Raw genomic sequence first — 55,564 nt, forward strand, 5'->3', positions numbered from 1 at the left:
CCGACCTCAACGGCAGGAGCCTCGTCGGCAACCTCGACCTCAGCGACCGGCTCCTCGGCAGCGGGTGCCTCGGGCTCAGCAACCTCGACGGCCTCGGCCTCGGCCTCGACCACCGGCTCGGCGTCGGCAGCCTCCTCCGTCACCTCTTCGACGGCCGCAACCTCGGCGACAGGCTCCTCCGCCCGCTCCGCCTCCGTCTCGTCCGCAGCCGCGGCCTCGGCCAGCGCGGCGGTCGCGGCGGCCACCAGGTCGTCGGCGGCCGGGGAGGGCGCCGGGAGGGACACCACGGCGGCCGGGGTCTCCTCCTCCGTCACCTCTTCCACCGCAGCCGGCTCGACCTCGACGGCATCCGGGTGCGAGCCCGACGACGTCTCGACAGCCTCGGTGTCGACCTCGTCCTTGACCTCGATCTCGGCCTCAGCCTCGGCCTCAGCCACGAAAGCCTCAGCCTCGACCGGATCCGTCACCGAAACCGGCGCCTCCTCCGCGAGACCGTCCCGCTGGCCGCCGGCCAGGGCCTGACGCGCAGCAGCCTCGGCATCGGCGTCCGACGCCTCGACCTCCGGCACCTCGACCAGCGACTTCCCGGCGAGCGACTCCCCGGCACCCGTCTCGTCCGACTCCGCCAACCCGTCCCGCTGCCCGCCCGCGAGCGCCTGGCGCGCCGCGTACGCGGCCTCGGCGGCGCGGCGGTCGGCCTTGGCGGCGGTGAGCTCGGCGAGCAGGTCGCCGAGGCCGGCCTCCTCCAGGGTGGCGCGCAAGCTGCGGATGGCGGGCAGACGGTAGAGGGTGCCCTCGTCGGCGGCGAGGCGCTCGACCAGGTCGACCAGGTCCGCGAAGGCGATCCCGTCCAGGTCGTGCTCGGGCAGCAGGCGGGCGAGGCCGCGCAGGCTGGTGTTGATGGCCTCGAAGGCCTGGGCGGTGCGGTCGACCAGGGCGCCGTCGGCGGGCACGGTCGGGAGGGTGCCGGCCGGGGCGAGGGCGGCCCAGGCGCGGCGCTCGATCTCGGCGGAGGTGAGGGCCTCGTGCAGGTCCTCGCGGCGGACCCGGCGGTCGGTGGCCAGGGCGGCGGCCTGCTTGCGCAGCGAGCGGCCGCGCAGCCAGGAGAGCTTGACGCCGTTCTCTCGGCGCCAGCTGCTGTCGGCGGTGGCGGCCACGAGGGCGGTGAGGTCTGCGTCGTAGGCGGCGGTGGTGAGGGTGGCGGAGGTGCGGTGCACCCGCTGGAGCATCTCGACCAGCAGCGCGGTCTTGGCGACCGTGGCGGGTTCGTCGAGCTTGGCCTCGGCGGCCAGGGCCGTGACGGCTTCCCAGGTCTGCTGGAGGTCGCGGCCTCGCAGTTCGGCGAGGGCGGTGGAGGCGGCGCGGGCGTCCTCGGGGGTGGCGACGGTGTCGACGGCCGCGTACCAGGCGTGGGTGTCGGCGCGGACGGTGAAGGCGCCGAGTTCGGCGTAGCGGCCGAGGTCCTCGCGGAGGTCGGGCTCCGCGGCGGCGTCCTGGAGGTCCTTGACGTCTGCGGCGCCGGCGACGTCCGCCGGGTCGGCTGCGTCGGCGTTGCGCGAGTGAAGCACTGTCATGTCTGGTCCGGTTCTGGGCGTCGACGGCGGGGCTGGCGGCGAGGGGGCGACGGACCGGTTGCGCGGAATGCCCCTGGGGCGGGGCCGGGGGCGCGCGGTCGGGCCGCCGGTTGTGGAGGCCCAGAATACGGGTGCCCGTTCGAGCCTTGCACGCACCCACCGCCGGACGGGCCGGTGTCGTGTGCCATACCGCCCGCCTGGACGCTACTCGGGAGGGCCACCCGGGTGGCCCTCCCCTGGTCCGGACGGGTGGCCGGGGTGCTCCGTCCGGGGTGGGCGGGGCCGCCGCAGCCCGTCCAGCGGGACCTTGCGGGCGCTGCGGGCCGGTCGGCCGAGCGGCGGGCGGTAGCCGGCCCGACCGAGGGTGTGCTCGTCGACCGGCGCGAGGTACTCGTGCAGTGCGGTGCGGTGCCACCACGCGCCGGTTTCCCGTAGTTCGCGCCATCCGGTGAACCGGTAGAGATAGAGGGTCGCCCGGACGTGGGTCGGCGGGTCGTCGGGGAAGGGGTTGTGGCGCAGCAGCCGGAGGGTCGCCCGGTCGCCGGCCAGCAGGCGGGCGACGAAGGGCAGGAACCAGGGACGGGCGTAGGCGGGCGAGATGCCGGCGAACCACATCAGCCAGTCGAGCCGCAGGTGGTAGGGGGCGTACTGGCGCGGAAGGCGGTGCACGTCGCCGGGTTTGCCCTTGAAGCCGTACTCGCGCCAGACGGTGTGCGGGGTGAGGACGGCCTCGTCGGTGCCCTCGACCACGACCTCCTGACGCAGCCGGTTGACGCTGCCGAAGGCGCCGTAGGTGTTGACGAGGTGGAGCCGGTTGAAGGAGCGGTTCATCACCTGGCGGCGCGAGACCATGTTGGTGACCGGCCAGTAGCTGAGGACGAGGACGGCGACGGTCAGCGCGATCACCAGCGCCTCGTACCAGAGGGGGGCACCGGGGTACCGGCGGGCGTGCACGGGCAGGCCGAGGCGGGCCGGTTCGACGGCGGCGAGGGCGAGGGCGATGGTCAACCAGTTGAGCCAGGCGAAGTTGCCGGAGGCGACCAGCCACAGCTGGGTGGCGAGCACGGCGCAGGCCGCGTAGCTCGCGATCGGCTGCGGGAGCAGCAGGCCGACCGGGACGACGAGTTGGACGAAGTGGTTGGCGGCGGCCTCGACGCGGTGCAGCGGGTCGGGCAAGTGGTGGAAGAACCAGCTGAGCGGTCCGGGCATCGGCTGGGTCTCGTGGTGGTAGCGCAGGCAGGTCAGGTCGCGCCAGCAGGTGTCGCCGCGCAGTTTGATCAGTCCGGCGCCGAACTCGACCCGGAAGGCCAGCCAGCGCATCAGCCACAGGACGAGGGTGGGCGGAGCGGCGTCGGCGTTGCCGAGGAAGGCGGCCAGGAAGCCCGCTTCGAGCAGCAGGGACTCCCAGCCGAAGGAGTACCACGTCTGCCCGACGTTGACGATGGAGAGGTAGAGGACCCAGAGCACCGCCCAGAACAGGACCGAGGCCCAGAGCGGGACGGCGTCACCGAGTCCGGCGGCGACGGCGGCGGCCAGGGCGGCGCCGCTCCAGGCGACGGCGGCGAAGAAGCGGTCGCTGTAGTGGAGGTGGAAGAGGCTCGGGGCCTGGCGGAACGGGACGCGGGCGGTGAAGCGGGGCACCGGCAGCATGCCGTCGGCGCCGATCAGGGCGCGGAACTGCGCGGCGGCGGCGAGGAACCCGATCAGGTAGAGGCCGGCGAGCAGGCGTTGGACGAGCAGCCGGCTCAGCCAGTAGTCGGGGGCGGCGAACCAGTCCATGCGGCCCATGCCTACCATCGGCGGCCCCCGCCCGGGCCCGGCCGGGGCGCGGGCGGCGGACGGTTCACCCGCTCGGCCCGGGATGAAGGGCGGTGAGGCGAAGGGCCGTGAGGCCGAAGGCTGCTGGGGAGGAGGCCGAAGAGCGGTGAGGCGGGTGGGCGGCGGGGCGCCGGCTGGTGGGGCAATGGGGCCGTGCACCACGGCGCCGTGCGCGCAGCACCCGGACGGCACCGTGGCGGGGAGCCTCTCCTCGGGGGTGAGAGGCGCCCCGCCACGGCGGTGGACGGTACGGAGGGCGGAGCCGGCGGCCTCGGCCGCCGTGCCGCGCGCGGGCGGCGGGTCGGCGGCTCAGCTCGGCAGGACGAGTCCGGACCCGCCGGCGACGCCCGGGCGGCCGGTCGCGGTGGCGGCGCCGTTCTGCTGGAGCCGGTCGACCAGCAGCGCGGCCAGCGTGCCTAGCTCCTCCTCGGTGCGGGACTGCGCGGTGACGTCCATGCCGACGGTGAGGACACCGTTGACCTGGCCGGTGCGCGCATTGCGCATCGGGGTGCAGGTGAAGCTGAAGATCTGCTGGATGCGCTGCGCCTCGGGGCGGCCGGACTGGATCCGGACGTCGTTGAGGACGGTGGCGCGGCCGGTGTGGTACGCCTCCGTGACGGCCTGCTGGAGCCCGGCCACGCCGAGCTGCGGGTAGGCCGCGCCGATCGACCCGTACGCCACCGGGGCACCGAAGGTGTCGGCGTGCTGGGCGTTGGCGTAGCGGATCTCCTGGCCGGGGCCGTCGGTCAGCATGATCGGGAACGGGGATCCGTCGAAGGCGGCGAACATCTCCTGCTGCTGGGCGAGCAGGTTGTCGCGCAGCCGGATCTCGGAGAGCAGCGCCTCGGCGAGGTGCTGGATGTCGCGCAGCCGCTCCCGCCCCCACTGCCGGGGTTCCCGGTCGAGGACGCAGACGGTGCCGATGACGGTGTTGGTGTCGTCGACGAGCGGGGCGCCGAGGTAGGCCCGGACACCGAGTTCGTCCACGACCGGGTTACCGGCGAACCGGGGGTAGGCGAGGATGTCGTCCAGCGCGAGGGGCGAGCGCTGGGCGACCACGTGCGGGCAGAAGCCGTGGCTCAGCGGCATCTGGCGGGTGGGAAGGTCGAAGGCGATGCCTCGATCCGCCCAGGAGGCACCTTCTTCGTGCGCGACCTCGGACGAAGTTGGCGGAATGTAGAGCCCTCGGAACATCTGGCGCTCGTCGTTGATGAAGTTGACCATCGCGATGGGAGCGCGGGTGATGCTGGCTGCAAGGTGGGCGAAGCGGTCGAAGGCCTCGTCCGCGGAGGGTTCGTTGAGACCCAGGCTGCGCAGCCTGCGGGTCCGCTCGGACTCCCCGGCAGCACCCGGGAACTGGCCTTGAGTGCTCATCACATCAGTCATGGCGCACATGTAATCAGACATTGGGGTGTCGCGGGGCTACCGGGACCGCCTGCCACCCCTGCTGATGAACAGTCAAAGCCGCACGTGAGGGGCCCCGCGGTGGACTGACGGAGTGGGGGAAGACCACTTCCCACCCCACATCGCGCCAAACCCGTCGACAAAAAGATGATCCGATTCTCGCCAATCCAAGATCCGCTAGCTGTGGAGTCGGGACGCACATATGACAATGAGCCCTGCCGAAGACACGGACGGTAGTTCCCGTGATCCCGCCGGGGGAATGGTCGCAGCGGAATCGACGGCGCGAACGGAGGCACGACACCCACCGCAACGAGAGGACCAGAGCATGGCGATGGACTACTTCACCGATGAGCGGCACGAGAGCCTCCGGGCGGAGGTCCGTGAGTTCGCGGAGAAGGAGGTGCGTCCCGAGGTGGCCCGGATGGAGGCCGACCGGGACGTCGAGTTCGAGCTCTCCCGCGAGATCGCCCGTCGCGGCTGGATCGGTGTCACCATCCCGCGCGAGTTCGGCGGCCTGGGGCTGGGGCACCTCGCCAAGACCATCATCGTGGAGGAGCTGGCCCGGGTCAGCGGCGCGATGGGCGCGATGACGCAGGCCTCCCAGCTCGGCGTCGCCAAGGTCATCCACTTCGGCTCGAACGCCCAACGGCGTTTCTGGCTGCCGAAGTTCGCCTCCGGGGAGTGCCTGCCGACCATCGCGGTGACCGAGCCGGAGTCCGGCGGCCACGTGCTCGGCATGTCCGGCACCGCCCGCCGCGAGGGCAACGAGTACGTGCTCAACGGCCGGAAGGTGTTCGTCGGCAACTCGCACATCGGCGACGTCCACGGCGTGGTCTTCCGTACGGGCAAGGGCAGCGGGGGCCTGTCCGCCTTCCTGGTCGAGAGCGACCGGCCCGGCTTCCGCGCCGGGGCGATCGGCACCCAGGGCGGTCTGCACGGCTTCAGCTTCGGCGAACTGGTCTTCGAGGACTGCCGCGTCCCGGCGGCCAACCGGCTGGGCGAGGAGGGGCTCGGCCTCGACGTCGCCTACTCCTCCTCCACCCTCTACGGCCGGCTGAACCTGGGCGCCGTCGCACTGGGCATCCACGTCGCCGTCGTCGAGGACACCGTGCGCTACGCCGAGGAGCGGGTGCTGTACGGCAAGCCGCTCAACCAGCTGAACAGCGTCGCGCTGAAGCTGGGCGAGATGCAGTCCCGGCTGATGACGGCCAAGCTCGCCGCCTACCACGCCTCGCACCTGCTGGACCGCGGCCAGGCCTGCGACGCCGAGCTGATGAACGCCAAGCTCGTCAACACCGAGTACGCGATGGACTCGGCTCGCCAGGCGATGGAGATCTTCGCCGCCCGCGGCACCCAGGAAGAGCACAACATCATCCGCTACCTGCGGGACGCCACCCACATCTACGCCCCGGCCGGCACCTCGGACGTGCAGAAACTGCGGCTGGGCCAGGTGGCTTCGGGTACGTACGGCAAGCAGTGGTCGGCCGAGCTGGCCGACGTGGCGAGCTGGGCATGGACCGAGCTCAACCAGTTGGAGGCCGAGGCGAAGCCGCAGCACTCGCGGGGCGCCCGGGTGGTCCCGATCTCCATGGCGAGCTGACCCGCGGCGGTCGACCGGGCCGGCCGCGAGCTGCGGCCGGCCCGGGGCCGGGACGTGCGCCCACCCCGGGCAGCAGGCCGGAAACCGCTGCCCGGATGGTGGCGAACCTTCAGCACGGCGACTGTTTGACCTGTTCCTGACGGTTCTCCGAGAGACACACCCGGCCCTCCCGTAGAGCCGTTCCCGCTTCGCCACCACCGAGCCGACCTGCGACGTTCCGTCGGCGAACACCCTGAGCGGGAGCGGGCCCCACTGCCATCGGCCGTTCACATATCGTCAGTTGATGTTGCGATAAGGGCACCTGGGGCTGATAGGTTTCCTGCCGTCGGCGGCCGTGGCTGCACCCCGCCCGGACGGTGACACCGCGTCACTCCGTCCGGCGACTCCGGCCTCGGCGCCCTGAAGCCCGCCCGGGCCGCACGGGCCGACCCCGCCCTCGGACCCGCGACCCGGCCTGCAACTCGGCCCTGCAACAAGGAATCAGATGCCAGGCATATCGGCCCCCCGCACGGGCCACCGCGCCGGCCGGTCCGGCTCCCTCCGCAGCTCACTCCTCGCCCTCGTGCTGGTCCCCAGCCTGGGCCTCGCCGCCGCCTGGGGCTACGCCGCCTACCTGCTACGCGACGCCGACCACCGCACCGCGCTGCTGGCCGGCACCGTCGTCGTCGCCGTGGTCCTGCTGATCAGCCTGATCCGCGGGATCCGGGCCGTCCGGGCGCTGTCCGCCCGACTGGCCGGACTGCGGGCCGACACCCTCGCGATCGCCCAGCAGGAGATACCCGACGTGGTCGGGCGGCTGCGCGCCGGGGAGACCGTCCCCACCCCGCCCACCTGGACGCCCTCCCGGCGGATCGGCGACGAGGTCCAGCAGACCTCGGACGGCCTGGCCGCCGTCCGGCAGGCCGCCGTCGCGGCCATCGTCCACCAGGCCCAGGGCCGCGAGGGGACGAAGAAGGTCTTCCTCAACATCGCCCGCCGCACCCAGATCCTGATCCACCGGCAGATCAGCATGCTCGACGCCCTGGAGCGCGAGCACGAGGAACCCGAGCTCCTGCGCGAACTGTTCGCCGTCGACCACCTGGCCACCCGGATGCGGCGCAACGCCGAGAACCTGGTCATCCTCGGCGGCGCGCTGCCCGCCCGGCGCTGGCGCAACGCCGTGCCCGTGGTCAACGTGCTGCGCAGCGCCGTCTCCGAGACCGAGAACTACGCCCGCGTGGTCGTCCAGGGCGTGCCCCGGGCCTCGCTCAGCGGGCAGGCCGTCGCCGACGTGATCCACCTGATCGCCGAGCTGATCGAGAACGGCACCACCTTCTCCCCGCCGTACACCCAGGTGCAGGTCTCCGCGCAGGAGGTCCCCAAGGGACTGGCGGTCGAGGTCGAGGACCGCGGCCTCGGCATGACCGAGGAGGAGTACGAGCGGCTCAACGAGTACCTCGCCAACCCGCCCGAGCTGGACGTCTCCGCGCTCGGCGACGACCTGCGGCTCGGCCTGTTCGTCGTCGCGCGGCTGGCCGCCCGGCACGACATCCAGGTCACCCTGCGGCCCTCGCCGTACGGCGGCACCCGGGCCGTGGTGCTGGTGCCCTCGGTCCTGCTGGGGCAGGCCGGGCAGCCGGCCGCGGTACCCGGGCTGCCCTCCGGCGCGCGGGTCACCCGCACGCCGGTGCCGGAGCAGCAGCCGACGGTCGACGGCGACCTCGGGGAGGTCGACGAGCAGCTGTCGGGCGCGCTGGCGGGGGTGCTGAGCGGACTGCTGGGCGAGGGGCCTGCGGCTCCGTCCGCCGATCCGTCCGCTCCTTCTCCTTCTCCTTCTCCTTCTCCTTCTCCTTCCGGTCCTTCCGTGCCCGAGGCGCCCGCCGCCCCCGGGGAGCCGGACGACGGTGTGATCACCGGTGAGCTGCTCGCGCGGCTGGACGGGGAGGGTGGCGCCGCCCCCTCCAGCGGTGGGCTGTCGGTGGGAGCCCAGATCCCCGGGCTGCCCGGTGCCGTGGTCGTGCCCCGACCCGCGCTGCCCCGGCCGTACGCCCTGCCGACCGATCCCCTGGAGTTCGCTGCCGGCCTCCCGGCGGACGTCGCCTCCGGCCTCGGTTCGGGCGTCGGTCCGGGCCTCGGTTCCGGCAGCGACTCCGGCCACGGTTCGGGCGTCGGTTCCGGTGTCGGCTCCGACCTTGCGTCCGACCTTGCTTCCGGCCGTGCGGACGGACCGCTCGTGGACCCGACGGCCGGGTTCGACGGCGTCACCGCCGACCCCTCGGCGCCCACCCACGAACGCCCGCAGGAGGACCACGTGGAGCACGGCCCGGACGGCGAACTGCGCACCCCGCGGGTCCTGCCGCAGCGGGTCCGCAACGCCAGCCTCGCCGAGCAGCTCCGCGAGGCCAACGCGCCGGGCACGATGATGCCGCCGGTGGCGTCGATGCCGTCGGCGCCGTCCCTTCCGTCAATGCCCTCGGCGCCCTCGATGCCGTCCGCCGCGCCGACTCAGCCGTACGGGGGGCACGCCGCCCCGACCGGCCCCCGGTACGACGCCGGCGAGGCCGACGAGCTCTCGCCGGCACGCTCGCGCGCCACCATGGCCGCCATCCAGCGCGGCACCCGCAGCGCCCGCGCGGCCGGTACCGAACCGGACGCGCCCGCCACAGCCCCCAACCCGGCCGCACCTTCCGCCCCCCGGGAAGCCCCTGCGGAAGCCTCCGCCGTTCAGGAAGCCAAGGAACAGCAGTGATGACGCAGCACACCGACACCCAGCGCGACCTCAACTGGCTGCTGGACCAGCTGGTGGCACGGGTACCCGAGACCCGGCACGCCATCGTCCTCTCCGAGGACGGCCTGCTGGTCGGCATGTCCCAGGGCCTCGACCGGGCCGACGCCGAGCACCTGTCCGCCGTCGCCTCCGGCCTGCAGAGCCTCGCCCGCGGCGCCGGGCACCGCTTCAACGGCGGCCGGGTCCGGCAGACCGTGGTCGAGATGGACCAGCTGTTCCTGTTCGTCACCACCGCCGGACAGGGCGCCCGGCTCGCCGTCCTCACGAGCGACCAGGTGGACGCCGGACTGATGGCCTACGAGATCAACATGCTGGTCAAGCAGGTCGGCCAGTATCTCACCGCGGCGCCGCGCAGCGACGCCGGCCAGGTCGGCGCGGGTGGCGGTGCGTGACCACCGCCGACGCCGACGAGGGCTGGTTCTACGACAAGGACGCCGGCCACCTGGTCCGTCCCTACGCCATCACCAACGGGCGCACCGGCCCGGTCCGTGACGGCTTCGCCCTGATCACCCTGGTGGTCACCGCCGACCCTCGCACCGACACCACCCGGTTAACACCCGAACCGGCCGCGATCCTCGACCTGTGCCGCGAACGCCCGCTGGCCGTGGCCGAAATCGCGGCCACCCTGGACCTGCCGGTGAGCGTGGTCAAGGTGCTGCTGGACGACCTGGCGGAGGCCCGGCTGATCCTCACCCGGGCACCGGTCCAGCTCGCCGAGGCACCGGACATCTCGCTGATCCAGGCCGTGATCGAGGGCGTCCGCCGGCTCTGACCGGTCGGCCCGCCCTCCTCGCACCACCCAGTTCCCATCCAGGAGACCCGAATTGACGACCCAGAGCCTGGTGCCGGGCGCGGTCAAGATCCTCGTCGCCGGCGGCTTCGGCGTCGGGAAGACCACCATGGTCGGCTCGGTCAGCGAGATCGAACCGCTGCAGACCGAGGAGCGGATGACCCGCGCCAGCATCGGGATCGACAGCCTCGAAGGCATCCAGGACAAGTCCACCACCACGGTGGCGATGGACTTCGGGCGGATCACCGTCCGCGAGGACCTGGTGCTCTACCTCTTCGGCACGCCCGGGCAGTTCCGGTTCTGGTTCATGTGGGACGACCTCGCGCTCGGCGCCCTCGGGGCGATCGTCCTCGCGGACACCCGACGGCTCGAATCCAGCTTCGCCGCCGTGGACTTCTTCGAACAGCGGGGCATCCCGTTCGCGATCGGAGTCAACTGCTTCCACGGCCGGCGCGACGCCAGCCCGGAGGACGTCCGCCGCGCCCTCGACCTCGGGCCGGAGGTGCCGGTGGTGCTGTGCGACGTCCGGGAGCGGGCCTCCAGCAAGGAGCTGCTGCTCGCCCTGCTCGACCGGGTGCACCGGGATGCGCTGGCGACCGGGCGACGGTAGGAGCGACTCGCCGTTTGACGCTCGGCAATTGGCGCTTGGTGCTTGATGCTTGGCAATTGGCGCCTACCGTCGGCCGCCTGCCTGCTGCGGTGCCTTCACCGTGAGGCCTTCACCACGAGGCCTTCGCCGTCAGGCCTCCACGTCGTCAGGCCTTCGCCGGGGTGAGCTTGAGGTCGGTGAGCGCGTCGACCAGTGTGGCCAGTTCGGGGACGTCGGCGGCCTGGGCCAGGGTCGCCTCCAGGGTGGCGTCGTGCACCGGGCGCGCGGCCTCCAGCAGGGCGCGGCCCTCCGGCGTCAACTCGGTGTAGATGCCCCGGCGGTCGTCCGCACAGAGGTAGCGACTGAGCAGGCCGCGGTCCTCCAGGCGGGAGACCAGGCGGGTGGTCGCGCTGCTGCTCAGCGCCGCCGCGCGGGCCAGCTGCTGCATCCGCATGTGCCAGCCGTCCTGCCGGGACAGGGCCTCCAGCACGGTGTACTCGACCACCGAGAGCTGGTGCTCGGCCTGGAGCGCCTTCTCCAGAGCAGTGTCGATCAGCCCGTGCAGTGCGGCGAGCGTGCGCCAGCCACTGGCCCGGACCTCGGCAGCGTCATCGCGGATCCCCATGGCTCGCCTTCCCTTCGCGTTCGCCCGTACGTCCCGTTGCGTCTCCTCTCCGACAAGTATGACAGTCAGCGCCGATTATCTGTCTCTGCAACTACTTCGACTTATGCCTTCCCGGTGACCGCCTCCTCAGGCGCCCAGGCCGCCGAGCAGAGCGCGGCGGCCAACGCCTCGGTGTAGGCGGCGGCCGCCAACCAGGCGGTGGCGAAGGCGTCGTGGTCGTCCTGGACGATCCGGCCGAACACATCGCGCTGTTGGTTCGCCGCAGCCGCCCGGAGGCCGTCCAGGAGCTGGGCGGCGGTGGCCAGTCCGGCGGCCCGCAGCAGGCTCCGGTCGGCCGCCGCCGTGGCCGTGCTCGGGGCCAGGGAGTGCCGGCCGGTGGTGACCGTCTGCTCCACCCGGCGGCCCAGCACGTGCACGGGCGGACCCTCCGCGGGCGGGGCCGGTGCCGTCGTGGGGCCGGTCACGGTGTCTGCCGGGAGGTCCGCGGTCTGGAGGCGCTCCAGGCCGAGGTTGACCCGGCCCGCGCGGTCGGCGGGGAGGGCGAGCGGGCCGGGGGCGTCCGGCGCCGTACCGATCGCGAGCAGGCGCAGCTCCGGCCGGTCCGCGCGCTCCAGCCGGCCGATCACCCGCAACCGCAGGCCGGGGGCGGTGGCGAGCAGGGCGAGGTTGGCCCGGAAGGCCAGCTCGGGGTGCTCGTGGCCCGCGCGCAGGGCGATGACCAGGCTGTTGTCCGGACCGCCGTTCAGACCGCCGGCGCCGCACCGGGCGAGCAACCGGGGCTCCCCGCCCGGCCCGTACGGGGCGGTGCCCAGCAGGTTGACGTCCAGGAACAGCAGATCGCTCCCGGCCGGGCGGCTCTCGTACGGCAGCTCCTGCGCCGCGAGGGCCCGCGCCACCTGGGCAGCCGGCTCATCGGACCAGAGCCGGGCCGCCGGCGGCGCCGCCCAGTCCGTCCCCGCCGCGCGGACCGCGCGGACCGAGGCCCCGGCGCCCAGCCGCCCGGTGGTGGACCTGGTCGCACCCTGGACGGCCAGCCCGGCGCGGCTGAACTCGCGGTGACTGAGCGCGGCATCGCCCAGCCGGACCGTCCGGTTGCCCGCCCCGACCGCCAGCGGGGCGGCGGCCGCCGCGTCGCCGTGCGGTGTCACGTCGGCGACCGTGCTCAGTCGGCCGTCGGCGTCCACCGCCCAGCTGACCACGCCCGCGTGGGTGGCGGTCAGCACCGGTTCGGCGAACAGTCCGTAGAGCCGCAGGCCGCCCTCCTCGGCGTAGGCCTGACGGGCGGTGCCGCGCAGTTCGGGGGTGGAACCGGTGGTGGTGGTCAGGGCGGTGGTGAGGTCGAGCAGGTCGCGCAGGGCGGCGACCAGGTCGGCCAGCCGGTGGTCGGGAGCGCCGGAGCGCGCCGCCCGGATCCGGGTCACCACGGCGACCGCCGCCGCGGCCGGACGGTAAAGCGCCGCCAGCCGCGCGCGGTGGGCGGCGCGCAGCAGCTCGGCCTGGGAGACGGCACCCGCCCCGCTCACCCCGGCGGCCAGGACTGCGCAGGCGGCCCGGTGGAGGTGGCGGGCGGCGGCGCGTTCGGGCGGGGTGAGGGGCATGGGGGCGGGTGTTGCGGCGTCGCGTTCGCTCACGGCACCGGGCACCTCGGGGGCTTCGGTCGCCTCGGCCGGTTCGGATGCCTTGGCCGGTTCGGATCCCTCGGGTGCGTCGGGCGCGTCGGGCGCCGCAGGCGGTTCGGAGGCGTCGGCGATCGGGCAGAGGGTGACCGCGGCGGCCCGGTGGACGCAGGCCGGGGCGAGCAGGCAGCCGCAGCGGACGTCGGCCGGGTCGGTCACCACCCCACCCGGGGCGCGCAGGACGAGCAGGGACTCCTCGTCCACCTGTACTCGCCACTCCTCGCCGTCGCGGGTGACCGGCCGCTGCGCCAGTTTCGCCGCCGCACCGTCCAGCCGCTTCTGCAACCGGGCGCTCAGCCCGGCCACCACCTCGGCGACCACCTCGGGCCGGACACCCGGCCAGTCGTCCCCACGCGTCGTCGCGCTCATCGCACCTTCTCCCCCACCCAGCGGGCCAGTTCCAGCGGACTCAGTGCCGCCACGGGCATTCCGGCCGCGACCAGTTGGCCCGCGACCGCCTTGGAGTAGCGGGCCGTCCCGGTGTCGTCCAGCGCCGCGCAGCCGAGCAGGTGCACGCCGGAATCCACCAGCGCCCGGGTCTGCGCGAGCAGCCCAGTGACCGGGCCGCCCTCCTCGAAGTCGCTGACCACCGCGACCAGCGTCCGGGACGGCACCGTCACCAGTTCCCGCGCGTACCGGAGCCCGGTCGCGATGCTGGTACCGCCGCCGACCCGCACCTCCAGCAGCAGGCTCAGCGGATCCGCCACCCGCTCCGTGAGGTCGAGGACCTCGGTGGAGAAGGCGACGAAGTGGGTGCTCAACGAGGGCACCCCGGCCAGGATCGCGGCTGTCAGCGCCGCCCAGACCGTGGAGGCCTCCATCGACCCCGAGACGTCCACCACCAGGATCAGCCGCCAGTCGTTGGCCTGCCGCGCCCTGGTGCGGAACACCGGGCGCTCGGGCACGATCAGGGTGCCGACGCCGTCCGGCGCGGGACGGGCGGTGGCGAGGTTGGCCCGGATGGTCCGGTCGAGGTCCAGCCCGCCGCCGGGGCGCCGGGACGGGCGCGGCACGCTGATCCCGGTCAGTGCCGGGCGCAGCCTCGTCGCCAACTCCCGGCTCAACTCGTCCACCAGGCGCCGCACCAGCGGGCGCAGCCGCGCCACCCGTGCCTCGGGCAGGCCGCCCGCGTGGTCCAGCACGGTGCGCAGCAGCTCGACGGACGGGCGGACGGCGGACGGGTCGATCGCCTCCAGGACGTCGGTCCGCCCGTGGGCGACGGCGGCCGCCAGCACCTCCTCCCGTACGCCCGGGCCGAACAGTGCCTCCAGCTCCTCCGCCCACTCGCGGACCCCGGGGAACGACGGCTCGCGGCCGCCTCCTCTGCCGCTCCTGCCATCCAGGCCCGGACCGGAGTCCTCGCCGTGCCCGCTGCCGTACAACTCGTCCAGCGCGGTGGCGAGTCGGGCGCAGCGGCCACTGAGGCCGCCGTTGCCGGGCCGGCCGAGCAGCAGGCGCCAGCGCTCGGCGGGGGTGAGGGCGTGCGCGGGGTGCGGCGGCCGTCCGGTGCGGACCGGGTCCGGCTCCGGCTCGGTGTGCTGGGGAGCGGATGGCAGCAGGCCGCGACCCGCGAGCGCCTGACGGGCGGCCAGGTCCGCGCGGACCCAACGTGCCAGCAAGGCGGGCTCGGTCTGCTCGGGCAGGGCGGCCAGCCGGGTGCCGAGGCGTTCCTCGACCAGGGCCAGCAGCCGGTCGCGGGCGGCCGGGCTGAGCGTGTCGAAGCCTGCGCGCAGTGCGGGCAACCGGTCCAGGAACGCGGCGTCCGGCAGCGAGCCGACCCGCTCCAGCACGGGCTCCAGCGCCTCGGGCGCGCTGTCGAACAGCCCTTCCGCGGCGGTCAGCACCCCGGCCAGCGCCCGCCCGAGCACCTGCCGCGCCCGCGCGTCGGTCGCCCCGTCCACCCAGGACGCGGCCCGCCCGCCGAACACCTCCGCCGGCTCCTGCCCGAGCAGCACCCGCACCGCCCCGGCCGCGCCCCGCACCAACGGACTCCCCCGCTCGGCGAGTTCGGCCAGCACGAAGCCCAACCGCACCCCACCGAGCCGATCCGCCCGCCGCGCCAACTCCACCAGCGCCCGCGCATCCGCCGCAGCGTCCGACCCGCCCATCCCCTCCAGCTGCCGCACCGCGGCGGCGGTCAGCACCTCCTGGGCGGCCCCGAAGAAGTCAGCTCGGGCCGCCTCCCCGGTCGGCCGGGCGGCGGGGGCGGCCGACACCGCACCGGCCGGACGCGGGCCGGCGAACGGGCCGGCAGGCCGCAAGTCCCCAGCGCCACCCACGGCGCCGGGCGACAGCGCGGCGATGGACACCCCGTCAACCGCATCCGGACCCACCGGCGGCAGACCTCCAGCGTCGCCCGGCGGCAGCGAGCCGTCGACAGGCGCCCGACTTTCCGGTGGGGCGGCGTCTGTCGGGGGCGCGGGAGTCGCTGTGGCACCGGGGTAGTGGCCGGCGGTGAGGCGGTCCAGGAGGGTGAGGGCGTCGAGGAGGTCGGGGAGGGTGGCGGACGTGGGGAGGGTGGTGGTGAGTTGGGTGAGACGGGTTCGGGTGAGGGTGGGGAGGGCGCAGGAGGCGGCGGCGGTCAGGCCGTCGATGATCTCGCGGGGGGTGGGGTCGTCGGTGAGGCGGGTGCGGAGGGTGCCTTCGGCGGCTTGGGCGGGGGTGACGCCGCGGGTGGCGGCGACGGTGAGCATGGCGGCGGCGGTGGGGGTCCAGTGCAGGCGCCAGCGGGTGCCGAGGGTTTCGGTGCCGCCGGGGCCGGTGGTGGCGACGGGTTCGGCGTAGGGGACGCCGCAGGCGGTGAGGCGGTGGAGGAGGATCTCGCGGCGGCGGTCGAGGGGGCTGCGCAGGGGGTCGAGGCGCAGGTCGCGCGGGCCGGGGTCGGTGGGACCGGGGAGGCCGAGTTCGGCGAGGAGGGTCTCGACGGCGGGGGCGAGTCCGCTGCGCGGGGCGGCGAGGGTGGGACGGCCGGTGCGGGTGCCGATCAGGACGTGTTCGAGGGCGCGGGCGACGGCCCGGCCGCGGCCGAGGGGTTCGCCCTGGGCGAGGACGGTCTGGACGGCTTCGACGAGTTCGCCGCGGCCGGGGGCGGCGTGGCCGCGCAGGCGGGCGAGGTCGCCGGCGAGGCGGACGATCTCTCGGGCGTCGGCCGGGCCGGACGGGTGGTCCTGGGTGCGCAGCGCGGCGCAGATCCGGACGGCGGTGGCGGTGAGCGCCTCGGTGAGTCGCTCCGGGTCGCCGCCGGCGTCGAGGACGGTGTGCTGCCACTCCGGGTCGCGGATGCCGGCCGGGTAGCCGGAGCGGGCGTCGAGCAGCGGGTAGGTGTACGGGATCAGGGACAGGACGTGCCCGGGCTCGTCCGGGCCGGGCGGTTGCTCGGGGGCGGTCGGCCCGTCCAGCAGAGCCGGGGCGTGGAAGGCGCCGACGACGACGGCGATCCGGCGCCCGTCGGCCGAGGCGGCGCGGATGCGGGCGCGCATCCAGGCCTCACGGCGCAGGTCGTACGGGTCGACGCCGGGCCCTTGCTCGGCGTCGTGCCGCAGCGCCCAGCCGACCAGCAGGGCGGCGCGCCGGACGGCCTCGGGGGTGGAGCCGGGGGCGGCGGTCTCGACCAGGCGGTCCCACAGGTCCTCGTCGGAGTCCCGGCCGGTGAGGCGGTGGCGCAGCGCGTCGGCCACCCCGGGGGCGTCGGCCACTCCGGAGGCGTCGGGCGGTCCGGCCGGCCGTGCGCTCCGGGCTGCGGCGCGATGGGCGAGCGGCAGGTCGCAGGCGATGGCCTCGACGCCGTTGCGCCGGACCCAGCGCAGGGCGGCGAGCTCCGGGGAGAAGTCGGCGAAGGGGTAGAAGGCCGGGCCGGCCGACTCGTCGGAGTCGGCCGGGGCGGCCGCGAGGGCGACCGGGGCCTCGGTGGCCTCATCGGCCAGCCAGTCGAGCCAGGGCTGGAACTCGGCGGGCAGTTCGATCAGCACCGCCTCCGGGCGGGCGGCGTCGAGCAGCGCGGGGAGGACCGCGCTGAGGGACGGCGCGTGGTGGCGCACGCCGATCAGGTAGGGCCCGGGACCGTCGGTGCCGGAGCCGGCCAGCCGCTCCGACTCGGCCCGGACGTCGGGACCGGCGTCCACCGTGCCGAGGCCGTCCGGGGCGGGCTTCCCCGTGCTGCTCGTCATCGTCAGGCCTCCAGCGCCGAGCGGAGGTCCCACAGGGTGCGCCAGGTGGCGGCGCCCTGTTCGGCGCGGCGGCGGACCGGGCCGTCCCAGTAGCCGAGCAGGCGGGCCGCGTCAGCCGGGTCGTCCTTGCGGACCACGCCGAGGAGTTGGCCGGGAAGGCGGCCGATGAGGTCGCCGCCGTCGGGCAGGTAGGCGGCGGTGACGCCGAGCGCGGTGGCGACGGAGACGGCTTCGGCGGTGCTCATCACGGTGGAGGGGCGTTCGACGTCCCAGCCCTCGGTGGAGCGGCCGGTGCGCAGGTCGCGGAAGGCGGTGACCAGGGCCTCCAGGACGGCGTCGTCCACGGCGTAGCCGGCGCCTGCCCGGGCGACGGCGGCGGTGGACTGGCGGCGGACCAGCTCGACCTCGGCGGCGAGGCTGCCGATCGGGCCGACCGTCTCGAAGTTGAACCGCCGCTTGAGGGCGGCGGACATCTCGCTGACGCCCTTGTCGCGCAGGTTGGCGGTGGCGATCAGGGTGAAGCCCGCGGCGGCGTGCAGCTGAGCGTCCGGGCTGCCGGCCAACTCGGGGACGGCGACGCGCCGTTCGGAGAGCAGGGAGACCAGGGCGTCCTGCACCTCGGGCAGGCAGCGGGTCACCTCCTCGACCCGGGCGACCGCTCCGGTGGTCATCGCGGTGAGCACCGGGGAGGGGACGAGGGCCTCGCGACTGGGGCCCTTTGCAAGCAGCAGGGCGTAGTTCCAGCCGTACTTGAGCTGGTCCTCGGTGGTGCCGGCGGTGCCCTGGACGGTGAGCGCGCTGGTGCCGCAGACGGCGGCGGCGAGCAGTTCGGAGAGCATGGACTTGGCGGTGCCGGGCTCGCCGACGAGCAGCAGGCCGCGCTCCCCGGCGAGGGTGACGACGCAGCGTTCGACCAGGGCGCGCTCGCCGACGAACTTCGGCTCGACGACCAGGCTGCGGCGCCCGGTCCTGAGCTTCTCGCCGGTGCTGCCCATGACGAAGGTGACGACGGCGCGCGGGGTCAGGCGCCAGCCGGGCGGGCGCGGGCCGCTGTCGTGGGCGGCCAGGAACTCCAGTTCGGCGGCGTACTTCTCCTCGGGCGGGACGATCTGCCGTACGGGGGTGGCGGTGGCGTCGCCGGTGGTGGTCTGGGTGGCGGTCATCGGCGGGCCTTCCTGCGCTTGCTGGTCTGGAGCTCTTCGTAGCCGGGGGCGTCGCCGTCGAGGGTGCGCTGCCAAGCCCGGGCGAACAGCTCGGGGACGGTGAGTCGCGGCAGCACCGGCCGGTGGGTGGGCAGTTCGTACAGGGCGGCCTTCCAGGTCTCGACCGGCAGGGCGGGGGCCTTGGCCTCCTGCCAGCCACCGGGCAGGAAGAGGCTGCGGCCGGCCCGGGCGCGCTTGGCCTCCAGCACCAGTGCGCCGGCGGCGAGTTCGGCGCGGGCGCGCTTGAGCCGGGCCGGCTTCCAGCCCGTCCAGCGGGCGGTGTTGCGGTCGGTCGGGTCGGGCAGGGCGAGCAGTTGGAGGTAGAGCGCGGCCGCGTCCTCGCCGAGGCCGTGGGTGCGGGCCGCCTCGGCGACCAGCTCGGGGACGCTCAGTTGCGGGTTCTGCAGCCAGGACGGTCCGTCGGTGGCGGCCGTCACCGCGGCGGCGGAGGCGGCCAGCCGCTCAGGCTCCCCGCGCAGGACGGACTCGACCGCGGCCCGCTCGGTGCGGAACCAGTAGGTGCCGGCGAGCCCGTCGAGCAGTTCGAGCAGCGGGTCGTCCGGGCCGGTGAGGCCGGCCGGGCGCAGCCGGACCCGTTCGAACTCGGCCTGGTACGGGGTGAGGACGAGTGCCGGGCCGCAGCGGACCAGGCCGTCCGGGTCGGCGCCGCCCTCGGCGGGCAGGCCGAAGTGGGTGCGCAGGACCGCGGCGAGCGAGGTGTCCTCGGCGGTGCGGACGAGGACGGTGTCGAGCAGCAGTTCCGGATCGGCCAGGCGGCTGCGCAGCGCGGCAGCAGCCCGGGGCATCAGCGACCGCAGCGGGCTGTCGGCGGGCAGGTGGTAGGCGAGCCAGCGCAGGGCTTCGACGGCGGAGCCCAGTGCGCCGGCGGCGGGCACGGCGGATGCGTCCTCCGGCTCCAGCAGCCGGGTGGCCGGGTCGCCGCCGGTGAGCCGGAAGGTGGTGGTGCGGGTCAGCCACGGGGTGTGGGCGGGGTTGAGCACCGCCTCGATGCTGGCGACGGGAACGCCCCGGACGCCGGCCTGGTCCTCCTCGGGGAGGGTGACGAGCCGTCCGAAGTGCCGGATCCAGGCCTCGGCCCCAGCGGCGAGGTCGGGGCCCTCGGTCCACAGACGCTTCGGGTCGTCGAGGGGCAGCAGGGCGCCCCAGACGTCGGCGAGCGCGTTGCGGTCGTGGTCGCGCAGCCAGTCGCGGGCGGCGTTGACCTCGGCGGGCTTGAGGCCGTACTCGGCGGGCACGGCGGGCTTGCCCCACTGGAGGAGGGTGGGCGGCGGGCTGAGCAGCAGGGTGGCACGGGCGGCGCCGATACCGGTGAGTTCGGCGAAGGCGGCGGCGCGTGCCGGGTCCCAGGGGACGGTGCGGCGCAGGGCGGCGACGCGCCAGAACTTGGCGACCCAGGCGGCGCTGACCCGCTCCTCGGTGCCGCGCTCCTCGACGGTGGTGAAGTGGGCGACGGGACCGAACGTCCCGCTCGGGTCGTGGTCGACGGCGAGCCAGCGGACCGTGCCGTCGGTGGTGTGGCTGCGGTGGCCGAGGATGACGACGGTGCGGTCGCCGTTTCGCAGCACCTCGCCCTGGCGGAAGGTCACCGGTCCCGCGGCCTTGGCGCGCTCGTCGGTCTCGGCGAGGACGATCTCGCGCAGGGTGGCGCCGCGGTCGGCGAGCGGGCCCTTGGTGAGTTCGCCGAGCAGCAGGACCAGCGTGGAGCGGTGGGCCGGTTCGGTGAGCGGGGCGGCCACGGCGTGGGCGAGGACGTCCAGCCGGCCGAGCAGGTGCAGCCAGCCGTGGCCGAGGTCGCCGCCCTGCAGGGTGACGGTGGTCGGGGTCGTCCAACCGTCGCCGCTCGTGGCGGGCGGGGCGGCGAGGACGGCGCTGACGGTGCGCAGGTTGTTGAGCACCCACCAGCGGTCGGCCGAGCCCCAGGTGTTGCCGAAGCCGCCGAGGCCGGGCAGGACGGTGCCGACAGCCACGCGCAGTTCGTGGTCGCGGCCGTGGGCGGGCCGGTACTCGGCGGCCTCCGTCTTGCTCGGGCGCTCGGCCTCGGGCTGCGGCACGAAGCGGGCGATCCGGTCGAGCAGGTCGGCGGCGGCGCGGGCGAGCCCGGCGACGCCGGCCAGCAGCAGCGGGTGGCTGATGCCGGGCAGCAGCTCGCCGACCGCCCGGACGGGCAGGCTACGGCGGGCACTCTTGTGCTGGGCGACCTGGCGCCGGACGCCCTGGACGGTGATCCAGAGTCGCTCGTCCTCGGGCTCCGGCTGGACGTCGACGGGCCAGGCGGCGTCGATCAGTGCGGCAGCCTGCGCGGCGTCGACGGTGCGTAGGACGCGCGAGCCGGCCTCGTCGCGGGGCCGCAGGGCGTGCCAGTGGTCGAGCGGCGGGACGAGCGCGGTGCCGGCGGCAAAGAGCTCGCCCGGGCGGCAGACGCGCATGGCGGCGGTCTGGTCGCGGTTGTCGGCGAGGTCGGGCAGGCAGAGGGAGAAGGAGCCGCCGGACGGGTCGACGACGACCGGGCGGGCGTCGCCGGGCAGGGCGAGTCGGCCAACCGGGGCGTAGGCCCGACGGCTGCCCGTCAGCGGCAGGACGATGCACTGCCCGTCGGCGGTGAAGGTGGTGACGGCCCGCCCGGGCTCGATCCGCATCCAGCTGCCGAGCACCGTGCCGTCGGTGCCGAACGGGGTCTGCTCCAGGCCGGGCTGCATCGGCAGCAGTCGGGAGCTGGTGTCGGCGAGTCCGCCGGCGGCGGCGGTGGCGGCGATCAGGGGCGGTTCGGCTGCGCGGCCGAGGGTGCCGGTGAGCGGGTCGAACTCGTGCAGGACGAGGCCCTTTTCGCCGGGGCGCGGCGTCCAGTAGCCGGTGCCGTCGCCGAGGACGCGGTGCTCGGCGGGCAGCCGGGTGTCGCCGGGGTGCAGCGGGCGCTCGCCGGTGGTGCGGCCGCCCCCGGGCAGCGGGAGGGACGGGAGGGCCGGCCAGCGTTCGCCGTAGTGGTAGCCGGCGATGATCTCACCGCCGAGTGCGACGGTCGCGTCCGGGCGGCTGGACCAGTAGCCGACCTGCTTGCCGTCCTGGTACCACACGACCAGGAGTTCACCGTCGACGAAGCGCAGCCGGGGCCGGTTCCACTGCTCCAGCTTGGGCAGGCGCAGGGTGTGCTCCAGCACGATGCCCTGGGGACCGACCACTACGGCCTTGTCGAGGCGGGCGAGGATCAGGTTCGGCCAGGCGTCCTCGACGATCAGGCCGGTCAGGCCGGTGGTGCGGTAGCCGGGGGCGTCGTTCTTCCCGCCGGTCTCGGGGGCGTTGGGGTCGGCCGGGTCGGCGAGCTTGGCGAGCGCCTCCTCCAGGGCGGGCCAGCCGAGTTCGTCCAGGATGCCGGCGCCCAGCGCCCTGGCGAGCAGCTCGGCGACGTCGAGGGCGGCGATCCGCTCGGCGGCGGCCGGGGCGACCGCGCGGATGGCGGTGCGGTACTGGGTCAGCGAGCGGACCAGGTCGGCGGCGCCGGCCAGGCCGCGGGCCGCGGCGAGTTCCTCGGCACGCTCCTCGGCCCACTCCCTGAACAGCTCGTTCAGCAGTGGCAGGACGGCCGCCCGGTGCTTGACGGCCGGCTCCCAGGCGGCCGGCGCGGCGAGGCGCAGCAGCGGCCGGTAGCGCTCGTCGGCGGCGACGGCCGCGAGACCGGCACCGTCCGGGCGGCTCTGCCCGACCCACTCGCGCAGGTCGAAGCCCAGGCCGGCCGGCGGGTCGGCGACCGGGACGCCCGCGGCCAGCAGGAGTTCCAGCAGGTCGATCCGGGTGTGGCTGGCGCGGATGCCGGTGAACAGGTCGACCGGGACGGCGTCGGCGCGCAGCCGCTCGGCCATCCGACCGACCAGGGCGATGGTGGCGGGGCAGCTGGGCCGGGCGCGCCAGCCGCGGCCCAGGTGGTGGCACCAGCGCTGGAGCCAGGCGGCGGCGGGCTCGGCGCCCTCCGCGCGCGGGCCGGTGAGCAACTGCTCGGCGCCGCTCTCGGCGAGGACCTCCAGCCAGGCGGTGTCGTGCGGGGCGGCGTCGGAGCCGGCCGGGTCGGGCAGCAGCTCCAGCAGACGGGCCCGGACGGCGGCGTCCTTCCGGCCGAGCGCGACCAGCGGGCCGTGCCAGGACTTCCAGAAGGCGGCGGGCGCCCGGTTGACCGCCGGGGAGTCCAGCAGTTCGGCGAGCAGCTCCTGTTCGTGCTCGGCGCGGTTCAGCCCGGCGGCCCGGATCAGCGCGCGGGCGTCCTCGGCGACCCCGGCGTAGGGGGCCATGCCGGCGGCGGAGCGCTCGGTGCACAGCTGGCGGAAGCGTTGCCAGGCCGTCAGCGGATCGAGCCGCTGGGCGAGCTCCTTGACGTACTGGCGCAGGGACTTGACGGTGAGCGCGCCGGCCAGGGCGAACTCCAGGAAGACGGCGCGCAGCCGCTCCTCGTCCACCGCCAGGTTGTGGGTGCGCTCGGCCTCGCGGGCCTTGCCGAACCAGGCGGCGGCGTAGCTCTGGTTGCCGTGGGCGAGGAAGATCCGGCCGACCTCCTCGCAGAAGGTGGGAAGGAAGTGCGGCACGGCGCGGCCGAGCCGGGTGGCCAGTTCGTCGAAGCCGTCCTTGGCGGCACCGGGCTTGGACCTGGCCTGGCGGGCGAGCCGCTCCAGCTCCTTGACCAGGGCGAGCGCGTGGTGTCCGTTGGCCGGGTCGTGGACCAGCGCCCAGGCGGGGAAGCCGAGCGCCTCCTGGCGGACCTGGCCGACCTCGGCGGGCTCCCCCTCGGGGACGAGGCCGAGGAACTCCAGGGCGAGGTCCTCGGCCCGGCCGAGCGCGCCGGGGACCAGTCGGACGATCCGGCGGCCCTCCAGGGCGGGGTGGGCGTAGCCGCGGGCGGTCAGCACGTCGGCGGCGCTGTCGGGGCGGCCGGCGCCGGGCAGGGTGCCGGACGGGAGCGCGGCGCCGGCGTCGAGCAGGGCCTCGGGCGTGGCGGTGTCCTGGTTCGGGACGGTGGTGGTCATGCGGCTTCCTCCCCATCGATCGTGCGGCCCGCGTACAGGGCGGCGGCCATCCGCATGCCCTCGGACCAGGCCACCGGTCCGACCTCGGCGAGCGGCAGGGCCCGGCCGTCGGGGCGCGCCCAGCTGAGCGCGCCGGTCTCGCAGGCGTCGTACTCGTAGTAGTCGCCGACCCACACCCGGGCCTCGACGGTCCGGCCGTTCTCGGTGATCGGCTGCACGGCGGAGCCGCCGCGGACCCGGCACCCGAGCCGGTTGCAGCGGCCGACCAGTTCGCGCAGTTCGCGGTAGCGGCCGCCGGCGTAGGTGGTGACCTCGGTGCCGGCCGACGGCTCCTCGGGCCGGTGCCAGACCTCGCGGTAGAGCTGTTGGACGCGCTGGGAGACGCCGAGTTCGACGGCGAACTCGCGCAGCTCGTCGAGGTCCTGGAGCAGCACGGGGTGGGGTATCAGGACCTCGCCGTCGGTGAGGCGCACGGTGTCGCCGTCCAGGTCGACCAGGCCGAGGCCGCGCTCCGGGTCCGCTCCGCGCAGGAAGCCGGCGACGGCGCCGTCGGGGCTGGTGACCACGAGGTCGCGCAGGACGGCCTGCCAGGCCTCGTCCGGCCAGACGGCGGCGATCACGGCGGCCGGCACCGGCAGCGAGCGCACCATCCACCGCTCGACGTCCTCCTGGCAGCGCCGCTCGTGCGCGGCCAGCCACTCGGCGAGCTGCTTGAGCTGGGCGACCACAGGGTCGTCACCGAGCTTCGACGGCAGGGACTTGAGTTCGCGGCCCGCCGCGTTGCGGCACACCACCTTGCCCTCCCCGTCGAGCGCGACGCGGTACCCTCCCGCGCCCGTCTCCACCCATGCCACAGCCGTGCTCCTCCCACCCGGGGACGTCGTTCTGATCACCTGCTGACCAGCGATGCGAGGAACGTAGCGAGGGCCACTGACAGCGCGACGGGCGGGGCCGAGACGGGCGGTGGGCTGCAGGGTTCAAACCACTCGAACGGATGGTCGAGACCGACGGCGCAGCGGTGCCCGGGGGACGATGACCGGAGCACCGTCAGCCGGGGCGGTGAGCACATGGCTGTCGATGTCGTACAGCGCCCGCACCAGCGGCGCGTCCACCACCTCGCGCGGCGGCCTCGCCTACCTGCTCGGGTCACCCGTAGGGATGGTTTCGATCGATTCGCACACCCCCGAACCGCTGGGCGCCTAACGTCGAGGGCCGCACCGGATGACCTTGGGGGGTCAGCGATGAACGCGTCCTCGTCCGCCACGCCGCCGCCGATGTCCTGGCAGTACTGCGGCAACCAGATCAAACTCTGGCGGACTCGCGCCGGGGTCAGCCGCGATGATTTGGCGGCTGAGGCCGGGTACAGCTGCGAGAGCCTGCGATCGATGGAGGCCGGGCGCCGGAAGCCCTCGTTGCACCTGTTGCAGGTCGCGGATGATCTGTGCGATGCGAAAGGGATCCTGGTGGCTGGGGCGCAGTTTCTGCGGCCCGAGAAGTATCCGTACTTCGCCGAGGAGTACATGCGTTACGAAGCCGAGGCTGTCGTCATCCACTGGTTCGAAACGCTGCTCATCCCCGGACTTCTTCAGACCGAGGAAACCGCGCGCGCCCTCCTCAACGCGAACTGGCCGCCACTCGATGACGACACCATCGAGGAGCGCGTTGCAGCGCGGCTCGCACGCCAGACGGCGCTGACGACCCAGACGAAATCGTTCAACTTCCTGATCGGTGAGACGCCGCTGCGGAACCCGCTCAGCACGGGAGAAGCCCACAAGCGTCAGCTCCTTCACCTGCTGGCCGTCGGTGAAGCACGCCACATCGTCATTCAGGTCGTACCCGGCACGGGTGCACATCCGGGATTGAACGGCCCCTTCATCCTGCTCGACAGTGCAGAGCACCAGCGGCTTGCGTACGAGGAAGGACGGGCAATGGGTCTGCTCCACTCAGAGTCCGGGAAGGTCAGCCTTCTGAGCCAGCGCCATGCGATGATCCTTCAGCGGGCCCTCAGTCCCGAGGACTCGGCTGAGTTCGTCAGCAAGTTGGCGGAGGACCTATGAACACCGAAATGATCTGGTTCAAGTCCAGTTACAGCGGAACCGAGGGCGGCGCCTGTGTCGAGATCGCCCTCACCCCAGCCACCGTCCACGTCCGCGACTCGAAGGACAGGACCGGCCCCCAACTCGCGTTCGCTCCCGAGGCCTGGGCCGACTTCATCACCTTCGCCCAAACCGCTTCTCCCAACGCGGGCTGAGGCCGCCGCCGGCCAGTCCGTGCTAGCGCCCCCGGGGCGGCGTAGCGGCGCGGCTACCGGCCCTCAGGGAGGCTGCTCGCGTAGATCCAGTCGTGGCCGTCGAAGCCCGGGCCGTCCAGGTGTTCCGCCCGGCGCAGACCGGCGCGCAGGGCGACGTGCTGGGAGGGGAGGTCTCATCCGGTGATGGTACGGACATCAATGGGCAGCCGGGGGCGGGGTGAGTCCGGCGCAACCGCGGAGGCCGTCGCGGCGCTTGAGGGCGGCTTCGGCGGTGGCGCCGGTGACTGGTTGGGGGATGCCCTTGTCGTCGATGGTGGCCGGGGCGAAGGCCTCGCCGGTCACCTTGCCGTCGGCGGTGAGGGTGAGGGTGGTGACACCGGTCTCGTTGGAGTTGGGGTAGTTGGAGGTGCCGTACCAGAGGAAGTTGCCGAAGCCGTAGCCGATGTAGGTGTTGCCGAGCATGCCCGAGCCGACCATGGTGTGGGCATGGGTGCCGACCACGGCGGTGGCCCCGACGGAGGCGAGCTTCTTGGCGACGGCGGTCTGGGCGCCGGTCGGGCAGGCCTTGCCCTCCTCGCCCCAGTGCAGGTAGACGAGCACGACCGGGGCCTGCTGCTTGGCCGACTCCACCGCCTTGACCAGCGCGGGCACGTCCAGCGCCGAGGCGATGCCCGGCTTGTCGGCGCCGGCCCGCCACTTCTGGTTGGTGATGTCCTCGACCTGGCTGGCGGCGACCACCGCGACCTTCACCCCGCGCACCGTGGTGACGTACGGGGCGTACGCCTCCTTGGCGCTGTGCCCGACGCCGATCACCGGGATCGGCGAGGAGTCCTTGGCGGCGAGGGTGTCGGCGAGGCCGTCGGCGCCGAAGTCGACGGCGTGGTTGTTGGCCATCGAGACGATGTCGACGCCGGAGTCCTTGAGCACGGACAGCGCCTTGGGCGAGGTGCGGAAGGTGTACGTCTTCGGCTCCGGCGCGCCGCGGCCGGTGATCGCGGTCTCCAGATTGAGGACGGACAGGTCGGCGTCGGCGAGGGTGTGGGAGATCGGGCCGAGTGCGGGCTCGGGCGGCTGGACGGACAGCCGGGCCTCGGTGCGGCCCTCGAAGTGGACGTCCCCGGCGAAGGCGACGGTGATGCTGCCGTCGGGCCGGGGCGCGGAACTCTTGCCGGGGGTCGAGGCGGAGGCCGTACCGGGGGGCGCGGCGGCCGCGGCACCGGAGGGGGCCGCCGGGGCGGGCGCCGGGTCGTCCGGCCCGCAGGCGGCGACGGCGGTCAGCCCGACGAACAGCGCGACGGCGGCCGCGGCACGGCGCATGAGTGGTTCCCCCCGAGAACGATGCAAGAGCGGTCAGCCTACGCCACCGAATCACCACGGCTTGGGCCCGCACCCACAACATTCCGGACACAGAAGCGCACCGACCGCCCCGGTCGCCGCACCGACGACCACAGCGACGACGACACAGGCGACGACACAGGCGGCCGAATCGACAGCCGCCCCGCCCGTTGGCCCACCCGTCCCAATCCCCCGCCCCACCCGGCCACCGCGTCCCTGGCGCCCCGGCCGGTCGGCGCGCAGCGTGGAAGGGAGGCGGCAGATCCACGCCGGAGGTGGTACGTGATGGGCAGCAACCAACCCGCCGGCACCCGACCGGCAGGCATCCGGCCCGCCCCCGGCCGGGCGCACCGGATCGTGGTCGGGGTCGACGGTTCGGCACCGTCCAAGGCGGCGCTGCGCTGGGCGATCGGGCAGGCGGTGCTCACCGGGGCCACGGTGCACGCCGTGGCGGCCTGGGAGTACCCCTCGCTGTACGGCTGGTTCGCGCCGATGGTGGACGACGGCTTCGAGCTGACCGCCCGCCGGACGCTGTCCGCCGAGGTCAACGAGGTGGTCGGCCCGGAACGCTCGGTGGAGGTCCGGGAGAGCCTGGTCCTCGGACACGCCGCCGAGGTGCTGCTGGAGGCGGCCGAGGACGCGGACCTGCTGGTGCTGGGCAGCCGCGGCCGGGGCACCTTCGCCCGGACGCTGCTCGGCTCGGTGTCGACCCGCTGCGCGGTGCACGGGGTCTGCCCGGTGGTGATCGTCCGCGCCGACGGGACGGCCTCCGCGCCGCCACTGCCGGAGGCGGTGGCCGGGGAGCAGGCCCCGGACGCCGTCCGCACCAAGGACTGGCAGCTCAGCCTGCACGTGGTCGAGGACCGCGACACCACCCGGGTGCACGCCGTACTGGACGCCGACGGCAACGTGCTGCACAGCGACGCCCTGGCCCGCCGCAACCCCCACGACACCCCGACCCCGGCGGTCGGCGACGAGTTCGCCGTCGGCCGCGCCCTGGTCGACCTCGGCCACCAACTGCTGCGCGCCGGCGTGCACAGCGCCACCGGCCCAGCCGAGGAGTGAGCCCGGCGAGCGGGTACGGGGAACGAGCGCGAGCACCGGAGCACGGAGGACTGCGCAGCACCCGGGCGGGTACGCCATGCTGAACCGCGACACCCCGAACCGGAGGAGCCGCACCCCGGCCATGAACACCCCGCCACCGAACAACGCACCGACGAACACCCCGCCACCGAACACCCCGTCGACCACCGCGCCGCCCGCCCCCGACTTCACCCCCGCCCAGCGCGCCCGCGGCCGCGCCCTGCGCCGAGCGCAGCTGCCGTGGGCGCTCGGCGGCCGGCTGGCCGGCCTGGCGCTGCCCCTGCTGCTCGGCCTCACTCCGGCCGGCGCCGCCCTGGTGACCGCCACCGGCCGCTGGTTCGGCGGTTCCCGCACCGCCGCCGTCCTGGCCGGGGCGGCCGCGCTGGTCCTGCTCGGCCAGGCCCTGCAGCTGCCGTTCGGCGCCCGGGTGCGCTCCGTGCGGGCCCGGTACGGCCTGGTGACCCAGGGCCGGGCAGGCTGGGCACTGGACGTGCTGCGCGGGCTCGCGCTCACCCTGGTGCTGCTCCTCCCGCTCCTGCTCGGCCTGTTCGCCCTGACGGACTGGTCGCCGCGGCGCTGGTGGCTCCCGGCCGCGGGCGCGGCGGCGCTGCTGACCGCCGCCCTCTCCTTCCTCCACCCGCTGCTGATCGAGCCGGTGTTCAACCGCTTCACCCCGATGCCCCCGGGCGAGCTGCGCACCGCCCTGCTGGCACTGGCCGCGCGGGACGGCGTGCGGGTGCGGGACGTCCTGGTGGCGGACGCCTCCCGGCGCACCACCGCGCTGAACGCGTACGTCTCCGGGCTGGGCGCGACCCGCCGGATCGTCGTGTACGACACCCTGCTCTCGACCGCCGAGCCGCGCGAGGTGGAGCTCGTGGTGGCGCACGAGCTGGGGCACGTCAAGCACCGCGACGTGCCACTCGGTACGGCGCTGGGCGCGGTCGGCGCGGCTGTCGCCGTGGCCGTCCTCGGGCTGCTGAGCACCTGGCGCCCGCTGCTGGACGCCGCCGGCGCACGCGACGCGGCCGATCCGCGGGCACTGCCGCTGCTGGCCGCGCTCGCCGCGCTGATCGGCGCCCTGTCGGGCCCGGCGCAGTGCGCGGTGAGCCGCCGGATCGAGGCCAGGGCGGACCGGCACGCGCTCGAACTGACCGGGGACGCCGAGCAGTTCGTGGCGATGCAGCGCAGACTGGCACTGGCGAACGTCTCCGATGTCGACCCGCCCCGGGTGCTTGAGCTACTGTTCGCCACTCATCCGAGTACGACCCGCCGGATCGCGGCCGCCCGCGCCTGGCAGGCCGGACCGGGACGGTCGGCGGGCGAGGCGCCGAGCAGGACGGCAGGCGACGTCGACGACGGGCCGCGCGCGACCTCGGGTGAATCCGTTGTATAGTGCAACAAATTCCGAGGAGGTAGGAACGCCGTGCCCGGCCGCCAGTCGTCCATCGACACCATCCAGCGCGAGCTGACCGCCTTCGCCCGCCGTGCCCGGCACAAGGCCTCCCAGCTGCACCCCGACCTCTCCCTGGTCACCTACAGCATCCTCGACCTCATCACCGAGCGCGGCGGCTGCCGGGCCGCCGACGTGGCCGCGCACTTCATGCTCGACAAGTCCACCGTCAGCCGCCAGGTCACCGCCCTGGAGAAGCTCGGCCTGCTGCGCCGCGAGGCCGACCCGGACGACCAGCGCGGCCAGATCCTGCGCGCCACCGAAGCCGGGCTGACCCTGCTGCGGGACGCCAACGAGCAGCGCCGGATAGCCTTCACCACCCGCTTCATCGACTGGTCCGACGAGGACGTCGCCCGCTTCGCCGCCTACCTGGCCCGCTACGGCGAGGAAGGCTAGCCCGCCCCACGGCACCGCCGGACACCACCCCCGACAACGCCCACGGCACCGCCCGACGACACCCACGACACCGCCGGACACCACCCCCGACACCCCCCGGGGTGCGCCCCACCGCCCCCACGGTGTACAGAGGAAAGGTGCCCCTCCGGCAGCGTGCCGAACAGCCGCGTCCTCGCGCCCGCCGCCGCGCCTGGCGGCCCGACCGCCGCGTGCTGACGGCGCTGTCGCTCGCGCTGATCATCCTGATCACCGTCGTCGACATCCTCTCCCCGTCGGAGATCCACCTCGGCCCGCTGCTGATCGTCGCCCCCGCCCTCACCGCCTCCTTCGCGGGTGCCCGCGCCACCGCCGGGGTCGCCCTGCTCGCCCTCGGCGCGCTCACCTTCATCGGCACCGTCCGGGACGGCCTGACCAGCGCCAACATCGAGACCCAGCTCGGGGCACAGGTCGTCGTCTCGGCCCTGATCGTCGGCCTGCGGGTGCTGCGCGACCGGCACGAGCGCGAGCTGGCCCGGGTCCGCTCGGTCTCCGAGGCCGCCCAACGGGTGCTGCTGCGCCCGCTGCCCGAACGGATCGGGCCGCTGCACCTGGCCTCCGTCTACCTGGCCGCCGAGGCCGAGGCGCAGGTGGGCGGCGACCTGTACGCAGCCGCCCGCACCGCCACCGGCACCCGGCTGCTGGTCGGCGACGTGCGCGGCAAGGGCCTGTCCTCGCTCGGCGACGCCGCCCTGCTGCTCGGCGCCTTCCGCGCCGCCGCCCACCTGCACGCCGACCTGCCGGACCTCGCCGCCTACCTGGACGGCAGCGTCTGCTGGGACCTCGCCCAACTGGCCGAACAGTCGCGGCAGGCCCGGCTGGCCCGTGCGTCCCTGCGCCCGGGGGTCCACGAGGCCCCCGACGAGGGCGGCGAGTCCTTCATCACCGCCGTCCTGCTCGACATCCCCGACGACGGCTCGCCGGTCCGCCTGATCGACTGCGGCCACCCGCCGCCGCTGCTGCTGCGCCCCGAGGGCATCACCACCATCGTCGCCCCCCACCCGGCGCCTCCGCTCGGCCTCGGCGAGCTCACCCCGGTGGAATACGAGGTGGAGGCCTTCCCGCTCCGCCCCGGCGACCGGCTGCTGATCTACACCGACGGCGTGATCGAGGCCCGCGACGCCCAGCGCCGCTTCTACCCGCTCACCGACCGGGTCGCCGACTGGCAGGCCGAACGCCCGGCCGCCCTGCTGCAGCGGTTGCGCCGCGACCTGCTCGCCCACGTCGGCGGGCGGCTGGACGACGACGCGGCGATGGTCGTGGTCGAGCGGCTGCCGTAGCCGCCGCGCCCCCTGACCGCCCCTGGTCCGTACCGCCCGATCGTCCGGTCGGCTCCCTCCCCCAGCCAATGACGCCCGGCCCGGTCGGCGCCTTCGACACCTGGGGCAACTACTACTCACTGCTGCTGCCGTACCAGTTCGTCTACGACGCCGACGGCTCCCACGACTTCGTCCCCGGCGCCGCCCAGGAGGCCAACCCGGCCGTCCCGTCCCAGGTCATCTCGGTCTCGGTGCGCCCGCACGGCGCCACCACCGCCACCCAGTGGCTGAGCACCCACGGCGGCCACCCGGACTACGTGGCGACCTACGACAGCATCGGCAACGGCCCCGACAAGCAGTGGATCGCGATCGACACCAACCCCAACAGCCCGCACCTGAACCGCATCTACGCGATGTGGGTGGACTTCCACAGCAAGACGGCGGTGCCGTACGTCGCGTACGCCGACGCCCGCCCGGACGGCACCCACACCGACTGGTCGACCCCGCAGGTGCTGCCCGAGCCGCCGAGCACCCCGCAGGGCGCCACCTACCTGCTGCCGCACGTCGCCCCGGACGGGACGGTGTACACCACCCTCACCAACTCCGATCCGGCGCACCGGTTCTGCTGCGACGCGATCGTCCTGAACGCCTCGCACGACGGCGGCCGGACCTGGTCCACGGTGTCCGCCCTGCCCGGCACCATCACCCCGCCGCCCGGCTCGTACGCCAACACCACGTTCCGCGACGGCATCGAGGACACCTTCACCCTGGGCAGCCGGCCGGTGAACGGCCACTACCCGCTGTACGTCGCGTACGAGGACTACGCCACCGGCGTGGTCAACGTCCTGCTGACCGCCTCCTACGACGGCGGCGCGAGCTGGAGCGACCCGATCCGGGTCAACGACAACGCCGCCCCGGTGGACGAGTTCCAGCCCAACCTGACCACCGGCCCCGACGGCACGGTGAGCGTCGCCTTCTACGACCGGCGCCTCGCCTGCCCCGCCGCCGGCACCGCCGAGGCGCAGGCCGCCGGGCTCGCCCTGGACACCGCCAACCCCAAGCACCCCGGCGCGCCCTACGGCGCCACCGACTACTGCGTGGACACCAGCGTCCAGTTCTACGACCCGACGCTGAACCCGCTGGGCCACAACCTCCGGCTCAGCTCCCACTCCTTCGACCCGCAGCTCGACGCCCCGGTCGAGGGCTCCGACACCTTCATCGGCGACTACTTCGGCAACACCATCGGCGGCACCACGGACTACACGACCTCGGTGACCACCTACGACGACGGCACCAACCCGGCCCACCTGCAACAGCAGCAGGTCACGGCGGTGGCGGTCCCGCGCCACTGACCAGGCCCACCTGAACGGCCTGGCCCCCGGCGTCCGCCGCACCGGGGGCCGGGCCTCACCCGTTTTCCTACGGCCGGTACACGTACGGCGTGGTGGTGCTCAGCCGCGCGAAGCCGAGACGCTCCAGGATGGGGCGGCTCTGGTCGCTCGCGTCGACCTGGAGGTACTCGTAGCCGAGGTCGGCGGCGAGGCGGGCCCGGTGGGCCACCAGGGCGCGGTAGATGCCGCGGCCGCGCCAGCCGGGCACCGTGCCACCGCCCCACAGGCCCGCGAAGCCGGTGCCCGGGGTCAGCTCCATCCGGGCCGCGCTCACCGGCTGGTCGCCGGCCATCGCGAGGACCATGAGGACCGTCTCCGAGTTGTGCCGCAGGGAGTCCAGCATCTGCTCCCGCAGGCCGGGCGAGTCCTTGCCGAAGGCCTGCTCGTGGGCCGCCACCATGAGTTCCACCCCGGCCGGGTCGGTCACCGCCTCCAGCCGGACGCCCTCGGGCAGCACCGGCCCGGTCGGCAGGTCCGCGATCCGGGCGATCATCAGCGCCTCGTCCGGCTCGGCCGTGAACCCGGCCGCGAGCAGCCGCTGCCTGAGGTCGGCGGGGCGGTCGTGGGCGTAGGTCTTCCACTCGAACTCCCGCCCCAGTGCGCTGAAGTAGCGCACCTGGGCGGCGATCGCCGCGTCCGCCCCGGCCTCGTCCAGACCGGACCAGACGACGCCGTTCCAGTCGTGCTCCCCGCCCACCTGACGCACCACGGCTCCGTCGTGCTCGACGCGGACCCCGGGGCCGTCGGGCCGCGCGCTGCGCCGGATCCGGTCGTCGAACAGGGCCAGTACGTGATCATGATCCATCCGATCACTCCAGCACGGCCGGCCGGTGCGCGCCACCAGTTTTCCGTCCCGGTGTGTCGGCCCTCGGCCTGCGGATCAGCTCGCTCGGCGCCTCCGCGCCCATGATGGCGTCCAACAGCGCCCGCGCGGTCGCGAGTTCGTCCAGCTGCCGGGCGATCCGGGCTCGCTCCCGGGCCAGACCGTTCAGCAGCTCCGGGCAGGTCGGACCGGGGCGGCGGCGCCCCGGCAGCGGCAGGCCCGGGAGGATCTCGGCGATCACGGCGCTGTTGAGGCCGGCCGCGAGCAGGGTGCGGATGCCGTGGACGGTGTCCACGTCCCGCTCGCCGTACTCGCGGTAGCCGCTCGGACGGCGCTCGGGGGTGAGCAGCCCCTGCTCCTCGTAGTAGCGCAGGGCGCGCGGGGTGGCCCCCGTCCGCCGGGCGAGCTCTCCGATCCGCATCGCGACTCCTCCCTTCGACCGTCCGACGGCCTTGACTCGGCCGCCGGCGTGAAGGTCTAGCGTAACCGCCGTGCCGAACGAACGATCTTCCTCAATCTCCCCTGCCCGCACCGCGGTTGCCGTCCTCGGCCTGGGCCCGATGGGCCGGGCGCTGGCCGAGGCGCTGCTGGCCGCCGGCCGTTCCGTCACCGTCTGGAACCGCACCCCGGGCCGGGACACCGAACTGCTCGCCCTCGGCGCGCGACCGGCCGCGAGCGCCGCCGGGGCCGTCGCGGACGCCCCGCTCGTCCTGCTCTGCGTCCGCGACCAGCCGGCCGCCCGGGCCGTACTGGACGCCGCCGGGCAGGCGCTGCGCGGCCGCACCGTCGTCAACGCCACCTCGATCGCACCGGAGGACGCCCGGGCCAACGCCGCCGACGCCGGGGCCCGGGGCTTCCGGCTCCTCGACGCCGCGATCCTCACCCCCACCCCGACCATCGGCCGCCCGGAGGGCACCGTCCTGCTCAGCGGCGACCCGGAGGCCTTCGCCGCCCACGAGGCGACGCTCCGGGCCCTGGGCACCGTACGCCACGTGGGCGCGGACCCGGGGCGGGCGGCGGCCTTCGACGCGGCGCTGCTGGACCTGTTCTGGACCACCGTGCACGGCTGCCTCCACGCCCTGGCACTGGCCCGCGCCGAGGGCATCAGCGGCGCCGAACTCGCCCCGTACGCCCAGGGGTTGCCACGCCTGCTGCCGCCGCTGATCGAGGACTTCGCCCGGCGCGCGGACGACCGCCACCACCCGGGCGACCGCAGCAACGTGGCCTCCGCCGCGGCCGGGCTGGAGCACGTCGCCCACACCGCCCGCACCCGCGGCCTGGACACCTCCGTCCTGGACGCCGCACTCGCACTCACCCGGCGGGCGGTGACGGCGGGGCACGGCGCGGACGGGGTGTCGGCCCTGGTCGAGCTCTTCGGCCGCTAACTGTCGGACACGGCCCCGCCGTTCACGCTCCAGGTGCCCTACTGCGCCAGGTACCCGCCGTCGACCGGCAGCACTGCCCCGGTGATGAAGGAGGCGTCGTCCGAGGCGAGGAAGAGGACGGCGGCCGCGACCTCGGCCGGGTCACCGAGCCGCCCCATCGGGTGCAGCTTCTCGATCGCCTCCAGGTACTCGGGCCCGCCGGGCTCGTCCCGCAGCCGGGCCACCCGCTCGGTGGAGATGGTGCCGGGGGCGACGGCGTTGACCCGGATCCCGCGGTCGGCCCACTCGACGGCGAGGTGCTTGGTCAGCCCGGAGGCGACGAACTTGGCGGGCCCGTACACCGCCTGGCCGCGCTGGCCGGCCTCGCCGGAGATCGAGGACAGGCACACGATCGAGCCGCCGGGCCGCTCCTGCGCGGCCATCGCCTGGATCGCGTACTTGCAGGTGAGGAACATGCCCCGGCCGTCGACGGCCATCACCTGGTCCCAGTCCTCGGCGGTGGCCTCGGTGATCTCCATCAGCGGGATCACCCCGGCGTTGGCCACCAGCACGTCCAGCCGCCCGTGCCGCTCGACGGCCGCGTCGACCATCCGCCGGGCGTCCCCGTCCCGGGACACGTCGCCCACCACCGTGCTGACGGCGCCCGGCAGTTGCTCCGCCAGCCGGCGCAGCCCCTCGGCGTCCACATCGGTGGCGACCACCGACGCGCCCTCCCGGACGAACCGCTCGGCCACGGCCCTGCCGATGCCGCTGGCCGCCCCGGTCACCACGCAGGAGCGCCCGGCCAGCCGCTCTGCCGCGTTCAGAGTCACCATGGGCGGGACTCTACCGAGCAAGGGGCCGGAAACCGGGCTTCTACGACGATCCCGCGTTCGGTCAGACCGTGAGGACGATCTTGCCGCGCAGGTGCCCGCGCTCGCTGACCCGCTGCGCCTCGGCCGCCTCCGCCAGCGGGAACACCCGGTGCAGCGGCAGCCGCAGGGTGCCCAACTCGTGCAGGGCGAGCGCGGCGGCGTAGCCGCGCCGGTGGTAGGACTCGACGCCCTCGGCGCCGCCGGAGAAGCGGATGCCGTGTTCCTGCGCGCCCGGGATGTCGGCGATCGTCAGCACCCGGTCCGCACTGCCCGTCAGCTCGACCGACAGCGGCAGCACCCCGCCCCGCCCAGCCGCGTCCAACGCCCGGTCCACCCCGCCCGGGGCGGCCGCCCGCACCCGCTCGGCCAGGCCCTCGCCGTAGGTCACCGGGATCGCGCCCAGCTCGCGCAGATGGGCGTGGTTGGCCTCGCTCGCGGTGCCGACCACGGTGATCCCGCGCTCCCGGGCGAACTGCAGCAGCAGAGTGCCGACCCCGCCCGCTGCGCCGTGCACCAGCAGCGTCTGGCCGGCCCGCACGCCGAGCAGGCCGAGGACGCGCTCGGAGGTCTCGGCGGCCACCGGGATCGCGGCGGCCTCCTCCCAGCCGAGCGTGGCGGGCTTGGCCGCCAGCTGGTCCGCGGCCACCAGCGCGTGCTCGGCGTAGCCGCCGCCCATCAGGGCGCCGAACACCTCGTCGCCGGGCGCGAAGCCGGTCACCTCGGCGCCGACCGCCTCCACCACGCCGGACAGCTCGTAGCCGGGCACGGCGGGGAAGGTGACCGGGAAGAACCCGGCCAGCTCACCGCTGCGCACCTTGTGGTCCAGCGGGTTGACGCCCACCGCGCGGACCGCGACCCGCACCTGGCCGGGGCCGGGGGCGGGCAGTTCGATGTCGATCGGGCGCAGCACGTCCGCGCCGCCGTACTGCGGGAAGGCAATCGCCTTGGTCATGGAATGTCCTCGGGGTTTCCGGGAGTTGTTGCTTCCGACGACTCCATCCTGCGGCGCCGTCGACGGGCGCCCGGCCCGCCGTTCGGACAGTTCGACCTGGCCGAACGGACGGGCGGCCGGCATCGGCTCCCGGACTAGGCTGGACGGCATGGACGAGACGTGGCAGGAACACTGGGGCCGCCCCGAGGACGCGCTGGCGCAGGCCGTCGAGGTGCTGCGCGCACCCCGGCCGGATGTCATGCCGCGCCTGTCGGAGGTGGTCGCCACCCTGGTCCCGCACGCGGCGATCGCGCACCTCAGCGGCATCTGCACCTACTCGCCCACCCACAGCTACGGCCCGCCCGAGCTGACCGAGGGCATCAACGGCCTGGAACTGGCCCAGCTGGCCGACCGCGCGGCCGCGACGACCGCGACCGGCAACCCCTGGCAGGGTGAGGCCGAACTCGCGGGCCGCAGCCGGCCGGTGGTGGTGGTCTCGGCGGCGCCGGGCGACGGCAAGGGCGCGGTCCTGGTCCTCGTCCGGGCGACCGACGAGCCGGTGGCCCCGGGCGCGCTCGCTGTCCTCCAGCAGCTGTGTGACCTGGTGATCACCCACTCCGACCACCGCGCCACCGACGCCGACCCCAGCCGCGCGGCGGTCTCCCGCGCCGCCGCCAACGCCCGCGCCCGCGCCATCGCCGAGTTCACCGGCACCCACAGCGCCGCGCTGAGCGCGATCCTGGCGCCGCTGCGCTCGGCCGACCTGGACGACGCGGCCGCCCGCCGCGCCGCCGGCGAGCTGGCCGTCACCGCCCTGCTCGACCTGCGCCGGGGCGCCGACCTGGACCGCGCGCTCAGCGAGGAGCCCGCCGACGCCGCCTTCGCCCGGCTCGCCCGCGAACTGCGCCCGCTGCTGCGGCACACCCGGGTCCGGCTCGACCTCGCTCCGCCGTCGGACGCCACCCGGTCCGTCCCGGCGGACACCGCGCACACCGCGCGCGACGCCGTCCGGGCCGCGGTCCTGCTGATGCTGGAACAGGACAAACCGACCCGACTGCACGTGAGTTGGCAGTTCACGGGCGGCGGTTCGCTGCGCGCCGTGGTCCGCGACGACGGCCTCGGCCTGCTCGCCACCGACGCCCTGACCGTCCACCGCACCGCCGACCGGATCGCCGCCCTCGGCGGTCACCACACCGTCGAGGCCGTCCCCGGCTGGGGCACCACCGTCACCGTCGACCTGCCGCTCGCCCTGCCCTCGCCCTCGGTGGCCACCGACCCGCTGGAAGGGCTCCAGCCGCGCGAGCTGGAGGTCCTCGACCAGTTGACCCAGGGCCGCCGCAACCGGGACATCGCTGCCGCACTGCACATCAGCGAGTCCACGGTGAAGTTCCATGTGGCCAACATCCTGGCCAAGTTGGGCGTCGCTTCCCGCGGCGAGGCGGCCGCCCTCGCCCACCGGGCGGGCCTGCCCGGCACCACCCGGCTCCACGTGGCATCCTGATCCGGTTGCGCCGCCGCTTCCGATGACAGGAGTCCCCATGACCCCACCCCGGACGATCCTCATCACCGGCGCCACCGACGGCCTCGGCCGCGCCCTCGCGCACCGCCTCGCCGGCGAGGGCGCCACCGTCCTCCTGCACGGCCGCGACCAGGGCAGGCTCGACCGCACGGCCGAGGAGATCAGCGCGGCCCACGACGTCGACCGTCCCGCCACCCTGCGCGCCGACCTGACCGACCTCGCACAGGTCCGCGCCGTCGCGGAGCGGGTCCGCGCCACCACCGACCGGCTGGACGTCCTGGTGAACAACGCCGGCATCGGCGGCGGCGAACCCGACGGCCGGACCCGCCGCACCAGCGCCGACGGGTACGAACTGCGGTTCGCCGTCAACCACCTCGCCGGGTTCCTGCTCAGCCTCGAACTCCTCCCCCTGCTGCGCTCCTCCGCCCCGGCCCGGATCGTCAACGTCGCCTCCGCCGGGCAGGAGCCGGTCGACTTCGACGACCTCGGCTTCGAACGCGGCTACAACGGAATGGGCGCCTACTGCCGCAGCAAGCTCGCCCAGATCACCACCGGCCTCGAACTGGCCGCCCGTGTACCGGCGGCCGAGGTCACCGTCAACAGTCTCCACCCGGCCACCTACATGCCCACCAAGATGGTGCTGCAGGAGGTCGGCTACAGCATCGACAGCCTTGAGGAGGGCCTCGCCGCCACCCACCGGCTCGTCACCGACCCGGCTCTTGCCGGGATCACCGGCCGCTACTACGACCGCACCCACGAGACCAGGGCGAACCCCCAGGCCTACGACCCGCGCGCCCGGGCGGAACTCTGGGAGCGCAGCCTGAAGCTCGTCGGCCACCCCGGGATCTGAGATGACCGACCAGCCGCCGCCCACCACCTGGGATCCCGCCGCCCCCGGCGTACTCCGCCTGCCCTCCGGCCGCCTGCTGCGCGGCCGCGGCCTGAGCAACCCCCTGCCGCCCGGCCCCCGACCCACCTTCGGCGTCTACCTGCTGGGCCGCCCGCCCAAGGCCCTCGACTGGCAGACCCGCTGGGTGCGCTGGCCCGACTTCCGGCTGCCCGCCGACCGCGCCGACGCGGCCGCCGCCTTCCGCGAGGCCTGGGAACGCTGCGCCGTCGACCGCGTCGAACTCGCCTGCGCCGGCGGCCGCGGCCGCACCGGCACCGCGCTCGCCTGCATCGCGATCCTCGACGGTGTCCCGGCGGCCGAGGCGGTCCCCTACGTCCGGGAGCACTACAGCCCGCACGCCGTGGAGACGCCCTGGCAACGCAAGTTCGTCGAGCGCTGGAGCGGTTGACCCGGGTCCGCTCACGCCGACCGGAGGAGCGAGTCCCCCGTCATCTTGAAGCGCAGCTCCGCCCCCGTCTCCCCCGGCCGCCACCCGGCGGCCAGGCCCGAGCGGACGAGGTCGGCGGTGAGCGCCGGGGTGACGGGTTCCAGCTGGAACACCTCGGCGATCCGCTCGGGCGGGGCCGTCAGCAGCACCCCGCAGTGCAGCCACGGGTCGTCGAAGCGCCGGGTGACGGCCAGTACCCGGCCGCCACGGCCGGGCTGGTCGAGCCAGACGCGCACGACCACGTGTTCGCCGTCGCGGAAGCGGACCACCCAGCGGTAGTCACGGCCGTCGACGCGGATGCTGCGCGGTGCCCTCTGTGCCACCCCGCGACGATACGCCCCCGGCCCCGGGGACCAGCACGGCCCGGTCACGCCAGGCCTGTTCGAACCGGCGGGTCATGCCCGGGTAGATGACGTAGTGGCGGAACGGTGCGATGAGGTCCATGTAGCGGCGGCCGAGCCAGCCGTTGGGCTTGACCAGGACGGCCATCCGCAGCTCGTGGCCGCCCCCGGCGAGGGGGACCCAGCCGAGGTGCATCAGGCCGTGAACGGTGCGGTTGGCGATCTCGGCGACGTACTCGGTGTTGGTGCGGTACACCGGGGTGAGTGGCGAGCCGACCGGGTCGACGGTGTCGCGGAGGTCCTGCGGCAGGCGCTCGCGCAGGGACGGGACGCGGCTGCCGAGGCCGGTGGCGGGGTCGTCCCAGCCGAGGAGGGCGCCGAGTTTCCAGCGGACGGCGAAGAGGACGCGGGCCGGAAGGCCCTGGGCGGAGGGTCCGCGGTCGGCGCGGACGGCGGCGAGCGCCGCCGGGAAGTCGTCCGGGCCGGCGCCCGGGGTTCGGTAGGACCAGACGTCCTCGATCCGGAAGTCCTCGGCGAACTCGTGGATCCGCCAGGGCTGTCGGGCGTGTGCTGCGCGTGGAAGCCGCATGGTGGCCACCCCCTTCACCGGACGAGGTTAGACCTCCTTATCCGTTCACAGCTCCCAGGGCTGCTCGGCCGCCCACTCCTCCACCGTCTGCCAGTGGATTCCCGGGTGGGCGGCGTGCAGGGCGGCGGTGTCGACGTCGAGGCCGGGCTCCTGGAAGTAGCGGAACATCGCGGCCAGGTCCTCGGAGTAGGTCTCGACGACGGCGAGCGGCACCTCCTCGCAGCGGATCGGGCGGCCGCTCGCGGCGGCGATGGCGGCGGCGATCTGCTCGCCGGTGCACCACTGGGAGGCGATGTCGATGCGTCGGCCGGTGTAGGCCTCGGGGTGGGTGAGGACGTGGGCGGCGAAGGCACCGATGGTCTCGGCGGCGATCACCGGGAGGGGGACTCCGGGCGGCATAGGGAGGTGGTAGACGCCCTCGCGGAGGGACTGGAGGGTCCAGTCGTTGGCGTAGTTGTCGAGGAAGGCCGCCGGGCCGATGACGGTCCAGGGCAGGTCCAGGCCGGCGAGGTGCTGTTCGATGCGCTGCTTGGTGTCGAAGTGCGGGATGCCGGTGGAGCGGTCGGCGTTGGTGGCGGAGGTGAAGACCACGTGCCGTACGCCGGCGGCGGCCGCCGCGTCGAGCAGGGCGACGCCCTGGCGGACCTCGGTGTCGAGGTCCGTCCCGAACGGGGTGGACATCGCGAACAGCGCGCCCGTGCCGTCCAGGGCGGCGGCCAGCGAGGCCGGGTCGTCGAAGTCGGCGCGCACCAGGTCGGCGCCGAGGGCGGAGAGTTCACGGGCGGCCGGGGAGTCGACGGCGCGGGTCAGCGCCCGGACGGGACGGCCCGCGCGCAGCAGTGCGCGGGCGGTGGCTCCGCCCTGGGCGCCGGTGGCACCCGTGACGGCGACAGGAACCTCAGTTATCTGCGTCATGCAGATAAAAATAGGGAAGAACACCTGCGTCGCGCAACTATTTATCGGGAACCCGGCTACCCTTCCCCCCATGACCACCCGCGACGAACTGATGGCGCAGCTGTGGCCGGTCTCGCGCCGCTACCTGGCCTCCTACGTGCTGTTCAACCAGGCCGTCGCCGACCACCTCGGCATGCACCCGACCGACGTCCAGTGCCTGAACCTGCTCACCCTGGAGGACGGACCGGTCACCACCGGACGGATCGCCGAGCTGACCGGCCTCACCAGCGGCTCGGCGACCCGGCTGGTCGACCGGCTGGAGAAGGCGGGCCTGGTGGCCCGGCAGCGGGACGAGGCGGACCGCCGCCGGGTACTGGTGGCCGTCCTCCCCGAGGCGCTGGAGCGCTTCGGGGAGGTGTGGCGCGCCCTCAGCACCGACTGGGTGGCGATCTTCGCCGAGGACAGCGAGGACGAACTCGCCTTCCTACTCAAGCACATGAACCGCACGGTGGACCTCAGCCACCGGCAGATCGCCCGCCTCGCCGACAAGGACCTCTAGGTCTTCCGCAGTTCCGGCGCCGGAACCCCGATCAGCAGCCGCCGCGCCGCGTCCCACGCCGTCCGCAGCGCGGCTGCGCAGGCCCGGGAGTCCGAGCCGAGCAGCCGCAGCCAGGCGCCACCGTCCTGCGGCAGCACGCTGACCCCGTACAGCAGGCCGCGGTCGGCCAGCGCCTCGTGCAGCACGTCCGCGATCCGCGCCGCCGGGGCGAGCGGGCTGAGCACGTACAGGCTGGACATCACATCGTGCCCGCCGAGCACGGCCGGACCGGCGACGCCGCCGCCCGCGGGCTCCAGCCGCACCGTATCCAGGGCCACCAACTCCCCGTCCGGCCGCCGCACTTCGAGGTCCGAGGCGAACACCTGGTAGGCGTTCCGCTCGCCCCGGGCGAGCCGGCCGGCGAGCAGGCTCTCCCCGGCGACGACGGTCGCACCGGCGTCCACGGTCAGCACCGTGCGCTGGTAGAACCGCGAGTCGACGAAGGGGATCACCGGCTCGGGCAGGTACTCGACGTAGGAGCCCGGCCCGGCCGAGAGGTTGACGAGCTGGGTCGCGTAGTCGTGCTCCATCCGGTAGACCTTGGTGGCCGCCTGGGTGGTCAGGTGCACCGCCGTGTCGGCGCCGCAGCGGATGTCCGTGCGCAGCCGGTCGGCCTGCAGGATGCCGCCGCCGGTGGACATCAGGAAGGTGACGGCGAGGTCCGGGCGGGCCAGGTCGAAGTAGAGCGGGCGCATGATCTGCAGCGGCGACTTCTGGTAGTGGCCGGTGAGTTCGGTGCGTCCGCCGATCCGCTCGAAGGCCAGCTCCAGCAGCCCGACCTTGCCGGGGCGCCCGACCGCGAGGGTGTCGGGCGTCCCGGCGTGCCGGCGGACCTCGTACGGGACGCGGGCCGGCTCGTAGTGGCGGGGGTCGAGCCGGGGCACCGGCCCCTGCGGGGGCGCCGACCCCTCCGCCAGGACGGTCACGCCGGGACCTTCCGGAAGGTCTCCAGGAAGCTCGCGATCTCCTCCAGGCCCTCCCCCGTCAGGCAGTTGGTGAGCACCACCGGCCCGCCCTCCCGGACCCGCCGGGCGTCGGACTCCATGATGCCGAGGTCGGCGCGGACGTACTGGGCGATGTCGATCTTGTTGATGACCAGCAGCTCCGACTCGGTGATGCCCGGGCCGCGCTTGCGGGGCATCTTCTCGCCCTCGGCGGTGTCCAGGACGAACAGGAAGAGGTCGACCAGCACCGGGCTGAAGGTCAGGGTCAGGTTGTCGCCGCCGGACTCGTACAACAGGGTGTCGACGTCCGGGAAGCGCTCCAGCATCTCGGCCCCGGCCGCCAGGTTCATCGTCGGGTCGTCCCGTACGGCGGTGTGCGGGCAGGCGCCGGTCTCCACGCCGACCACCCGCTCCGGGTCGAGCACCCCGGCGAGGGTGCGGCGCACGTGCTGGGCGTCCTCCTGGGTGTAGATGTCGTTGGTGATGACCGCCGGGCGGTGGCCGCGCGCGATCAGCACCGGGACGAGCGCCTCGATCAGCGCCGTCTTGCCGGAGCCGACCGGGCCGCCGACGCCCACCCGGAGCACGTTCTCGGTCATGCTGTCTGGTCTCCTCTGCTTGCTTGTGTACGAAGGGGGTTCAGCTCGCGAACAGCCGGGCCTCGGCCCGCTCGTGCCGCCCGGACATCGCGTCCGCGACCGGCACGCAGCCGCCCAGGTCGGCCGACTCCCGCACCAGGGCGGCCGCCACCACCTCCCGGATCACCGGCGCCACGGCCCGCAGCACCACCTGCGCCTTGCGGTGGTCGGTCAGCCGCAGCCGCAGCGCGGCGCCGACGAAGCTGGTGCAGAACGCGAACAGGTCGCTGGCGACGGCCTGTTCGACGGGGACGGCGGCCGAGGCGTAGGCGACCCCGGCCGCCACCGCCTGGCAGCCGGGGGCCCGCTTGGCGGCCACCAGTTCGGCGTACCGCTCCAGCGGCTCGCCGCCCACCGACTCCCGGGCGATGTCCAGGAGTTGGCGTCCGGTACGGGTGGCGGCCAGCCGCAGCTCGCGGTTGAGCTTGGTGGCGTGCAACCGCTGGTCGGTCTCGGCCACCAGCGGCCAGTCCCCGGCCGAGGCGGCCCGGTGGGCCAGCGCCAGCGCCGTGGCGTCGGACGGTCCGACGCTGTGCCGCAGCAGGTCGGCGAGCAGCTCGGGCATGGTGTCCGGGGTGACGGCCTTGGCCTGGGCGTAGCCCTCCAGCCCGTGCGAGAGGGTGTAGAAGCCGCTGGGGAAGGCGGAGTCGGTCAGCTGGAGGCTGACCAGCAGGGCGTCCAGGCCGTTGCCCGAGAACGGGACCGGGACCGACTCCGAGACCGACTCCGGGTCCGAGCGCGAGCCCGAGGTGATGCTCATGCGAGGTAGAACAGGTGGTTGAGCGGCAGCTCACGGGCGGGCTCGATGGTGGCCGGTTCGCCGTCCAGGGTGACCTTGTACGTCTCCGGGTCGACCGCGATCTTCGGCAGCGCGTCGTTGCGCACCATGTGCTGCTTGCCCACCGAGCGACACCTCCGCACCGGCAACACCCGGCTGTCCAGCCCGAGTTGGGCCGGGACCCCGAGGTCCACGGCGGCCTGGGACATGAACGAGACCCGGGTGGCCTGCTTGGCCCGCCCGTACGCGCCGAACATCGGGCGGTAGTAGACCGGCTGCGGGGTGGGCAGCGAGGCGTTCGGGTCGCCCATCAGGGCCCAGTTGATCACGCCGCCCTTGATGACCATCTTGGGCTTGGCGGCGAAGGAGTTGATCGGCCAGAGCACGATGTCGGCCAGCTTGCCGGGCTCCAGCGAGCCGATGTGGTCGGCGGTGCCGGAGGCGACGGCCGGGTTGATGGTGAGCTTGGCGAGGTAGCGCAGGACACGGAAGTTGTCGTTGCGCTCGGTGTCGCCGGCCAGCTTGCCGCGCTGCTCCTTGCAGTGGTGGGCGGTCTGGAAGGCGCGGGTGAAGGACTCCCCGATCCGGCCCATGGCCTGCGAGTCGGAGGAGAAGATCGAGATCACGCCCTCGTCGTGCAGCACCGTCTCGGCGGCGATGGTCTCGGCGCGCACCCGGGAGTCGGCGAAGGAGACGTCCTCGGGGATGTCGTGGCTGAGGTGGTGGCAGACCATCACCATGTCCAGCAGCTCGTCCACCGAGTTGACGGTGTAGGGCAGCGTCGGGTTGGTGGAGGACGGCAGCACGTTGGGCTCGCCGGCGATCCGCATGATGTCGGGGGCGTGGCCGCCGCCCGCGCCCTCGGTGTGGAAGGTGTGGATGGTGCGGCCGTCGATCGCGGAGAGGGTGTCCTCGAAGTAGCCGGACTCGTTCAGGGTGTCGGTGTGGATGGCCACCTGCACGTCGTACTCGTCGGCGACGCCCAGCGCGCTGTCGATCGCGGCCGGGGTGCTGCCCCAGTCCTCGTGCACCTTCAGGCCGCACACGCCCGCCTCGACCTGCTCGCGCAGCGCGCCCGGCAGCGAGCCGTTGCCCTTGCCGAGCAGACCGACGTTGACCGGGAGGTCCTCGACCGCCTGGTACATCCGCCCGATGTTCCACGGGCCGGGGGTGCAGGTGGTGCCGTTGGTGCCGTCGGACGGGCCGGTGCCGCCGCCGATCAGGGTGGTGATGCCGTTGCTCAGCGCCTCCTGGACCTGCTGCGGGGCGATGAAGTGGATGTGGGTGTCGATGCCGCCGGCGGTGGCGATCAGGTGCTCGCCGGAGATCACCTCGGTGCCGGGGCCGATCACCAGCCGGGGGTGCACCCCGCTCTGGGTGTGCGGGTTGCCGGCCTTGCCGACGGCGGTGATGAAGCCGTCCTTGACGCCGATGTCGCCCTTGACGACGCCGAGCACCGGGTCCATGACGATCACGTTGGTGATGACCAGGTCGAGCGCGCCCTGCACGGAGGTGGCGGCCGGGTCCTGGGCCATGCCGTCGCGGATGCCCTTGCCGCCGCCGTAGACGGCCTCGTCGCCGTAGTGGCCCTGGTTGTGGTCCTGCTCGATCTCGACCACCAGGTTGGTGTCGGCGAGGTGGAAGCGGTCTCCGACGGTGGGGCCGAAGAGGTCGGTGTACTGCTTGCGGGACAGGATGGCCATCAGCGGTCGCCTTCCTTGCGGTTCGCGCGGTTCTCGGTGCTCTCGTGGTTCTCGGTGCTCTCGCGGTTCTCGCGGTTCTCGTGGTTCTCGCGGCTCTCGGTGTGGAAGTCCGCGCGGGGGTGGTCATCCTTGAGGTCGAGGTTGGTGCCCTTGAAGCCGAGGGCGATCGCCCGGTCGATGGCGCGGGCGCGGGTGGCGGGCGCGGTGGTGCCGCCGTCCACGAGGTTGCTGAAGCCGACCAGACGGCGGTGGCCGCCGAACTCGGCGAGCGTGACGTCCTTGGTGTCGCCGGGCTCGAAGCGGACGGCGGTGCCCGCCGGGATGTCGAGGTGCTTGCCGAAGGCCGCGTTGCGGTCGAAGTCGAGGGCGCGGTTGGCCTCGAAGAAGTGGTAGTGGGAACCGACCTGGATCGCCCGGTCGCCCGTGTTGCTGACCGTGATGACGGCCTTCGCGCGGCCGGCGTTGATCTCCACCGGGTCGTCGCCGTACAGGTATGTGGCGCCACCGGACATGGCTGCCCTTCCTCTCTGCCGGTTCAGTGGGGGGCGTGTGCGGGGGTGTGTGCGGGGGCGTGGGGGTGCTGGTGCGTGTGGGAGTGTTGGTGCGTGTGCCCGTGGCCGTGGGAGTGCGCCTCCCCCGGCCCGTGGCTGTGGGCGTAGCCGTGCCCGTGCTCGGCGTCGAGGCCTGCCGCGATGCCGTCCCCGCCGTGGCCGAGCAGGTGCAGCGCCGCCGCCGTCCGGGCCGCGACGACCCCGGCGATCGCGGACGGCCGCAGCAGCGGCCCGCCGTCCCGTACGCCGGGCAGGGCGGTGCGCAGCGCCGGACCGAAGGAGGCCGGGACGGCCGTCACCTCGGCCGCCCCGAGCAGGCGGCAGCGCTCGGCGCCCTCGGCGGGGTCCGGGTCGCCGCCCGCGAGGGCCACCTCGACCCAGCGGTGGCGCCCGTACTGGCGGACCAGGCGGGCGATCCGGAACAGTTCGGCGTCCTCGAAGGGGCCGGCCGCCGGGGCGGTGACCAGGACGGCGCCTTCGCCGACGGCTCCGGCCGCGGCGCGCAGCCAGCCGATCAGGTGCTCGGCGGCGCCGAAGGGGGCGGTGAGCGCGAGGCTTCCCCGGCCCTGGTCGGCCGCCAGCCAGCGCAGGGCGCGGGCGGTGTCGGCGACCAGCCTGGGGTCGCGTCCGAGCGTCATCGGCACGACGCACACCGGTCCGTCGGTGGCCGCCAGCGCCGACCGTACGGCCTCGGCGAGTGGTCGGCCTGCGGCGGCGACGGCGTGCACGGTGGGCCCCTTCCCCGTGGATCGGCGCTCCACCAGGGCGGCCAGGTCGCGGCCGCCGTCGCTCTCGTGGCCGCCGGCCAGCACGACGGTGGCAGGCCCGATCCCGGCGGCCTGTCGTGCGGTCATGGCTCAGGCACCCACCGGGTCGTGACAGGAGACCAGCTTGGTGCCGTCCAGGAACGCCGCCTCGACCTGGAGCAGCGGCAGCATCTCGCGCACGCCGGGCATGACGTCCGCGCCGCTGACGACCTGCTTGCCGATCTCCATGCACTCGGCGACGGTGCGGCCGTCCCGGGCGCCCTCCATGATCGCCTCGCTGATCAGCGCGCAGGCCTCGCTGTAGTTGAGCTTGACGCCGCGGTCGCGGCGTTTACGGGCCAGATCGGCCACGACGTAGATGTAGAGCTTGTCCATCTCACGCGGGGAGAGATTCACGGGAATCACTCGTCCTTTCCGAGAATCCGATGAAATGCAAGGGAGTTGGACGACCGAGAACCGGGTTCGGCGCCGACCGCGCTCAGCCCCGACGCAGCCGGGGAATCGCCGGTACCGCTGCCAGGAAAAGCATGGTGGTCAGGACGAACGGCCAGGTGAAGGCGTGGCCGCCGAAGGGCGCGGAGATCGCGCCGAGCGCCGGGGTCAGCACGGTCGCGGCGGCCGCGCCGAGTACGGCGTAGGCCGCGCTCCAGCCGTCGGGCGCGACGAACACCCCGCACAGTGCGAGCGCCACCAGCACGCCGCTGTAGCCGAGCAGCCCCTGCCCGACGGCCTCGGCCGGCGCGCCGAACGCCCAGGCGGTGAGCAGCCCGGTGGCGCTGCCGGCACAGGCCATCAGCCCGGCCGGCCGGCCGGCGACGAACAGGCCGGCCAGGAACAGCAGTCCGACGTACCACTGGGGCATGAAGAAGATCTGGCCGATGTTGGCGAAGAACCCGTGCCAGAGCTGTTCCCAGCTCAGCCCGGTGCCCCCGGTGGCCGGTACGGGCAGCGCGGCCGGGCCGGCGCCCTCGGGCCACAGGTGCCGGAAGCCGGGCGCCGCGACCGTGACGGCGGTCGCGACCAGGCAGAACGGCGCGGTGACAAAGAAGAGTCCGCACACGGCGGACGGCATGAAATCAACCTGGGCGACACCGCGCAGGACTTCGACGACTAGCTTGACGGATATCGGACGGGCAACCCCGGCGGCACCTTCGGAGGTTTCACCGAAGACGCCTTCCCCACCCTTTTGTTGAGCCATACAGCGCACCAATTCCCGGTACGGCCGAGGGGGCTCGGGAGATTGCTCGGGAGCCCGTTCGGCGATTCGTTGGGAACCGTACTCCTGCGGATTGCCGATCGGGATAGGCGCATGGCGTTACGCCAAATCAACCGTGAGTGACCGGCAGGCCGCTGAGCTGCAACATTCTGTTGAAGATTCACCCCCGACGGGTGGCTGAAGGGGGCAATTCTTTGCGAAGTTTTACTTGCCGGTAACGGACCCCGGAATGTGCCCACGTCAACCAATCAGCGACAAATTCCCCCCACCCCGGCAATACGGACACACCAAGCTGTGGGAACCCTGTGAAACGGGATGCCGATGTGGCGGAAACGTATTCGATACGGGATGCACTCGCGCCGGAATCCGTCAGTCGACCGCACGCGCCTGCGTGCCGAGTTTCCGGAACAGGAACCGCTCCGAGGAGTCCAGCTCGAAGTCGGGCACCGCCAGATGGCCCCCGGGATTGGCGTGCAGCGTCCGCTCCGCCGATCCCAGCGCGCCGTACACCGCCAACGCGCTCTCGCGCGGCACGAGTTCGTCGTCCCACTGCAGCACGAACCGCACCGGCACCCCGACCCGCCGCGCCGCCTCCAGCTGGGACGCGTGCCCGGTCAGCCCGAACACCGCCACGGTGATGCGGGGTTCGGCCGCGACCAGCGGGATACCGATCACGCTGCCCAGCGACAACCCCCAGTAGCCGACCGGGCCGAGACCGCCGCCGGCCTTGTCCAGCGCGTCCAGCACCGCCCGCCACTCGGGCACGGCCCGCTCCGCGAGCGCCGCCGTGTGCCGCGCCACCCACGCGCTGATCGGCCGCCCGGCCGCCAGCAACTCCCCGATCTCCGTGGCGAATCGCTCGTCCTGCGCGGTGCGCTCCCGCTCGCCGTGCCCGGGCGCGTCCAGCGACACCGCCGCCCACCCGTACCGCGTCACGCATCTGTGGGCCCGTTCCACCACGCCCGGCCCCAGCTTGTGCTTCCCGCCGCCGTGTCCCAGCAGCACCAGCGGCCTGGCGCCGAGGGCGGATCCGTCCGGCTGCCAGAGCACGCCGGGCACGCCGTCGAGGGTGAAGCGGTGCTGCGTGAGGCCGTTCGAGGAGGTGTGAGAGGTGAGGTGCATCCCCTCATGATGGTGCCCGACAGACGTTCGAGTCCTGCCATTTCACCGCCCTGGCCAATAGTCACCACGCGGTCGGCGCATCGGGGGCCAGGACGGGGAAGGCTGCTTCGGGCCTCGCCTTCGGGTCCGCGTTGCAGGTGAACCCGCAGGATACGCATGCGAAGTCGGCTTGGCTCTTGCGCGACTTGTTCTCGATCCATCCGCAGGCGCTACAGCTCAGGCCAGTCCACGGGGTCGGTAGGTCCTGCACACATTTAAGGGCCGTCTGCTCGGCGCGCTGGCGCAGAAGGCCCCAGCCCTGAGCGAGGACGGCCCGGTCCAGCCTCGCTTCAGCCGAGGAGCCCGGCCAGCCACTGCTGCCAGGAAACGTCGATGCCCTCCGGCGCCGGACCGAACAGGTGATGGAACATCAGGACCATGCCGCCGCCGTGGTGGAAGGTGTGGATCGCGTCGGCGGAGCGGACCTCGAAACGCTCGTCGTCCGCCCAGACCACCTCGCCGTCCAGCGGCGGCAGGCCGGCCGGCGCGGCGTGGACCGGCGCGCCCACGGCGACCGGGAGCGGCAGCGCGAGGGCACCGGCGAGCGCCGCCCGCACCTCTGGCTCCGTCCGCCCGCCGGACGGCGCGGCGGCGAACACCGGTACGGCGGTGCGCCCTTGGAAGTGGGCGAGGTACTCGCGGAGCGTGTTGAGGTGGAACGGCCAGCCGCGGCGCAGCGCGTCGTACTCGTCCTGCCAGTCGTCGCCGAGCAGTCCGCTGTGGACGACGCGCAGCACGGTGCTGCCGCCGTCCCGCCCCTCCACCAGGTACTCGAAGGCCATGAACCGGCCGTCCTCGCCGGTGGCCGTACGGGTGGCCAGGCGCTTGCCGGGTTCGTAGGCGGTGATCACCGCCTGCTCGCGGTGGCCCCCGATGTCCATGACGGCGGCCCCGCCCTCACGCGGGTCGAGCTCGTTGCGGCCCATGAACCAGGAGTCGAGTCCCGGTCCGGTGGCGATCGCCTCCCAGACCTCCTCCGGACTCGCCGGCAGGGTCGTCTTCAGCTCGATCTCGAACGGGTGGGTCATCGGGGGTACTCCTGTTCCGGTTCGGTCCCGGCGTCCTCGGCCGGGTCGGCCGACACGGCGTCGGGGGACGCGGCGTCGGGGGACGCGGCGTCGGGCGCCGCGGGTGGCGCCGCGGGGATCTGGTGGAGCCCGACGACCACCCGGTGGCTACGGCCCCCGGGGGCGGACTCGTCGTGGTAGCGACTGACCAGCGTCGCCACCGCCTGAGACAGCTCCTCCGCGAAGGCCGCCCGGTCGGCCGCCGAGGCGAACCGCACCTGCGCGTCGATCCCGAAGGTGGCGACCCGCTTCCTGGCCCGGGAGGCCCCGGTCAGCAGCGCCCCGACCTCCTGCACCAGCCGCGACCCCAGCGCCAGCAGCCAGCGGGCGGAGAGCTGGTCCGGCGAGCGCGAGGGGTCCGGGCTCACGGCGGCCAGGACGCTCGGCGAGATCACGTACGAGGCGGCGGTGGCGCGGTACACCCGTTCGGTGACGTTGCCCTTGCGCCGTTCCTCGGCGAGTTCGACGAGCTTGTGCCGCTCCAGCTCCTTCAGGTGGTAGTTGACCTTCTGCCGGGGCAGCCCCAGGCGGGAGGCCAGCATGGCGGCCGAACCGGGTTCGGCGAGGGCGGCGAGGATTCGGGCCCGTATCGGATCCAGGGAGGCCTCGGCCGCGGCGGGTTCTTCGATCACGGCGACGTCCAGCATGGTTCCAGAGTCGCGCCGACAAGAAAATTTGTCAAGGACAGAATTCTTGTCGGTCGCCGCCGTCACCTCGGCCGCGCCTCCACCGCCCTCCACCTCCCTCCGCCGCCTCCCGGCCAACGGCCCGGCACACTGAACGCGGCCCGCCGGGCCGCTCGACGCGCTCCTCTCCGACCTCACGTAGCCGCGAGTCTCCGACCTCACGTAGCCACGAGCGGCAGGCCCCTGCGCTCCGCCCCGACGCGTCAGCCGAAGCACCCGGAGCAGGAAGTCGGCCCAGTCGACTTCCTGCTCCGGCCCATCCCTACCGGCCTGCCAGCGACTCCCGCAGGAAGTCGGTGAGCAGCGCCGTCACCTCGGCCGGGCGCTCAAGGTTGGGGAGGTGGCCGGCCCAGGGCAGTTCGCGGTGGCGGGCGTTCGGCAGCAGGGTCGGCAGGGAGGCGGCGATCTGGCGGAAGTCGGGGAGGTCGTGGGCGCCGGAGAGGGCCAGGGTGGGAGCGGTGATGCGGGTGAGGTCGACCTCCTCCTTCCGCGGGCCGACCTGTGCCGTCAGCTGCACCTCGAAGTTGTGCCGCTGCATCCGGCGGACCAGCTCGCGGGTCGCCTCGTCGGCCTCCGGGCCCAGCCAGGTCCGGACGTTGAGTTCGACGGCGCCCTCGATGTCGCCCGCCGTGAGCAGTTCCTCCTCCTGGGCATCGAAGGCGAGGAGGGTGTCGGTCGGCTCGTGTCCGGGCTTGGCCGCGCCGAGGAGGGCGAGCGCGGTCACCGCCGTCGGGCGGAGGGCCGCGACCGTCAGGCCGATGCGGCCGCCGTAGGAGGCGCCGATGAGGGCGGTGGTCTCGATGTCGAGGTGGTCGAGCAGGGCCAGGACGTCGGCTGCGACGCCGTAGGGGGCGTCGGCGAGGGGCGTGTCGCCGAAGCCGCGGAAGTCGCAGCGGACCACCCGGTGGCCGGCGTCGAGCAGGGCCTGCCACTGCGGGTCCCACATCCGTCGGTCGCACACCGAGGAGTGCAGGAGGACAACGGCGGGTCCGGTTCCGGATACGTCATGAGAGATGATCATTCGGCGGATCGTAACGAGCGCGGTGGCCGGGCGCGAGGGAATTGGGGACCGGCGACGGCGCGCAGTAAGCGCTTTCGTCCCTGCCCGGGCTCTGGGTGGGTGAGGAGGTGCTCATGGGAGATCCGAGGAGTGCGCGGGACGAGGAGTTCCGGGCGTTCATCGTCGGGGTCTGGCCCCGACTGGTGCGGACGGCGTTCCTGCTGGCCGGAGAGCAGTACGCGGCGGAGGACCTGGTGCAGTCCGCGGCGGAGAAGGCCTGCGCGGCCTGGCCGAAGGTGCGGCGGGCGGACGATCCGTACGCGTATGTGCGGCGGATCCTGGTGAACCAGCACGCCCGGCGTTGGCGCCGGCGCCCGCCGGAGCTGCTGGTGGACGCGGTGCCGGACACGGCGGGGGTGGAGGACGGCTTCGCCCGCTCGGACCAGCGCGGGCCACTGCTGGCCGCGCTCGCCACCCTGCCGCCGCGTCAGCGCGAGGCGGTGGTGCTGCGGCACTGGGAGGACCTGAGCGACAGCCAGACGGCCACGGCGATGGGCTGCTCGGTGGGCGCGGTGCGCAGCCATGCGGCGAAGGGCATCGCGCGGCTGCGGCAGGTCTCGGCGCTGGTTGAGCTCAAGGACAGGACACAGATCGGAGGGGCGGTATGAGCGCGGACGCGGAGAAGGACGCTGACCTGTGGGTCGGCCTCGGCCTGGCCGAGGCGGCAGCGGGCGCGAAGGTGGGACCGGCGCCGGTGGCGGACATCCTGGCGGGCGGGCGCCGGATCCGGCGGCGTCGCCGGACGGTGGTCGGCGCGCTGGCGCTGGCCGCAGCGGTAGTGCTGTCGGGCGGGGCGCTCGCCGAGCTGCGTCCGGAGCCGGCGGCCTCCCACCCGCTCGTCCCGGCCGGCGCCGGGCTCGGCTCCGGCACCGGCGGCCCGCCGTCGGCCGGGGCGACCACCCCGGCGGCGCGGGACCCGTTCACCCCTGTCCGGGTGGTGCTCGGTCAGGGCACCACGCCGGACGGCAAGGAGTGGAAGCTGTGGCAGGCGCTGTGGCCGGTGGCGCCGAGGGAGCGGGCGTACGAGCAGGCGCTCGCGGTGTGGCAGGAGCGCGGCCCGTACGACTCGGCGGTCGCCAAGCCGACGAAGGAGTTCGTCGACCGGTACTACGACCCCAACTCCGATGTGGTCAACACCTATTTCACGGTGGACGGGGTGCGCCTGAGCCACGACGCCGAGGGCACCACCCCCTCGCCGGGCAAGCTCGACCCCCGCTACGGGGCCCACATCGCCGGCGGCCTGGTCGGCCACCGGGGCAAGGACGACACCGTGGCCCCGCTCGACGTGGTCGTGCTGTCCCTCGGCCCCGACATCGCCCGGGTGAAGGTGACCTGGACGGACGGCACGGTCATCGAGCCGCCGTTCGTCACCGTAGCCGACTCCCCGCTGCGCCAGATGGTGGTGGCTCGGCCCGAGGGCAGGAAGGCGAAGCTCTGGGAGTACTTCGACCGCAACGGCAACAAACTCCCGGACTCCGGCAGCCAGTTCCTCCGGGAGTAGCACGGCTGCTCCGTCTCCGGTCTGACGCGGGAGCGCCGGGGTCCGTGGTTCGGTGGAGGGGTGACGGTTCAGGGGAGTTCGGCGGGGACCGGGGCCCGGGCGCTGTGGGTCGCCCGGTGCGGGTGGGGCGGGCTCGGGTTGTTCCTGCTCGCCTGGACGGTGTTCGAGGCGGTGAAGCATGCGGGGCCGACGATCCCGCTGGCAGTGGCCGGCCTTGCCGTTCCGGCACTGTCAAGGATCCTTCCGGATACGGCAGTTGTGCGGCAGGTGGTGCTCCGGGCCTGGGTTCCGCTGGCCGTCACGGTGGTCTGCGCCGCCGTTCCCGGCCCGGCCGAGGACACCGCCGTTCCCTTTGCCTTCGGCCTGGCCTGGCTGGCCCACCTCGCGCTGCGGCACGCGGCGGGCAGGGCGGGAGCGGGAAGTCGGTAGGGCCGACTTCCCGCTCCCGCTCAGGCGATCCGCTTCTCGAACCAGTGGTGGTCGATCTGTGCGCCGGTTTCGGTATCGGTATCGATACGAGCGTCGATCTGCGCCGGCGGACACCCCGCCCGGTCTCAGCCCGACGCGTCGAGGAGCAGCTGCGCCGCCACCGCCGTCCCGTCCGTGCGGATCTCGCCCGCGAACGCCGCCGCCCGGGCGCCGGCTTCGGGCGTCAGGGCCTGCTCAAGCGCGGCCGAGAGCGAGTCGACCGTCGGCGCCGGGCCGTCGTGGGCCGCGCCGATGCCCAGGGCGGCGACGCGGTCGGCCCAGTACGGCTGGTCGACGATCTGCGGCACCACGACCTGCGGCGCCCCCGCCACGGCCGCAGCGGTCGTGGTCCCCGCCCCGCCGTGGTGGACGACCGCGGCGACCCGGGCGAACAGGGCCTGCTGGTTGACCTCGCCGACCGCGAAGCAGTCGTCCCCGCCGTCTACCGGCGCCAGGTTCGCCCAGCCCTGGGCGAGCACGATCCGCCGGCCCAGCGCCCGGACCGCCTCGATCGCCACCGGCCCGGCGTCCGGAGCGCCGTGCAGCGGCATGCTGCCGAAGCCCACGTACACCGGGGGCTCACCCGCCGCCAGGAAGGCCGACAGGTCGGCGGGCAGCGGACGGTCGTCCGGCAGCAGCCAGGCGCCGGTCTGCACGACCTCGCGCTCGGCCGGCTGCCGCCAGGGGCCGAGCAGCGGGTCGGTGGCCAGCCACGGGCGGTCGGTGAACACGTGGTCGCGCACGTTCTCCACCTCCGCGAGGCCGACCGACGCCCGGTGGGTGTTGACCTGCTCCCGGAACAGGGCGTTCATGGTGCCGATGTTGAACTCCCACAGCTCCCGATGGTCGGTCAGCTCCGACGGGTACGGCTGGCTGGGGAACTCGAACGGCCGGTGGTGCGGGGACGGCAGCATGGTCGGCTGCAGCGCGACGTACGTGAAGCGGGCGCCCACCCGCTCGGCCGCCGCCTGCGCGCCGGCCACGGCCGGGAACAGCCCGGTCGCCACCACCGCGCCGCCCGGCTCGGCCACCGCGGCGACCGCCTCGTGGAACTGCCCGACCAGCATCGCCACCCGCGTCGGGAAGTCCACCGCCGGCGAGGACGCCCCGCTCGCCAGCGCCCGCACCGACCACCCGACGGCCACCATCTCCACCCCGACGGCGGCCAGTCGCTGCGCGAACTCCTCGTCCGGCGGCGCGCACACCCGCACCTCGGCACCGAGCTCCCGCAGCTTCACCGCGAGGCCCGCCAGCGGCTGGACGTCACCGCGCGACCCGTACGTGGACAACACAACTCGCATCTCGCGCATCTCC

Annotated in this window: 51 protein-coding genes and 1 pseudogene; 21 read left to right on the forward strand and 31 right to left on the reverse strand. The window is 74.0% G+C overall.

Going from position 1 to position 55,564, the window contains the following annotated elements:
* From ACIRYZ_RS04225 to ACIRYZ_RS04235, 3 genes and pseudogenes are all read right to left on the reverse strand, one after another.
* A pseudogene (locus tag ACIRYZ_RS04225) lies at positions 1–1,574 on the reverse strand (hypothetical protein); the annotation flags it as partial.
* A 204-nt stretch (positions 1,575–1,778) separates the two neighbouring features.
* Positions 1,779–3,353, reverse strand: coding sequence for a lipase maturation factor family protein (locus ACIRYZ_RS04230; RefSeq protein ID WP_402939541.1), 1,575 nt, complete (start codon positions 3,351–3,353; stop codon positions 1,779–1,781).
* Positions 3,354–3,701: 348 nt separating this feature from the next.
* Positions 3,702–4,778 carry a GAF domain-containing protein gene (locus ACIRYZ_RS04235; protein WP_402939260.1) on the reverse strand — a complete coding sequence of 359 codons (1,077 nt, stop codon included), beginning with the start codon at positions 4,776–4,778 and terminating at the stop codon, positions 3,702–3,704.
* A gap of 343 nt (positions 4,779–5,121) precedes the next feature.
* Here ACIRYZ_RS04235 and ACIRYZ_RS04240 point away from each other — a divergent pair, with 343 nt between their 5' ends.
* From ACIRYZ_RS04240 to ACIRYZ_RS04260, 5 genes are all read left to right on the forward strand, one after another.
* On the forward strand, positions 5,122–6,396 hold the full coding sequence (locus tag ACIRYZ_RS04240) for an acyl-CoA dehydrogenase family protein (RefSeq protein ID WP_402939263.1): 1,275 nt from the start codon (positions 5,122–5,124) through the stop codon (positions 6,394–6,396).
* A 484-nt stretch (positions 6,397–6,880) separates the two neighbouring features.
* Complete coding sequence (locus tag ACIRYZ_RS04245; protein ID WP_402939266.1) at positions 6,881–9,124, forward strand: ATP-binding protein; 2,244 nt, start codon at positions 6,881–6,883, stop codon at positions 9,122–9,124.
* Positions 9,124–9,555: a roadblock/LC7 domain-containing protein gene (locus tag ACIRYZ_RS04250; RefSeq protein WP_393024020.1), complete on the forward strand. Its 432-nt coding sequence runs from the start codon at positions 9,124–9,126 to the stop codon at positions 9,553–9,555. The genes ACIRYZ_RS04245 and ACIRYZ_RS04250 overlap by 1 nt, the downstream gene beginning before the upstream one ends.
* Positions 9,552–9,935: a DUF742 domain-containing protein gene (locus ACIRYZ_RS04255; RefSeq protein ID WP_380609560.1), complete on the forward strand. Its 384-nt coding sequence runs from the start codon at positions 9,552–9,554 to the stop codon at positions 9,933–9,935. Before ACIRYZ_RS04250 ends, ACIRYZ_RS04255 begins: the two co-directional genes overlap by 4 nt.
* Positions 9,936–9,987: 52 nt before the next feature.
* On the forward strand, positions 9,988–10,563 hold the full coding sequence (locus ACIRYZ_RS04260) for a GTP-binding protein (RefSeq protein WP_402939269.1): 576 nt from the start codon (positions 9,988–9,990) through the stop codon (positions 10,561–10,563).
* Between the two features lie 145 nt (positions 10,564–10,708).
* On the opposite strand, the gene ACIRYZ_RS04265 is transcribed toward ACIRYZ_RS04260, so the two are convergent.
* The 6 genes from ACIRYZ_RS04265 to ACIRYZ_RS04290 form a co-directional block, all read right to left on the reverse strand.
* A complete protein-coding gene (locus tag ACIRYZ_RS04265) occupies positions 10,709–11,167 on the reverse strand; it encodes a MarR family winged helix-turn-helix transcriptional regulator (protein WP_393024016.1) in 459 nt (152 codons plus the stop codon).
* A 101-nt stretch (positions 11,168–11,268) separates the two neighbouring features.
* A complete protein-coding gene (locus ACIRYZ_RS04270) occupies positions 11,269–13,212 on the reverse strand; it encodes a hypothetical protein (protein ID WP_402939272.1) in 1,944 nt (647 codons plus the stop codon).
* A complete protein-coding gene (locus ACIRYZ_RS04275; protein ID WP_402939275.1) occupies positions 13,209–17,009 on the reverse strand; it encodes a DUF5682 family protein in 3,801 nt (1,266 codons plus the stop codon). Before ACIRYZ_RS04275 ends, ACIRYZ_RS04270 begins: the two co-directional genes overlap by 4 nt.
* Positions 17,010–17,011: 2 nt before the next feature.
* On the reverse strand, positions 17,012–18,172 hold the full coding sequence (locus ACIRYZ_RS04280) for an AAA family ATPase (RefSeq protein WP_402939278.1): 1,161 nt from the start codon (positions 18,170–18,172) through the stop codon (positions 17,012–17,014).
* On the reverse strand, positions 18,169–23,238 hold the full coding sequence (locus ACIRYZ_RS04285; RefSeq protein ID WP_402939281.1) for a hypothetical protein: 5,070 nt from the start codon (positions 23,236–23,238) through the stop codon (positions 18,169–18,171). The genes ACIRYZ_RS04280 and ACIRYZ_RS04285 overlap by 4 nt, the downstream gene beginning before the upstream one ends.
* On the reverse strand, positions 23,235–24,092 hold the full coding sequence (locus ACIRYZ_RS04290; protein WP_402939284.1) for a DUF4132 domain-containing protein: 858 nt from the start codon (positions 24,090–24,092) through the stop codon (positions 23,235–23,237). Before ACIRYZ_RS04290 ends, ACIRYZ_RS04285 begins: the two co-directional genes overlap by 4 nt.
* 205 nt (positions 24,093–24,297) lie before the next feature.
* Here ACIRYZ_RS04290 and ACIRYZ_RS04295 point away from each other — a divergent pair, with 205 nt between their 5' ends.
* Genes ACIRYZ_RS04295 through ACIRYZ_RS04305 form a run of 3 tightly spaced genes read left to right on the forward strand, consistent with a single transcriptional unit; the run spans position 24,298 to position 25,489 of the window.
* The gene (locus tag ACIRYZ_RS04295) at positions 24,298–24,441 is read left to right on the forward strand and encodes a hypothetical protein (protein ID WP_402939287.1); all 144 of its coding nucleotides are present in this window, start codon (positions 24,298–24,300) and stop codon (positions 24,439–24,441) included.
* 38 nt (positions 24,442–24,479) lie between these two features.
* Entirely contained in the window at positions 24,480–25,295 is an 816-nt protein-coding gene (locus ACIRYZ_RS04300; protein WP_402939289.1) for a Scr1 family TA system antitoxin-like transcriptional regulator, read from the forward strand.
* On the forward strand, positions 25,292–25,489 hold the full coding sequence (locus ACIRYZ_RS04305; protein ID WP_402939292.1) for a DUF397 domain-containing protein: 198 nt from the start codon (positions 25,292–25,294) through the stop codon (positions 25,487–25,489). Before ACIRYZ_RS04300 ends, ACIRYZ_RS04305 begins: the two co-directional genes overlap by 4 nt.
* A gap of 195 nt (positions 25,490–25,684) precedes the next feature.
* On the opposite strand, the gene ACIRYZ_RS04310 is transcribed toward ACIRYZ_RS04305, so the two are convergent.
* Positions 25,685–26,806 carry a CapA family protein gene (locus ACIRYZ_RS04310; RefSeq protein WP_402939295.1) on the reverse strand — a complete coding sequence of 374 codons (1,122 nt, stop codon included), beginning with the start codon at positions 26,804–26,806 and terminating at the stop codon, positions 25,685–25,687.
* A 303-nt stretch (positions 26,807–27,109) separates the two neighbouring features.
* Between ACIRYZ_RS04310 and ACIRYZ_RS04315 the strand changes: the two genes are divergently transcribed.
* The 5 genes from ACIRYZ_RS04315 to ACIRYZ_RS04335 all read left to right on the forward strand — a co-directional run bounded on the left by ACIRYZ_RS04315 (position 27,110) and on the right by ACIRYZ_RS04335 (position 32,400).
* Positions 27,110–27,889, forward strand: a complete 780-nt coding sequence (locus ACIRYZ_RS04315; protein ID WP_402939297.1) for a universal stress protein — start codon at positions 27,110–27,112, stop codon at positions 27,887–27,889.
* A 121-nt stretch (positions 27,890–28,010) separates the two neighbouring features.
* On the forward strand, positions 28,011–29,300 hold the full coding sequence (locus ACIRYZ_RS04320; RefSeq protein WP_402939299.1) for a M48 family metalloprotease: 1,290 nt from the start codon (positions 28,011–28,013) through the stop codon (positions 29,298–29,300).
* A 30-nt stretch (positions 29,301–29,330) separates the two neighbouring features.
* The gene (locus ACIRYZ_RS04325; RefSeq protein ID WP_393023972.1) at positions 29,331–29,753 is read left to right on the forward strand and encodes a MarR family winged helix-turn-helix transcriptional regulator; all 423 of its coding nucleotides are present in this window, start codon (positions 29,331–29,333) and stop codon (positions 29,751–29,753) included.
* Positions 29,754–29,890: 137 nt separating this feature from the next.
* Positions 29,891–31,069, forward strand: a complete 1,179-nt coding sequence (locus ACIRYZ_RS04330; RefSeq protein ID WP_402939301.1) for a PP2C family protein-serine/threonine phosphatase — start codon at positions 29,891–29,893, stop codon at positions 31,067–31,069.
* Positions 31,070–31,137: 68 nt separating this feature from the next.
* On the forward strand, positions 31,138–32,400 hold the full coding sequence (locus ACIRYZ_RS04335; RefSeq protein ID WP_402939304.1) for a hypothetical protein: 1,263 nt from the start codon (positions 31,138–31,140) through the stop codon (positions 32,398–32,400).
* A gap of 67 nt (positions 32,401–32,467) precedes the next feature.
* On the opposite strand, the gene ACIRYZ_RS04340 is transcribed toward ACIRYZ_RS04335, so the two are convergent.
* On the reverse strand, positions 32,468–33,244 hold the full coding sequence (locus ACIRYZ_RS04340) for a GNAT family N-acetyltransferase (RefSeq protein WP_402939306.1): 777 nt from the start codon (positions 33,242–33,244) through the stop codon (positions 32,468–32,470).
* Positions 33,245–33,248: 4 nt separating this feature from the next.
* Positions 33,249–33,683, reverse strand: coding sequence for a MerR family transcriptional regulator (locus tag ACIRYZ_RS04345; protein ID WP_402939309.1), 435 nt, complete (start codon positions 33,681–33,683; stop codon positions 33,249–33,251).
* A gap of 70 nt (positions 33,684–33,753) precedes the next feature.
* On the opposite strand from ACIRYZ_RS04345, the gene ACIRYZ_RS04350 reads away from it, so the two are divergent.
* Entirely contained in the window at positions 33,754–34,647 is an 894-nt protein-coding gene (locus ACIRYZ_RS04350) for an NAD(P)-dependent oxidoreductase (protein WP_402939312.1), read from the forward strand.
* Between the two features lie 38 nt (positions 34,648–34,685).
* Here the strand turns inward: ACIRYZ_RS04350 and ACIRYZ_RS04355 are convergent, their stop codons facing one another.
* Both ACIRYZ_RS04355 and ACIRYZ_RS04360 read right to left on the reverse strand, forming a co-directional pair.
* Positions 34,686–35,462, reverse strand: coding sequence for an SDR family NAD(P)-dependent oxidoreductase (locus ACIRYZ_RS04355; RefSeq protein WP_402939315.1), 777 nt, complete (start codon positions 35,460–35,462; stop codon positions 34,686–34,688).
* 61 nt (positions 35,463–35,523) lie between these two features.
* Positions 35,524–36,453 carry an NADP-dependent oxidoreductase gene (locus tag ACIRYZ_RS04360; protein ID WP_402939318.1) on the reverse strand — a complete coding sequence of 310 codons (930 nt, stop codon included), beginning with the start codon at positions 36,451–36,453 and terminating at the stop codon, positions 35,524–35,526.
* 148 nt (positions 36,454–36,601) lie between these two features.
* Between ACIRYZ_RS04360 and ACIRYZ_RS04365 the strand changes: the two genes are divergently transcribed.
* The 3 genes from ACIRYZ_RS04365 to ACIRYZ_RS04375 are packed head-to-tail and all read left to right on the forward strand — an operon-like array spanning position 36,602 to position 39,249.
* Positions 36,602–37,933, forward strand: coding sequence for a LuxR C-terminal-related transcriptional regulator (locus ACIRYZ_RS04365; RefSeq protein ID WP_402939321.1), 1,332 nt, complete (start codon positions 36,602–36,604; stop codon positions 37,931–37,933).
* Between the two features lie 37 nt (positions 37,934–37,970).
* Positions 37,971–38,801 (forward strand): SDR family NAD(P)-dependent oxidoreductase, encoded by an 831-nt coding sequence (locus ACIRYZ_RS04370; RefSeq protein ID WP_402939324.1) that lies wholly within the window; start codon positions 37,971–37,973, stop codon positions 38,799–38,801.
* Between the two features lies 1 nt (position 38,802).
* Positions 38,803–39,249, forward strand: coding sequence for a protein phosphatase (locus ACIRYZ_RS04375; protein ID WP_402939326.1), 447 nt, complete (start codon positions 38,803–38,805; stop codon positions 39,247–39,249).
* 11 nt (positions 39,250–39,260) lie between these two features.
* On the opposite strand, the gene ACIRYZ_RS04380 is transcribed toward ACIRYZ_RS04375, so the two are convergent.
* From ACIRYZ_RS04380 to ACIRYZ_RS04390, 3 genes are read right to left on the reverse strand one after another with little or no spacing between them, the layout of a single operon-like run.
* Positions 39,261–39,611, reverse strand: coding sequence for a hypothetical protein (locus ACIRYZ_RS04380; protein ID WP_402939329.1), 351 nt, complete (start codon positions 39,609–39,611; stop codon positions 39,261–39,263).
* Positions 39,568–40,218, reverse strand: coding sequence for a DUF2867 domain-containing protein (locus ACIRYZ_RS04385; protein WP_402939332.1), 651 nt, complete (start codon positions 40,216–40,218; stop codon positions 39,568–39,570). Before ACIRYZ_RS04385 ends, ACIRYZ_RS04380 begins: the two co-directional genes overlap by 44 nt.
* 45 nt (positions 40,219–40,263) lie before the next feature.
* Positions 40,264–41,133 (reverse strand): NmrA/HSCARG family protein, encoded by an 870-nt coding sequence (locus ACIRYZ_RS04390; RefSeq protein WP_402939335.1) that lies wholly within the window; start codon positions 41,131–41,133, stop codon positions 40,264–40,266.
* Between the two features lie 70 nt (positions 41,134–41,203).
* On the opposite strand from ACIRYZ_RS04390, the gene ACIRYZ_RS04395 reads away from it, so the two are divergent.
* On the forward strand, positions 41,204–41,671 hold the full coding sequence (locus ACIRYZ_RS04395; RefSeq protein ID WP_387614433.1) for a MarR family winged helix-turn-helix transcriptional regulator: 468 nt from the start codon (positions 41,204–41,206) through the stop codon (positions 41,669–41,671).
* Here ACIRYZ_RS04395 and ACIRYZ_RS04400 read toward each other — a convergent pair.
* From ACIRYZ_RS04400 to ACIRYZ_RS04460, 13 genes are all read right to left on the reverse strand, one after another.
* Positions 41,668–42,627 carry an urease accessory protein UreD gene (locus ACIRYZ_RS04400; protein ID WP_402939544.1) on the reverse strand — a complete coding sequence of 320 codons (960 nt, stop codon included), beginning with the start codon at positions 42,625–42,627 and terminating at the stop codon, positions 41,668–41,670. The genes ACIRYZ_RS04395 and ACIRYZ_RS04400 overlap by 4 nt on opposite strands.
* A gap of 5 nt (positions 42,628–42,632) precedes the next feature.
* Positions 42,633–43,253, reverse strand: a complete 621-nt coding sequence (ureG, locus tag ACIRYZ_RS04405) for an urease accessory protein UreG (RefSeq protein WP_393035894.1) — start codon at positions 43,251–43,253, stop codon at positions 42,633–42,635.
* Between the two features lie 40 nt (positions 43,254–43,293).
* Positions 43,294–44,052: an urease accessory protein UreF gene (locus ACIRYZ_RS04410; protein ID WP_402939339.1), complete on the reverse strand. Its 759-nt coding sequence runs from the start codon at positions 44,050–44,052 to the stop codon at positions 43,294–43,296.
* Positions 44,049–45,773 carry an urease subunit alpha gene (gene ureC / locus ACIRYZ_RS04415; protein WP_402939342.1) on the reverse strand — a complete coding sequence of 575 codons (1,725 nt, stop codon included), beginning with the start codon at positions 45,771–45,773 and terminating at the stop codon, positions 44,049–44,051. The genes ACIRYZ_RS04410 and ureC overlap by 4 nt, the downstream gene beginning before the upstream one ends.
* A complete protein-coding gene (locus ACIRYZ_RS04420; RefSeq protein WP_402939344.1) occupies positions 45,773–46,285 on the reverse strand; it encodes an urease subunit beta in 513 nt (170 codons plus the stop codon). Before ACIRYZ_RS04420 ends, ureC begins: the two co-directional genes overlap by 1 nt.
* A 23-nt stretch (positions 46,286–46,308) precedes the next feature.
* Entirely contained in the window at positions 46,309–47,178 is an 870-nt protein-coding gene (locus ACIRYZ_RS04425; RefSeq protein WP_402939347.1) for a cobalamin biosynthesis protein CbiX, read from the reverse strand.
* A gap of 3 nt (positions 47,179–47,181) precedes the next feature.
* On the reverse strand, positions 47,182–47,487 hold the full coding sequence (locus tag ACIRYZ_RS04430) for an urease subunit gamma (protein ID WP_316524538.1): 306 nt from the start codon (positions 47,485–47,487) through the stop codon (positions 47,182–47,184).
* Positions 47,488–47,569: 82 nt separating this feature from the next.
* Positions 47,570–48,163, reverse strand: coding sequence for an urea transporter (locus ACIRYZ_RS04435; protein WP_402939350.1), 594 nt, complete (start codon positions 48,161–48,163; stop codon positions 47,570–47,572).
* 513 nt (positions 48,164–48,676) lie between these two features.
* On the reverse strand, positions 48,677–49,429 hold the full coding sequence (locus ACIRYZ_RS04440) for an alpha/beta hydrolase (protein ID WP_402939352.1): 753 nt from the start codon (positions 49,427–49,429) through the stop codon (positions 48,677–48,679).
* Between the two features lie 61 nt (positions 49,430–49,490).
* A complete protein-coding gene (locus ACIRYZ_RS04445; protein ID WP_402939355.1) occupies positions 49,491–49,679 on the reverse strand; it encodes a zinc ribbon domain-containing protein in 189 nt (62 codons plus the stop codon).
* A gap of 79 nt (positions 49,680–49,758) precedes the next feature.
* The gene (locus ACIRYZ_RS04450; protein WP_402939358.1) at positions 49,759–50,496 is read right to left on the reverse strand and encodes an SRPBCC domain-containing protein; all 738 of its coding nucleotides are present in this window, start codon (positions 50,494–50,496) and stop codon (positions 49,759–49,761) included.
* On the reverse strand, positions 50,493–51,182 hold the full coding sequence (locus ACIRYZ_RS04455; protein ID WP_402939361.1) for an ArsR/SmtB family transcription factor: 690 nt from the start codon (positions 51,180–51,182) through the stop codon (positions 50,493–50,495). The genes ACIRYZ_RS04450 and ACIRYZ_RS04455 overlap by 4 nt, the downstream gene beginning before the upstream one ends.
* 301 nt (positions 51,183–51,483) lie before the next feature.
* Positions 51,484–52,242 (reverse strand): alpha/beta fold hydrolase, encoded by a 759-nt coding sequence (locus ACIRYZ_RS04460; RefSeq protein ID WP_402939364.1) that lies wholly within the window; start codon positions 52,240–52,242, stop codon positions 51,484–51,486.
* A gap of 113 nt (positions 52,243–52,355) precedes the next feature.
* Between ACIRYZ_RS04460 and ACIRYZ_RS04465 the strand changes: the two genes are divergently transcribed.
* Genes ACIRYZ_RS04465 through ACIRYZ_RS04475 form a run of 3 tightly spaced genes read left to right on the forward strand, consistent with a single transcriptional unit; the run spans position 52,356 to position 54,211 of the window.
* Positions 52,356–52,889 (forward strand): SigE family RNA polymerase sigma factor, encoded by a 534-nt coding sequence (locus tag ACIRYZ_RS04465; RefSeq protein ID WP_387614467.1) that lies wholly within the window; start codon positions 52,356–52,358, stop codon positions 52,887–52,889.
* Positions 52,886–53,782, forward strand: a complete 897-nt coding sequence (locus ACIRYZ_RS04470; protein ID WP_402939368.1) for a hypothetical protein — start codon at positions 52,886–52,888, stop codon at positions 53,780–53,782. The genes ACIRYZ_RS04465 and ACIRYZ_RS04470 overlap by 4 nt, the downstream gene beginning before the upstream one ends.
* Positions 53,783–53,842: 60 nt before the next feature.
* On the forward strand, positions 53,843–54,211 hold the full coding sequence (locus ACIRYZ_RS04475) for a hypothetical protein (protein WP_402939370.1): 369 nt from the start codon (positions 53,843–53,845) through the stop codon (positions 54,209–54,211).
* A 125-nt stretch (positions 54,212–54,336) separates the two neighbouring features.
* Here the strand turns inward: ACIRYZ_RS04475 and ACIRYZ_RS04480 are convergent, their stop codons facing one another.
* Positions 54,337–55,551: a glycosyltransferase gene (locus tag ACIRYZ_RS04480; RefSeq protein ID WP_402939373.1), complete on the reverse strand. Its 1,215-nt coding sequence runs from the start codon at positions 55,549–55,551 to the stop codon at positions 54,337–54,339.
* Between the last annotated feature and the right edge of the window lie 13 nt (positions 55,552–55,564).

Origin of the sequence: Kitasatospora sp. NPDC101155 (assembly GCF_044768305.1) — a bacterium.
Lineage (GTDB): Bacteria > Actinomycetota > Actinomycetes > Streptomycetales > Streptomycetaceae > Kitasatospora.

Excerpts from the sequence above, each read along its gene's own strand:
- ACIRYZ_RS04285 (WP_402939281.1), bottom strand. The coding sequence starts at position 23,238 with ATGACCACCACCGTCCCGAACCAGGACACCGCCACGCCCGAGGCCCTG.
- ACIRYZ_RS04460 (WP_402939364.1), bottom strand. The coding sequence starts at position 52,242 with ATGATCATCTCTCATGACGTATCCGGAACCGGACCCGCCGTTGTCCTC.
- ureG (WP_393035894.1), bottom strand. The coding sequence starts at position 43,253 with ATGACCGAGAACGTGCTCCGGGTGGGCGTCGGCGGCCCGGTCGGCTCC.
- ACIRYZ_RS04310 (WP_402939295.1), bottom strand. The coding sequence starts at position 26,806 with ATGCGCCGTGCCGCGGCCGCCGTCGCGCTGTTCGTCGGGCTGACCGCC.
- ACIRYZ_RS04280 (WP_402939278.1), bottom strand. The coding sequence starts at position 18,172 with ATGACCGCCACCCAGACCACCACCGGCGACGCCACCGCCACCCCCGTA.
- ACIRYZ_RS04250 (WP_393024020.1), top strand. The coding sequence starts at position 9,124 with ATGACGCAGCACACCGACACCCAGCGCGACCTCAACTGGCTGCTGGAC.
- ACIRYZ_RS04355 (WP_402939315.1), bottom strand. The coding sequence starts at position 35,462 with ATGGTGACTCTGAACGCGGCAGAGCGGCTGGCCGGGCGCTCCTGCGTG.
- ACIRYZ_RS04455 (WP_402939361.1), bottom strand. The coding sequence starts at position 51,182 with ATGCTGGACGTCGCCGTGATCGAAGAACCCGCCGCGGCCGAGGCCTCC.
- ACIRYZ_RS04390 (WP_402939335.1), bottom strand. The coding sequence starts at position 41,133 with ATGACGCAGATAACTGAGGTTCCTGTCGCCGTCACGGGTGCCACCGGC.
- ureC (WP_402939342.1), bottom strand. The coding sequence starts at position 45,773 with ATGGCCATCCTGTCCCGCAAGCAGTACACCGACCTCTTCGGCCCCACC.
- ACIRYZ_RS04370 (WP_402939324.1), top strand. The coding sequence starts at position 37,971 with ATGACCCCACCCCGGACGATCCTCATCACCGGCGCCACCGACGGCCTC.
- ACIRYZ_RS04235 (WP_402939260.1), bottom strand. The coding sequence starts at position 4,778 with ATGACTGATGTGATGAGCACTCAAGGCCAGTTCCCGGGTGCTGCCGGG.
- ACIRYZ_RS04410 (WP_402939339.1), bottom strand. The coding sequence starts at position 44,052 with ATGAGCATCACCTCGGGCTCGCGCTCGGACCCGGAGTCGGTCTCGGAG.
- ACIRYZ_RS04395 (WP_387614433.1), top strand. The coding sequence starts at position 41,204 with ATGACCACCCGCGACGAACTGATGGCGCAGCTGTGGCCGGTCTCGCGC.
- ACIRYZ_RS04375 (WP_402939326.1), top strand. The coding sequence starts at position 38,803 with ATGACCGACCAGCCGCCGCCCACCACCTGGGATCCCGCCGCCCCCGGC.
- ACIRYZ_RS04365 (WP_402939321.1), top strand. The coding sequence starts at position 36,602 with ATGGACGAGACGTGGCAGGAACACTGGGGCCGCCCCGAGGACGCGCTG.
- ACIRYZ_RS04240 (WP_402939263.1), top strand. The coding sequence starts at position 5,122 with ATGGCGATGGACTACTTCACCGATGAGCGGCACGAGAGCCTCCGGGCG.
- ACIRYZ_RS04360 (WP_402939318.1), bottom strand. The coding sequence starts at position 36,453 with ATGACCAAGGCGATTGCCTTCCCGCAGTACGGCGGCGCGGACGTGCTG.
- ACIRYZ_RS04305 (WP_402939292.1), top strand. The coding sequence starts at position 25,292 with ATGAACACCGAAATGATCTGGTTCAAGTCCAGTTACAGCGGAACCGAG.
- ACIRYZ_RS04335 (WP_402939304.1), top strand. The coding sequence starts at position 31,138 with ATGACGCCCGGCCCGGTCGGCGCCTTCGACACCTGGGGCAACTACTAC.
- ACIRYZ_RS04470 (WP_402939368.1), top strand. The coding sequence starts at position 52,886 with ATGAGCGCGGACGCGGAGAAGGACGCTGACCTGTGGGTCGGCCTCGGC.
- ACIRYZ_RS04230 (WP_402939541.1), bottom strand. The coding sequence starts at position 3,353 with ATGGACTGGTTCGCCGCCCCCGACTACTGGCTGAGCCGGCTGCTCGTC.
- ACIRYZ_RS04315 (WP_402939297.1), top strand. The coding sequence starts at position 27,110 with ATGGGCAGCAACCAACCCGCCGGCACCCGACCGGCAGGCATCCGGCCC.
- ACIRYZ_RS04270 (WP_402939272.1), bottom strand. The coding sequence starts at position 13,212 with ATGAGCGCGACGACGCGTGGGGACGACTGGCCGGGTGTCCGGCCCGAG.
- ACIRYZ_RS04340 (WP_402939306.1), bottom strand. The coding sequence starts at position 33,244 with ATGGATCATGATCACGTACTGGCCCTGTTCGACGACCGGATCCGGCGC.
- ACIRYZ_RS04245 (WP_402939266.1), top strand. The coding sequence starts at position 6,881 with ATGCCAGGCATATCGGCCCCCCGCACGGGCCACCGCGCCGGCCGGTCC.
- ACIRYZ_RS04265 (WP_393024016.1), bottom strand. The coding sequence starts at position 11,167 with ATGGGGATCCGCGATGACGCTGCCGAGGTCCGGGCCAGTGGCTGGCGC.
- ACIRYZ_RS04275 (WP_402939275.1), bottom strand. The coding sequence starts at position 17,009 with ATGACGAGCAGCACGGGGAAGCCCGCCCCGGACGGCCTCGGCACGGTG.
- ACIRYZ_RS04465 (WP_387614467.1), top strand. The coding sequence starts at position 52,356 with ATGGGAGATCCGAGGAGTGCGCGGGACGAGGAGTTCCGGGCGTTCATC.
- ACIRYZ_RS04435 (WP_402939350.1), bottom strand. The coding sequence starts at position 48,163 with ATGCCGTCCGCCGTGTGCGGACTCTTCTTTGTCACCGCGCCGTTCTGC.
- ACIRYZ_RS04385 (WP_402939332.1), bottom strand. The coding sequence starts at position 40,218 with ATGCGGCTTCCACGCGCAGCACACGCCCGACAGCCCTGGCGGATCCAC.
- ACIRYZ_RS04420 (WP_402939344.1), bottom strand. The coding sequence starts at position 46,285 with ATGTCCGGTGGCGCCACATACCTGTACGGCGACGACCCGGTGGAGATC.
- ACIRYZ_RS04320 (WP_402939299.1), top strand. The coding sequence starts at position 28,011 with ATGAACACCCCGCCACCGAACAACGCACCGACGAACACCCCGCCACCG.
- ACIRYZ_RS04345 (WP_402939309.1), bottom strand. The coding sequence starts at position 33,683 with ATGCGGATCGGAGAGCTCGCCCGGCGGACGGGGGCCACCCCGCGCGCC.
- ACIRYZ_RS04300 (WP_402939289.1), top strand. The coding sequence starts at position 24,480 with ATGAACGCGTCCTCGTCCGCCACGCCGCCGCCGATGTCCTGGCAGTAC.
- ACIRYZ_RS04480 (WP_402939373.1), bottom strand. The coding sequence starts at position 55,551 with ATGCGAGTTGTGTTGTCCACGTACGGGTCGCGCGGTGACGTCCAGCCG.
- ACIRYZ_RS04450 (WP_402939358.1), bottom strand. The coding sequence starts at position 50,496 with ATGACCCACCCGTTCGAGATCGAGCTGAAGACGACCCTGCCGGCGAGT.
- ACIRYZ_RS04440 (WP_402939352.1), bottom strand. The coding sequence starts at position 49,429 with ATGCACCTCACCTCTCACACCTCCTCGAACGGCCTCACGCAGCACCGC.
- ACIRYZ_RS04425 (WP_402939347.1), bottom strand. The coding sequence starts at position 47,178 with ATGACCGCACGACAGGCCGCCGGGATCGGGCCTGCCACCGTCGTGCTG.